Here is a 56,408-nt window from a genome sequence, read left to right on the forward strand (position 1 = left end):
GTACCGACGCCTACGAGCTGTCGCTGCCCAAGGGCTTGGTCGAGCCGGGCGAAGACGTGCTCGCTGCCGCCAACCGCGAGCTCAAGGAAGAAGCCGGGTTTGGCGCGCATGAGCTTGAGCATCTGACCGAGCTGTCGCTGTCGCCGGGCTACATGAACCAGAAAATTCAGGTGGTGCTGGCTACCGACCTTTACGAAGAACGCCTGGAAGGCGACGAGCCTGAGCCGATCCGCGTGGACCGGATCAACCTTCGCGAGCTGTCCGCTCTGGCGCAGAACGCTCAGTTCAGCGAAGGACGAGCACTGGCGGCGCTTTATCTGGTGCGTGATCTATTGACTCAACGTGGACTGTTCCAGCCATGACCGACACCTTTAACGATCTTCCACATCCGCTGCTCGCCCCTGTGATCGAGCTGGCCCGCCTTGCGGGAGAGATGACGCTGCCGTTCTGGCGCGCCAACGTGACTGTCACCGCCAAAGCCGACGATTCACCGGTCACCGCAGCGGACCTCGCGGCCCATCAGGTGCTTGCGGAGGGCTTGCAGGCTCTTGATCCGGACATTCACGTACTGTCGGAAGAAGACGCCGATATTCCGTTCATCGAGCGGGCACGCTGGGAGCGCTGGTGGCTGGTGGATCCACTGGATGGCACCAAGGAGTTCATTTCCGGCAGCGAGGAATTCACCGTCAACGTTGCGCTGATCGAGCGCGGTCGTGTGGTGTTCGGCGTGGTGTGTACGCCCACGGACAACCGCTGCTATTTCGGCGGAGCCGGCCTGGGCGCCTGGCGCAGCGACGATGGCGCGCAGCGCACGCCTATTACCGTGCGCAACGAACCGGGCGCGGGGCAGGCGTTTACAGTGGTTGCCAGCCGCCGTCATTCCAGTGCGGAGCAGGAGCACTTGTTGGCGGGTCTTGCCGCAGGTTTGGGACCATTGCAGCTGACCAACATCGGTAGCTCGCTGAAGTTCTGCCTGCTGGCCGAAGGGGCCGCCGATTGTTACCCACGCCTGGCCCCGACCTCGCAGTGGGACACCGCAGCTGCCCAAGGCGTGCTGGAGGGCGCCGGTGGCGTGGTGCTAGAGCTTGATGGCCAACCATTCAGCTACCCGGCTCGCGAATCGCTGCTCAACCCATTCTTCCTGGCACTCCCCGCCAACGCGCCCTGGCGCGAGAAACTGCTGGCGCTGGTAAATAGCTGACTCTTCTGTAGCCGCAGTTGCCCGGTCGAAAGCCCTCGCCAGCAAGCTGGCTCCCACAAATCCTGTAGGAGCCAGCTTGCTGGCGATCTGGCGCGCAGCGGCAGCAAACGGGTTTCAGACAGTTCCTGAATACCACAGCTCACAGCCCACGACCGGCCCCATTACCTGTGCAACACAAACTGTCCGGTGAAGCGCACGGCATCCGCGTCGCTGTCTTGCGCGGTGATGCGGGTTTGCAGGGTCAGGCGGGCGCGGCCTCGGCGTTGGTACGTGGCGATGAATTTGTCCCACTGGCTCTGATCCGGCGCATCACACAGGGCAAAGGCATCGCCGCGGACCGGAAGCGGATAGCTGATCTGGCCGTCCTGAATCACGATATGCCCGTCATCGATCCCCGCTTCGCTCAGCCGCAGATGCAGCCAGCCCCAGCCGGCCAATACCGCGCCGCAATACAGGCTGCCGCCGAACAACGTGCTTTTGTGATTCACATTGGGTGCCAGCGGCAAGTGCAGGCGCAGGCGATGCTGTTGCCAATCGATCACGCGCAGGCCCATTTCCCGGGTCAGCGGAATGTCGCGGTGCAGAACCGCTTCAAGCTCACGCGCCGCCGCTGATTCACTCTTGCTCATCGGCGCCTCCGCTGCTGTCGCCAAAGCTCAAACCATGCTTGCGCAATTTGTCGTGCAGGGTCTTGCGCGGAACACCCAAGGCTTCGGCCAGGCTGCGAACCGAACTGTGTGGGCGCGTCAATTCCGCCGCGATCAAGGCCCGCTCAAAGCTTTCCACCTGTTCGCTCAGGCCACCGCCAGCGGGCGGTGCCTGCACCGCCTCGCTACCTTCGAGTTCCAGCTCCAGCCCCAGCGCGAAACGCTCGGCGGCGTTCTGCAATTCCCGCACGTTGCCCGGCCAATTGTGGCGCAGCAACAGCGCGCGCTGGCCCGGCTTGAGTTCGTGCTTGGGAATGCCGTGGCGCATGCTGGCAGCGTCGGCGTAATGCTCAAACAGCATCAGCGCATCGTCGCCACGTTCGCGCAGCGGCGGAATGCGCAGCGACGCCACGTTCAGCCGGTAATACAGGTCCGCTCGAAAGCGTCCCTGATCCGCTGCCTGGCGCAGGTCTTCCTTGGTGGCGGCGATGATGCGTATATCCAGCGGAATCTGCTGGTTGCTGCCCATCCGCTCGACCACCCGTTCTTGCAGAAGACGCAACAGCTTGACCTGCACATCCAGGCTCATGCTCTCGATTTCATCGAGGAACAGCGTGCCGCCGTTAGCAAACTCGAACTTGCCGATGCGCCGCTTTTGCGCGCCCGTGAAAGCGCCGGGTTCGTGGCCGAACAGCTCGCTTTCGACCACCGACTCGGCCAGCGCGCCGGCATTGATCGCCACGAAAGGTCCGTTGCGGCGGTTGGACAAATCGTGGAGCGCACGCGCGACCACTTCCTTGCCTGCACCGGTTTCGCCCAGGATCAAGACGTCGGCCCGCGTTCCGGCCAGCGCGCCGATCTGCTCGCGCAGGCGCAGCATCGGTTGCGACTGGCCGACCAGACGGGTGCTCAGTTGCTGGCGGTCGCTCAGCGCCAGGCGCAGGCTGCGGTTGTCCAGTACCAAGCGGCGCAGCGCCAGCGCACGACGCACGCTGTCGAGCAGCGCATCGCTGGCAAAGGGTTTTTCCAGAAAGTCGTAAGCGCCGGCGCGCATCGCCTGCACCGCCAGCGGCACGTCACCGTGGCCGGTAATCAGCAACACCGGCAGTTCCGGGTCCTGACCATGCAGATGGCTCAGCAGCTCCAGCCCGTCCATGCCCGGCATACGGATATCGCTGACCACCACGCCTGGCCAGTCGCGGCCGATACGGCTGGCCAGCCCTGTGGCTTCGGCCAGGGTCATGACCTTCAGACCGGCGAGGTCGAGCGTCTGGCTCAACGCCTGACGCAGGTGCGAGTCGTCGTCGATCAGCACCACCTGGATCTGGCTGTCGATGGCGGTATCCGGACTCATGCTGAGAGATCCTCTGGTGGTTGAAGATTGGCCCCGGACGCACCGGCGCGCATTCGCAGGGTGAGCAACGCGCCGCCACTGGCGTGGTTGGCGAACAACAATTCACCGTCCAGCGCACGCATCAGCGTATCGCAGATCGCCAGCCCCAGACCAAGCCCCTGGGTACGGGTCTTGGTGGTGAAGAACGGCTCGCGGGCGCGGGCCAGCGCTTCCTGAGAAAAACCGGGCCCATTGTCGCGAATGTAGAGGTTGACGCCTTCGCTGGTCTGTTCGGCACTTATCCACAGTTTGCGCGGCGGACCTTTCTCGGTCAGCGCATCCAGTGCATTGGCCAGCACATTGCCCAGCACCTGGCGCAGGCGCGTCTCGCCGGCCTGAACCCACAATGTGGCGTCCGGCAGATCGCGGATCAGTTCGACTTCCATGGCGCGCCGACGCTTGGCGAGCAGCGCCAGGGCATCGTCCAGCGCCGGTTGCAGGGCCACGCTTTCCGGCGCATGCCGATCACGCCGGGCGAAGGCGCGCAGGTGGGCGATGATCGACGCCATGCGTCCAGTCAGTTCGCTGATCAGCTTGAGGTTGCCGCGCGCATCGTCAATCCGTTGATGATCGAGCAGAACCTCGGCGTTCTCCGCATAGCTGCGAATGGCGGCCAAGGGTTGGTTGAGCTCATGGCTGATGCTCGCGGACATGGTGCCCAGCGCCGAAAGCTTGCCGGCCTGAACCAGCTCATCCTGGGCCCGGACCAGTTCCTGCTGCGCCTGTTCTCGCTCCAGAACTTCCTGGCGCAAGCGGCTATTGAGGCCTTCCAGATCGCTGGTGCGTTCGACGACGCGCATTTCCAGCTCGCGTCGCGCCTTGGCCTCGAACGCTATGCGGTCCAGATAATGGCGGCGGCGCTGCATGATCAGACTGAGCAACAGCATCAGAACCAGCAACGCCGCGCCGCCGATCGCCACGACCGTGCGCACTTGCCGGTCGACCAGCGCGCGAGGCGCAAGGATGCTGACGTTCCAGCTGGTTTCTTCGATGGCCTGGCTCTGGGTCAGCCAGGCTTTTTCATCCAGACGCAGCGGCCGCGGGTCGCGGGTCGGGTAGGGCTGGATGGCAATGATGGCTTTCTTCTCCGCCTCGGTCAGATCGCGGGTTGCGCGGAAACGCCATTCGGGATTGGAAGTCAGAATCACCACGCCGTTCTGGTCGGTCAGCAGCAGGTGTTCCGGAGTCTTGCCCCAGAGCGTTTCGGTATGGTCCAGATCAACCTTGACCACCAGCACGCCCATGACTCTGTCGTCCTCGCGCACCGGCGCGGCGAAGAAATAACCGCGCTTGACCGACGTGGTACCCAGACCGAAAAACCGCCCCAGCTTGCCGGCCAGCGCATCGAAGAAATAGGGCCTGAACGAGAAGTTGCGTCCGACGAAGGTGTCGCGCTGATCCCAGTTGGAGGCAGCGAGGGTCAACCCGTCGCTGTCCATCAGATACATGACGTCCGCACCGGTCTGCAGAGTGATGTCGCGCAGCAGCCGATTGGCGTTTTCCTGGGTCGGCTTGTCTCCAGGCGCGGCCAGTGCCGCGCGCAGGGCAGGCAGGTCGCCAAGGATCTGTGGCAGGGTCTCGTAACGATGCAGGGTGCCGAGCAGGTTGGCGACATAAAGGTCGAGTGTCTGGCGATTCTGGTTGGTCAGCACACCCCGGTAATAGCGCTCGGCCAGATGCTCCAGCGGCCAGAGCAACGGCGCCAGGCATAGCGCGACCAGCGCCAGGCTACGCCAGCGCGGGCGGTGTGGAACGTCGGAAGTCATGGTCATGGGGGGATGGCCGGGCAGATGCGTCATCAACCGGACGACGATCTGCCCGGCTATCGAACTCGCATTATGCCTGCCGCCGACCCGACAGGCACCCGCGCCGGTGCAAGGAGTTTATGGAAACAGATCGGCCTCTTGCAGACTCTTGCCCTGTTGATCCTTGGCGGACAGTATCGGTGTGCCAGCCAGTTGCCAGTCGATTGCGAGATCCGGATCGTCCCAGCGAATACAGCGCTCGGCGGATGGGGTGTAGTAATCGGTGGTCTTGTACAGAAACTCCGCGTGCTCGCTCAGCACCAGAAAGCCGTGAGCAAAACCCGGTGGAATCCACAACTGGCGGGCGTTCTGCGCGGACAGATGCACGCCTGCCCACTGGCCGAAAGTCAGCGAGCCGCGGCGGATGTCCACCGCGATGTCGAGCACTTCGCCCGCCGTCACACGCACCAGTTTCCCCTGCGCATGCTCGATCTGGTAATGCAGCCCGCGCAGCACGCCTTGTTGCGAGCGCGAATGGTTGTCCTGCACGAACTGCGCTTTTACACCCGTGGCCTCCTGGAAAGCCCGGGCGTTGAAGCTCTCATAGAAGAAGCCCCGCTCGTCACCGAACACCTTGGGTTCGAGGATGAGGACTTCGGGCAACTCTGTCGCGATGACATTCACTTGGCTTCTCCCGCCAGCTTGAACAAATACTGACCATAACCGGTTTTGCCGAAATAATCGGCATGTTGAAGCAAAAGTGCCTCGTCGATCCAGCCGTTCTGGTAAGCGATTTCCTCCAGGCAGGCGACCTTCAGCCCCTGACGATGTTCGATGGTCTGCACATAGGCGGAGGCATCGAGCAGGCTGTCGTGGGTGCCGGTATCCAGCCAGGCAAAGCCCCGGCCGAAACGCTCCACGTGCAGGCTGCCACGCTGCAGATACGCGTTATTGACGTCGGTGATTTCCAGCTCGCCGCGTGGCGAAGGCTTGACGTCTCTGGCGATCTGAATCACCTCGTTGTCGTAGAAATACAGACCCGTCACCGCGTAGCTGGATTTCGGTGCCTTGGGTTTTTCCTCGATGGACAGCGCCTTGCCGTTCTCGTCGAAGTCGATCACGCCAAAGCGGTCCGGGTCCTTGACCCAATAGCCAAACACTGTCGCGCCCTCGGTCTGCGCGGCCGCTTTGCGCAACTGTTCGCTGAAGTGCTGGCCGTGGAAGATGTTGTCGCCCAGGATCAGGCACACCGGGTCTTTGCCGATGAACTCTTCACCAATCAGAAACGCCTGTGCCAGGCCGTCGGGCCGTGGTTGCTCGGCATACTGAAAGCGCACGCCGAACTGGCTGCCGTCGCCCAGCAGATTGCGGTATTGCGGCAGGTCGTGGGGCGTGGAAATGATCAGGATTTCCTGGATACCGGCCAGCATCAGCACCGAGATCGGGTAGTAGATCATCGGCTTGTCGTAAATCGGCAGCAGTTGCTTGGAAATACCCAGCGTAATGGGGTGCAGGCGAGTGCCGGAGCCTCCGGCGAGTACGATGCCCTTGGTCATGCGATGAGGTCCTTGTGGTCAGTGAAGCCCAGTCGCTCTCCCTGGTAACTGCCATCCTGAACTCTGCGACACCAGTCCATATTTTCCAGATACCAGGTGACGGTCTTGCGCAGTCCCGACTCGAACGTCTCTTCGGGTTTCCAGCCCAGCTCTTTCTCTATCTTGCCGGCGTCGATCGCGTAGCGCTGATCGTGACCGGGGCGATCGACCACGTAAGTGATCAGATCGCTGAAGTGCTCCACGCCCGCAGGCCGCTCCGGCGCCAGTTCTTCCAGCAGGGCGCAGATGCCGCGAACCACGTCGATGTTCTTCTGTTCGTTGTGTCCGCCGATGTTGTAGGTCTCGCCAATCTCGCCTTCGGTGACTACTTTGAGCAACGCACGGGCGTGATCTTCGACGAACAGCCAGTCGCGCACTTGCAGACCGTCGCCGTAGACCGGCAGTGGCTTGCCCGCCAGTGCGTTGAGGATCATCAGCGGGATGAGTTTTTCCGGAAAGTGGAACGGTCCGTAATTGTTGGAGCAATTGGTGACCACCACCGGCAGCCCGTAGGTGCGATGCCAGGCACGTACCAGATGGTCGGACGCCGCCTTGCTCGCGGAGTAGGGCGAGCTGGGCGCGTAGGGCGTTGTTTCGGTGAACAGGTCGTCGACGCCATGCAGGTCGCCGTACACCTCGTCCGTGGAAATGTGGTGGAAGCGAAAGGTCTCGCGCTCCGCTGCGGGCAAGGTCAGCCAGTAACCCCGCGCCGCTTCGAGCAGGCTATAGGTGCCGACAATGTTGGTCTGGATGAATTCGGAAGGACCGTCGATGGAGCGATCCACATGCGATTCGGCAGCCAGGTGCATGATCGCATGCGGCTCGAACCGTACCAGGACGTCACTGACCGCTTGCTGATCGCAGATATCGGCCTGCACGAACTCGTAGCGCGTGTCCGTCGCGATGCTGGCCAGCGATTCGAGATTGCCTGCGTAGGTCAGCTTGTCGAAGTTCAGGACTTCATGTTCGGTGTTCTGGAGCAGGTGTCGGATCAGTGCAGAGCCGATGAAGCCTGCGCCCCCGGTAACGAGTATTCGCATGAGCGGGTCATCTTCCTTATCTGTCTGTCTTGGCGATATGCAGCATAGCCTGCGTATATGAGGTGTCGCGCAAGCAGCATCGACCAAGAATGGCCGATGCGCCGATGAAATATATTGATGGCATGTGGCTTTGCTGCCGGAAAACTGCCGTCGTTTTGCTGCGCACGCTGCCATGCACTTCCTCAGGTTGGAGGCGCGGCTCAGGCAACCTATAGTGGTGCGGTCCACTATCGTGCCCGCCTGTCGGTCGGGTTGCCTGAGAACAGATTGAGGTTGCACATGCCGCTCGCCACGCTTATCCGCCGATCCAGCCTGCCTTGCCCCGACATCAACGACGAACAGGCGCGGCAGTTGCTGCAACATCATTACGGACTGAGCGGCACCGTCCAGGAGCTTGGCAGCCAGCAGGATCGCAACTTTCTGGTCGACACCGGAGCGCGCCGCTACGTGCTCAAAGTCTGTCATGGGGACTATGCGACGGTGGAGCTGGATGCCCAGCATCGCGCCTTGCAGCATCTGGCCAGTGGTTACGGCGTGAAAGTGCCTGGCGTGATACCTACCGAGGGTGGTGAGCAGCTGCTGTCTTTGAACCTCGATGGGCAAGCGGTGCATGTGCGGCTGCTGGAGTTCATCGACGGCCAGTCGCTGGCCCAGGTGCCGTACCTGAGTCGAGACGTGGTGGTCGCGCTCGGCGAGCTGTGCGCGCAGGTCGATCAGGCGCTGGCCGGTTTCGAGCATCCGGGGCTGGATCGCGTGCTGCAATGGGACCCCCGACACGCCACCGCGTTGATCAGGCACCTGCTGCCGGTGATCGAGAATCCCGACGAGCGCGCCTGCCTGCTTGAAGCGGGCGAGCAGGCTCATCGGCGTCTGCTGCCACTCATTCCAGACTTGCCTTTGCAGGCTGTTCATCTGGACATCACCGAGCACAACGTCATGTGGGCGCGTGATTCGGCGCGCCAGTGGCAGATTCAGGGGGTCATCGACTTCGGCGATCTGGTCACCACCTGGCGAATCGCCGACCTGTCGGTCACCTGCGCCGCCTTGCTGCATCACGCCGACGGCGATCCGCTGTACATCCTGCCGGCGATTCGCGCGTATCACGCGATCAACCCGTTGAAGATCGAGGAGCTGCAAGCGCTGTGGCCGCTGATCGTCGCGCGCTCGGCGGTACTGGTGCTCAGCGCCGAACAGCAGGCCAGCGTCGAGCCGGACAACGCTTACATTCAGGCCAATCTGGAAGGCGAGTGGAATATTTTCGATGTCGCGACTTCGGTGCCGATGGCGCTGATGGAAGCGGCCATCCTGCGGGCAGTCGGGCACGCGCCGACGCCCATCGAGCAACCGGTGTATTTCCCGTTGTTGCCCGATCTGAAAGGGCGGGCACCGGCGTTGGTCGACCTGGGCGTGCTCAGCGAACAGTTCGTGGCCGGTAACTGGGAGCAAAGCGGGATCGATGAATATCTGTTGAGCCAGGCAGCCGAGGAAAATGGCTGGGCCGCGAGTCGCTTCGGCGAGTACCGGCTTTCCCGAACCGTGCCGGACAGCGCCACCGAACCCGAAACCTGCGCCTTGCATGTCGAGCTGCATCTGCCGCCTGCGACTGCGTTGCACGCTCCGTTCAAGGGCGCATTGCGTCTGACCGCCGATGGTTGCCTGCTGCTGGCAGGCGACAGCATGACCCTGCGCTTATGGGGCGCGGTGGCCGAGCGGGCGTCGGGGAGTCTGGTGGCGGCAGGCGATTTGATCGGCGAAGTAGCCGGTTCGCTGCTGGTGCAACTGTGCAACGCGCCGGAACTCAGCCCGCCGCTGTTCGCCAGGCCATCCTGGGTCGATGCCTGGCGCAGCTTCTGTCCTTCGCCTTCGGCACTTCTGGGTGTGGATTGCGACGCGCCGCCGCTGGCTGACCCCGCCGCGCTGCTGGCGCGTCGTGACGCCAGCTTCGCCCGCTCGCAGAAACACTACTACCAGGCACCGCCGCAGATCGAGCGCGGCTGGCGCAACCACCTGATCGACATGCAGGGCCGGTCGTACCTCGACATGCTCAACAACGTAGCGGTTCTGGGTCACGGTCATCCGCGCATGGCCCACGAAGCCGCGCGGCAATGGTCGCTGCTCAACACCAACTCGCGCTTCCACTATGCGGCTATCGCCGAGTTCTCCGAGCGGCTGCTCAAGCTCGCACCCGCCGGGATGGACCGGGTGTTTCTGGTCAACAGCGGCACCGAAGCGAATGATCTGGCGATTCGTCTGGCCTGGGCTTACAGCGGGGGCCGCGATGTGTTGAGCGTGCTGGAGGCTTATCACGGCTGGTCTGTCGCAACCGACGCTATTTCCACCTCCATCGCCGACAACCCGCAGGCGCTGAGCACGCGCCCGGACTGGGTACACCCGGTTACCGCGCCGAACGTCTACCGCGGCCCTTTCCGCGGTGCCGACAGCGCGCCGGAGTATGTACGCAGCGTCGAGCAAGTGCTTACCCGGCTCGCCGAGCAGCAACGGCAGGTGGCGGGCTTCATTTGCGAGCCGGTGTACGGCAACGCGGGCGGAATCTCATTACCGGCGGGTTATCTGCAACAGGTCTACGAGAAAGTCCGCGCACAGGGCGGCGTATGCATCGCCGATGAAGTGCAGGTGGGCTATGGCCGACTGGGGCATTATTTCTGGGGTTTCGAGGAGCAAGGCGTGGTGCCGGATATCATCACCATGGCCAAAGGCATGGGCAACGGCCACCCGCTGGGCGCGGTTATCACCCGGCGCGAAATCGCCGAAGCGCTGGAAGCCGAAGGTTATTTCTTCTCATCGTCCGGCGGCAGTCCGGTCAGCTGCCGGATCGGCATGGCAGTGCTGGATGTCATGGAGGAAGAGCGGCTGTGGGATAACGCCCGTGAAGTCGGCGATCATTTCAAGGCGCTGCTCCAAGGCCTGGCGGATAAACATCCTCTGGTAGGCGCGGTACATGGCATGGGTTTTTACCTGGGCGTCGAATTCGTCCGCAATCGCCAGACCCTGGAGCCTGCCACCGAAGAAACCGCCGCCCTCTGCGACCGACTGCGCGAACTGGGCATTTTCATGCAGCCCACTGGCGACTACCTCAACATCCTCAAGATCAAGCCGCCCATGTGCACCTCGCTGCAAAGCGTTGAATTCTTCGTCTCGATGGTGTCGAAGGTGTTGACCGAACTGGAGTGAGGGCGCGCGCCGCTTCGCTTTCCCATCAGGAACGCGGCACTGCAGGAATGGTAGAGGTTCGGGATTTTTACCGATAAGCTTTCCGTCCTGCACTTCTTGACGATTCAACCGGAGTCCCGACTGCCATGACAACGCTCAACACCACGCCACGCGCCGACGGCTTCCACATGCCGGCCGAGTGGGCAACGCAAAGCCAGGTCTGGATGGTCTGGCCCGAGCGGCCCGACAACTGGCGTCTGGGTGGCAAGCCTGCGCAGGCTGCGCATGTTGCGGTTGCCAAAGCGATTGCCCGTTTCGAGCCGGTAACCGTCGCGGTCTCCGCCGCGCAGTACGACAACGCTCGCGCGCGTCTCGACATGCCCAACATCCGGGTCGTGGAAATCAGCAGCAACGACGCCTGGGTGCGCGACAGTGGCCCGACGTTCGTAATCAACGACCATGGCGAAGTGCGCGGTGTGAACTGGGAATTCAACGCATGGGGCGGCTTCAACGGCGGCCTGTACGCGCCGTGGAACCTGGACTCGCAGCTGGGCGGCAAGATCCTCGAAATCGAACGCTGCCCGCGTTACGTCACCGAAGGCTTCGTGCTGGAAGGCGGCTCCATTCATGTCGACGGTGAAGGCACGCTGATCACCACAGAAGAGTGCCTGCTCAATAGCAACCGCAACCCGCATCTGACCCGCGAGCAGATCGAGAAAGTGCTGAGCGACAACCTCTCGGTGGACAAGATTGTCTGGCTGCCGGATGGCCTGTTCAACGACGAAACCGACGGGCATGTGGATAACTTCTGCTGCTACATCCGTCCGGCCGAAGTGCTACTCGCCTGGACAGATGATCCCGAAGACCCCAACTACACACGTTGCCATGCGGCATTGAGTATTTTGGAAAACACTCGGGACGCCAAAGGGCGCGAGTTCATCGTTCACAAGATGCCGATTCCCGGCCCTTTGTTCGCCACCGAGGAAGAATGTGCGGGTGTCGATCAGGTTCATGGCAGCCAGGAACGTACTCCTTCGGAGCGTCTGGCCGGTTCCTACGTGAACTTCCTGATCGTCAACGGCGGCATCATTGCGCCAAGTTTTGATGACCCAATGGACGAAAAGGCCCGGGAAATCCTGCAAAAGCTCTTTCCCGAGCACGAAGTCGTGATGACGCCCGGTCGCGAGTTGCTGCTCGGCGGCGGCAATATTCACTGCCTGACCCAGCAGCAGCCGGCTCCGCGAAAATGATCCTTTCGAGTGATTTTTTGACGATGACCTGCTGACTGGTCCTGTTCTTGCTGTGCTAAGCCCATCATCTGATGGGCTTTTTTTTGGGTAACACTTTTTTGCAGCTGGAAGGGTGGCTCAGCGACATCGGGTGGCGAGGTACGGATTTCTTAGCTTGACTGTCATACAGCGTGCGTACATTTAGCCCCTCATGCATTAAGAGGTTGTCCACTATGAACGCAGGTATTACCCCATATCGTGCTCGTGGTTTGTCTGCCAGTAACGAAGCGCGGCAGATCCTGGCGGATTGGTTAAGGACGACCAGACCTGTAAATAAACGACCGGACGTACGCGCCATGTTGGTGCAGCGTTACCCGGTCGGCCTACTGGAAGAAGCGGAGCTTGACGCGCTAGTCAGCGTGCTCGACAGCTAGGCCATTCAGCGACCGCTCTGCGCTGCGGTTCTTCGATTGACACCCTGCAAGCCGTGGGACTAGGATTCGGGTCCCACCGGCTGTGGCATTACGCCATGTACGTGCATCAGTAGACCACTGCGATGTTTGCGTGCGGCTCTCTGCTCTCCTTCGAGAGAAGAAGCCCGGGACGGCCGGCTGGTCGTCGCCACAGCGTTCAAACCGCAGAAAAGGAAAACAAGATGCGTCATCAACGTTTGGGTCTGCTCGCTCTGGGCATCATCAGCGCCAGCCAGGCCATGGCTGCCGGCCAGATTGACTCCAAAGGCTTCGTGGAAGACAGCAGCCTGGTCATCAACACGCGCAACGCTTACATCAATCGCGACTACAAGAACGGCAACGAAGACCGCGGTGAGTGGGGTCAGGCGTTCATGGGCGTCTTCAACTCCGGCTTCACCCAAGGCACCGTCGGTGTCGGTGTCGACGCATTCGGTTTCTACGCCCTGAACCTGGATAGCGACCGCTCGCGCAGCGGTGCTGGCGGCGTTGACTTCTTCAAGCGTGACTCCAGCGGTGACCCAGCGGAAGACCTGGCTCGTGTCGGCGGTGCAGTCAAGGCGCGTATTTCCAAGACCGTGATCAAGTACGGCGACCAGATGCCTCAGCTGCCGGTGCTGAGCTATGACAACTCGCGCCTGCTGCCGGAAACCTTCACCGGCACCATGGTCACCTCGAACGAAATCGACGGTCTTGAGTTGGTAGCCGGTCGTTTCACTCAGGAGGTTCGCAAGAGCGCAACCGGTCACGACAGCGGCGACCTGAAGAGCATCAACGTCTACGGCGGTAGCTACAAGTTCACCAAGGAATTCACCGCTGCGTTCTACGCTTCGGACAACGAAGACGTGTTCAAGAAGCAGTACGTGAACCTGAACTACGTGTTCGCGCTGCCGCAGGAACAGTCCCTGACCCTGGACTTCAACGGCTACAAGACCAAGCTGGACAAGGACTTCTCCGACGCGGCTGCCGCTGGCGCGCGTGACAACAAGATCTGGAGCCTAGCGGCGACCTGGGCTGTTGGCATTCACTCCTTCACCCTGGCGCACCAGCGCAGCACCGGCGAAACCGGCTACAACTACGGTGGTTTTCAGAACGACGGTGGTTTCGGCGATGGTGGCAACACCATCTACCTGGCCAACTCGTACTGGTCCGACTTCAACGGCAAGGACGAGCGTTCCTGGCAGGTGGCTTACGGTGTGGACCTCTCCACGCTGGTTACCCCTGGCCTGAGCTACAAGACCGCCTACGTGCGCGGCACCAACATCGACGACGGTACTGATGGCGGTCGTGGCGAAGAGCGCGAAATCTTCAGCCAGCTGACTTATGTCGTGCAGAGCGGTCCGGCCAAGGATCTTTCGATCCGTCTGCGTAACTCGTTCCTGCGTGTCGACAACGACGCCATCGGCTACAACAACGAAGGTAACGAAACCCGTGTCTTCGTTGACTACCCAATCAACGTCTTCTGATGACCTGAGCGTGTAGCCGTACAGAAAATGCCTCGGCCATCGGACCGGGGCATTTTTTTGCCCGGCGTTTCAAGTCGCGGGTTCAGCTGACTGGAGGCGCGAGCAAGTGTAGAAACACCGCGAAGCCGCCCAGAAACACCCAGAAAAACGTGAACAACCAGGGTGCGCGCTTGGAAAACAGTAGCGACTTTTTCGGACCTTTTTCGCTGGACTCCCAATCGCTGAACAGAGGCGAGTCGTCGTAGGCTTTACCAATCACCGGCTCGCTGCGCAGCAGCTCTGCCTGCTTGTGATGCCAGTGCTGAATGATGTCGCAGGCCGCCCGAATGCCCGGCCAGGCGCTCAAGGTACTGAGCAAACCCAGCAGCGCCAGCATCGGTGGCACCACAAAGGTGAACAGCACGCCCCAGTCCGGATTCACGTTGGCCATGGACGAAGCAAACGCAATCACCAGAAACGACTGGGCAGACAGATAGGCGTTGGTGCGGTTCGACAGGTTGGTGGTTTCGTAATGAATCTCGCGCCGATAGAAATCCAGCCGCTCCTTCGGAGAGCCAAACAGCTTCACGTCCTGCTCGTCGACGACGTGCTCTGGCGTTTCGTTAGTGATGATACGAGGCACGGTAGTTACCAGACTCTTGATAATTGAATGGTAGACCCTCCGATCCCTGGGCTGTTCGCCCTGATGCGCAACGCATCCAGATCGTTCATGCTGTAAAGCCCGTTCCAGAGGAAGGAAAACGGCATGCACCCAGTCCCGCAACTGCAAACCGAGCGCCTGCTGCTCGTCCCTCTCAGCCTGGAAGATGCACCGGCGGTGCAAAAGCTCTTCCCTCATTGGGAAATCGTGCGCTTCCTGAACAACCGCGTCCCCTGGCCATACCCGCACGACGGCGCCCTGAGCTACATCCGCGACACCGCCTTGCCCGCCGTCGCCGAAGGCCGCGAATGGCACTGGACCCTGCGCCTGAAAACCGCGCCGGACCAGATCATCGGCAACATCAGCCTAATGACCGAACCCGGCAACAACCGCGGCTTCTGGCTCCACCCCGACTGGCAAGGCCACGGCTACATCACCGAAGCCTGCGCCGCGATCAACCGCCAGTGGTTCGAGGTCATGGGCCAACCGCTGATGCAAGTGCCCAAGGCCGCGCTGAACGAAGCGTCGAAACGAATCTCGATGAAAGAAGGGATGCGGCTGGTGGGAGTGCATGAAGGAGAGTTTGTGGGCGGGACGATGGCGGTGGAGGTTTGGGAAATGACGCGGGAGGAGTGGGTGGGGCGGGAGGGTTAGTTAAGGACGTGTTGGAGATATGACCGTAGCGGCGAGCGCGCTCTTAAGCAACGCAAACAAAAAAAGACCCACCTTTCGGCGAGCCTTTTTCGGTACTTCATATGGCGCGGCACCCAGAGTCGAAAAATGGCATAACTATCTATATTTATTAGTAATTAAGCTAGTGTATGTGGCTCTATCCCTAAAAACTATCCTGATACCACCGCTCATTCGGTTGTGCCATATCAAATAACCGCGATTTGAAATCGCTACCAAGAATTCCAAACGTAGGTGTAGGGCGGGTTGCATCGCATCGCGCAGGTAGCCTACGACCCTGTGACGCTGATCGTTACCAGTGGGCCATCCATTTCAGCCATTTAGATCTACAGAAATAGCATCGCATTTAGCTGCCGGTTTAGCGCAAGTAATTAATTTTTAATAGATTTTCTTCAAAGTCTTAGGGGGGCTGGGAAATCCTAGACTGCTAACGGTAGGAGCTCTCCACCGTGGCTTCGGGGCGTAATTTTTTTGACAGACGGTACGTGAAGAATTGATAATTTAGGGCGATGAGCATGGGGTGTGTGTGATAATGGAAGGCTTTGTGGATGCTGGTAAGCTTTTCAGGCAAGGGTTAGCTGCTCAATCTGGCGTCGAGTTTCTTAGGCCGAGAGGCCTAATGACAAATCATGACATATACTCAAAGGAGTCTCTTTCCGAGGTGAATTATGATTACCGTCCATCGCTTGCTTCGACTGTTGAAGTATGACACATAAATTGTTTGACAGTATCGCAATGTGGCCGGCTGCCACAGACGACCCTGGTACCATTTACTATTGGATTAATACAGTGGTAAATGATGACGTCATGTCTCTTGTTTTGCAATCCAAAGCTTTTAAAAGATTGTACGATATATCTTTTCTTGGTGCGCTAGATTACACACATCCAGGCACCGAAAAAATTTCCAAAAAAAATAGAAGTCGTGCTGAACATTCTTTGCATGTTGCGGCACTCGCTGCATATGTTGCAGAAAAACGTAATTATGCACCTGACCTAAAGAGACATTTAATAATTGCAGCGCTTTTACATGATATAGGGCACGCGCCACTGTCACATAGCGCTGAGCCACTAATAAAAAAGAAAATAGGATACGGGCACCACGAAGCGGGCGAGCAGATAATCGATGGCAAGCAACAGCTTGGCAAAGATCTTAGCTTGAACCTTAAAAAATACTGCGACCTGAGCTTTATTCATTCATTGTTGAATATGAAAGCTTCCCAGGAAGATGGTGGTGATCTTTTTTATAGTCCTATAAATATCGACACAATTGACGGCATTACTCGGTCGCACACTTATTTCACTGGCTTTTCTTCAGCTCATTCAACGCTGGCTATTGCGCGTGCTTCGTTTTTCAGTACTCCGTCGAAAGATCACAGGATTTTAGACGATTTCTGGATGATGAAAGAGCGGGTTTATTCAGGCTTGATTAATGATGAAATTGGCCTTATATCCGACAAGACGAGCGAGTTTTTTTTTCTGGAGTCGTCAGTTTGCTTGAGCGAAGGCGACCTGTACAAAAGCGAGAAGAGTTGGCAGCAGACACATAAGCCTTTATTTGCTAGCTTGAATAGCATATTGAAGAAAAAATCTGCGCCAAGTTGGTTTTCAAACGCTCAAGTAAGCTTTGTTCATAGGAAGTACTTTGTGTTGCCTGATCGAGATGACAATACTCGATATGGCTGCAAGAAAGAGAAGAAGATTAAAAGCTTTGACATAAAAGTCGAGCCTGATAACAGGCAGCACTCAATGAAGTTAAATGGAATTATCAATGATCATTGAAAGGTTTTCGAAATTTAAGTCTATAGATGCAGCGTATAAGCACTCTGCAGATGTAATTAATTCTTTGAGGAGCGATCTTGATTCGGCACTCTCAGGAAGTGACTTCAAAGATAGATTGACTATAGTTACAACTGGCTCGTTTGGTCGAGGTGAGGCTTCGGCAGAGTCAGATCTTGATCTGTTCATATTCTTTGATTCTGATAAGTCTGAAGATAGCTTGCACGAGGAAAAAAAATCCATTCAGGATGTGGTCGATAAGTATATAAAAAAATCTGCCGGGGATACCGGGACTTTCGGCTCTGAAGCAGTCGTGAATTTTAGTGAGATGTTACAGAATCTTGGTGGGGACAAAGATCTCAATGTTTTGCTGACTCGGCGAATGTTGTTCCTGCTTGAAGGTAAGTGGCTGTACGGGGAAGAGCGCTTTAAAGCGTACCGAACAGATCTATTAAACAAATATATCAAGGCGGGAGATCCGGAGAAGCAAATATCCCGATTTCTCCTCAATGACATAATTCGTTATTATAGAACGATTGCTACTGATTTCGAATTTAAGGTTTCTGAAAATAGTAAGTCGTGGGGGCTTCGGAATGTTAAGCTTCGCTTTTCCCGCAAGCTTCTATATTTTGGCGGTGTGATCTCCGTGGCCGAGACAGCTTTTGTCGCTCAGGCAGATAAAAATCAATTGACCGCAGATATTTTGGACAAAACCGTACTTGAGCGGGTTCAAGATTTAGGCGCAAATAACGCTTATACTCCTGAAATTCTTAATATATACCAAGATTTCTTGGCCACAATTGAATGCCCCAAAAATAGAGAAATATTGGAAGCTGTGACAAAGGGTAATCGTACGGATTCCAATTTGTTCTTGCAGATGCGAGAAAAAAGTAAAGAATTTTCTAAGGTATTGGATAATTGGCTAAAGTTGCAATATCCGGATGGTGAAAGTGGTCCTCATCCTATTCATAATGCTTTAATTTTTTAGTATAGAGCGCAAGCTTTTATGTTGTACGTTCGACATGGTCAAACGGATTACAATAGTAGCAATTTATGGATGGGGAGCATTGACTCCCCTCTGAACAGAGAAGGTCGTATTCAAGCCGAAAATGTGGCTGCAGAACTTTCGGATATTTCTATAGATAAAATCTATAGCAGTCCATTGATTAGGGCGTACGAAACTGCTCAGTTTATAGCTGAGAGGCAAAAAAAATCACTTGAAATTGTCATTTTGCCTGGTTTGAAAGAGCGCTGTTTTGGGGAGCTCGAAGGAACGGTTAAGGATGAAATGGCTAGAAGAAATTTAGCTCGTTATTCTGGTGTGGAAAGTGAAGAGGACTTTGTTGGGCGTGTTGAAAGTTCTATGGCATCTATTGATAAAAGTGGGGTTGTCTTGATAGTGTCCCATTCGGCCGTATTTCGCTGCCTAATAGAAAAGCTTGGCTATTCGACCACGCCATCTCTGGTGAAAATTATGAACTGCCAGATCGTACAGTTGGATATGTAAATTGGATGGAATTAATTCCTCAAGGTTCTCGGATCCTATCTATTGCTGATAAAGGGGATATCCGCTACCGGCAGCGGCTCAAATAGCTGATCTCAGGTTGGGTGTTATTTTTTCTTTCTTGAGATGATCTGGTTTCGCAGGCGCACCTTAAGACCTGAGTGAATGTGAATTCTTTATGCTTTATCGATTCAATGAATGATCTGGGCTACTGACTTGTGAGGTTTAAGCGCCGGTGTTTTCGGTCTTGAGTGTCAAGTCTTGGACTATCGGTTAGAACATGAATGTCCATAACTTTTTCAGTCGTAGCGAAAGTAGTCGTGCAGTTAGCAAGTAGTTATATCGCGTTTCCTCGCTATTCTTGCTTAGGCGATGTTCGAGAACCAAACAGCATGCTTTCTCTGCCAAGCCCAAGCCCAAGCCCAAGCCCTCTCCCGCTGCCAGCGCTCTGCGATTTCAGCTTGGATAATCCTCGCTTGCTGCAAATGGCGCTGCCGGGTTGCGTGCGAGCTGGTTAGCACTCCAGCCAAGAACAGCTCCATGTCGAATACCTTACTAATCTGCGACCTCCTACGTAGGTCGCGACCACGTCGATCTGACCGTGCCCCAGTCCATAGCTGATCTGCCTCCGGGCCTCACGATCAATATTCCGATCTACTTGGCAACATTGGCCGCCGTTGATAGGCGCGGGGTGTTGGGTGATTTGCTCATAACGCTCACATGCTTACGCCGCTCGTAGCTCATGGAAGCCTTTGAGGTTGTGTGCATGCATGATGTCCCGCGCAGGCCGGATGATTTGTCGGAGAAGATTCAGGTAGGTTTCGTCTGGCGCAATCAGATTGCGGCTATCCGCAGGCAACACTTGGCGTGCAAACTCAAGTGCATCCCGAACATGGTCGTCCACCGTAATCCGACGTGGCGCCGAAGCGCCGGCACGACCGCCTTTGGTGCCATCCTGATTGTTAATTCTGCCTTGGCCGTTAGCCTTACGGCTAAGCCGTGGCAGGTCAGCCAAAATGGCCCCACGCAAGCGCATGCCGGTGGTCCGCGCCAAAAGAACGATCGCGGCGGCCCATAGATTTTGATGGCTGTAAAGCACGTCGATAATTTGCTTAACTTGTTCGCGGTTTTGGCCTTGCGGCACCAAGTGTCGAACCCCGGTGCGTTGCATACCCAACGCCTTGCTCGGACTTGGCAATTTCACATACTGATCACCGCGAAGAGCTGTCATCGTCCTGTTAACGCTGGATAGCCGGTTTTGCGCAGTGCTATAGCAAGGTCGCCGCGCCCAACCAAACACGAAGGTACGCTGCGTAATCCGCCAAGAGCTGCCGATCAATCTGCCGCGCATCGTTGACGCCGGGCCCCTCTTCGGAACGGCACCACTTCACGGATGCTAACCACCGATCACAGTGCGCCTTGACCGTGCCATAGTAGCTGCCGGGGAGCATATATCAGTGCCTGCACCGCTGCGTCGCCCAATTTCCTGCCGTAGCCGATGTTGCGGCCATCGCACCTACCCACCAATCCTATGTCGGTTACCTCTCTTCTTATCTTCGGTCCTCATCCCACGTCATCCCGTCAAGATGCTGAGTGAGCGTTATCAGGGATTAACGCCCCTGCGGCCTGTGTGGATGTCTTCTAGCGCGGGGCTTCGCCGCGATCCTCGCCCTTTCCTGCTTGCAGACTGCGGCTTCGGTTTGCGCCTTGGACACCCGAATATCGGCGTTGGCCTTTAGTAAAAAAGCCGATGGTATGGGACAATCATCGACTAGCGGGCTAACGATCTGTATGTAAATACAGTATATTAGCGCGCCTACAGGCTGCGCCTGTGGATTGACTGCGCTGACTCCAGAAGGATTGGACGCTGGGCTCCATGGGTAGGCAGCGAGGTAGCAGATGCGAAGACGCTGTGATCGCTTCGCTAATTTACGAAATAAGGGCGGTGAGGCCGGGGATTGCGGCCCCGGTCTCACCTGACCAGTGTCCTACTGCGAGGAGTAGAAGCAATGGCTAGTGAGCATGGTATGGCAATTGAAACAAATGGTGAAATTTATGTCAGCACAGCTGTCATCACTAAAATGCCTGTACCGCCCAAAGTGAAAAAATCTCGAGCGAAAAAGCAGCCGCTGCGTACAATCGATCTGTTTTGCGGGGCCGGAGGAATCACTGAGGGCTTTAGGCAGGCCGGGTACGTGAGTCTATACGGTAACGATGTAATGGCTGAGGCCATTGAAACCTTCAAGCTTAATCATCCAGAAGCTTTCGCTGATTGTCGTTCGATTGAGGCCGTCGACCCGGCAGAGATTAGGAAGCGTCTAGGCTTGCAGCCTGGTGAACTAGATGTACTAGTTGGTGGCCCTCCATGCCAAGGGTTCTCTATTAATGCACCAGGACGGTTTCTTAGTGACCCCCGCAATGCGCTGTTCCGCCACTACGAAAGATTTTTGGAAGAGTTTCAGCCGAAAGCATTTGTTTTTGAAAATGTTCCTGGCCTTCTTTCGTTAGGCGATGGAAAAGTCTTTCGTCTCATCGTTGAGATATTTACTGCTCTTGGCTACCACGTGACGGCCAAAATCCTTTTTGCAGCGCACTATGGCGTTCCACAAGAGCGGTGGCGGCTCATATTGCTCGGATCTCGATTTAGCGACATAGATCACCCTGAGCCTACTCATTACGCAGTGGGGCGCGCTAATTTTCGGGGTGGTAATACTATGACTTTCCAGCTGAAAGAAGAAGATCGCGCGTGTTTGCATCCGTATGTCTCGGTGCGGGATGCCATCGGCGATCTTCCTGTGCTGGAGATGGGAGAAGGCGCTGAATCAGTTAGCTACACAGTTGACGCAGAAAGTGCCTATGCAAAGTTGATGCGTAATGGTGCAAGCCAGACGTTCAACCATGTGGCCGCAAAACTTTCGAAACAGAATGCCGAGCGTATGAAGCATGTGCATCCTGGTGGCTCATGGAGGGATATTCCTCACGACCTACTCCCAAAAGGTATGCAGCGGGCCCGCAAGTCAGATCACACAAAGCGTTATGGCCGTCTTCATAACGATCGACTTTCAGGCACAATGCTGACGAAGTGTGATCCGCATTGGGGAACTGTTTTTCTTCCAGATCAAAACAGGACTCTTACTGTAAGGGAGGCTGCTAGGTTTCAATCGTTCCCCGATACCTACCGTTTTGCAGGCTCGCGTGTTTCGCAATATGAGCAGGTGGGGAATGCCGTTCCGGTACTGATGGCGAAGGCAATTGCGGATAAGTTAAAGGTTCACCTTGCCGACAATTCGAAAAAAGTCCTCAAGGTGACTCAGGTGCAGGCAGAGCTTTTTGCCTAGCGCTTTATTCTGAACCGTCCAGTGGTGCTTCGAAATCGCCGAAGGCTAGTAAGTTGGATCCTTCAGTCTGCTCCACTGGAACAGGATGGGTCAGCTTGTCGCTGATCCGACCCTCAAAGGTCGGCAGCGGCACCGCCTTGCCTCCTGTTAGTCCCTCAACTGAGCGCTCTAGTGTGGTAAACCGTACCTCATCACGGACGAGGCGAGTTTGGGTTTGCCCTTCGACTTCCTCGAAGCGCACTACAAACCAAGCAATATCAGCGTTCGAAATATCGACGACATTATCCATTTCGCCGATTGAGTCGAAGAATGCGCGATCAACTACAACCGCCATCTTCTTGCCCCAGCGTCTGAGCGTCGGCACTTTGATTTGAAGCTGCGGCATAAGCCGTTTAGGGCCGCTACTGCGATAATCTGGTCGCCGGCGCGCTGCGGGAAAGGTGACCCAGTCTACGGTCTCATCCTTAATAGCCTCAAACTCACCCCTCATGGCGTTACCCGAGAAATACACCGCCTGGATTTCCAGTGCCGCCCACTCCATCGGCGCGCCAGGTTGTGTCTTGGTGCTGACCAGCACCATATCTATCCTGCCGACGTCCTCTCCTCCCTCATTATCGGTGGTCGCGCCTGCTTCTAGGAAGCCGACCTCGGCAACGAGCTTCGGGTCGGGATCGTTCAGGATCACTTCGCCGACCCACTTGAAGATTTCTAGGTCTTCATGAAAGCGATAAGGACACGTCGCTCGCAATTCTCCCTGATTGCCTTGGGCTGGAACGCCCATTGCGCGACCACTGGAGTGCTGAGCATATGAGTAGAGTCTAAGGGAGCAGACACCGCCTTCCTTAGAGCAAGTCGCGCCTTGTTTCCTCGCCTGGAATGGGCAGGGCTGTGGCTGCCGCTCCTTTTTTGGCTTGAGCGTCTCACGGGCGAGCCTATGCCGCTCTGAGCTAGGAAGTTGTGGAAGGTTATGCCCGTACCACTCGCCTATGCCGAAGCGCGGCGTAAGGTCTTTAGGCTTCCTAGGTGCCCTGGCCATGGCGGATCTCCTGAATTCCGTAAAAGCGAGTAAAGCTACCGGTGCTAGCCCGTCGCCAAAGCAAAAAAAGGCCCGCATCGCTGCGAGCCTTTCTTCATATGGTGCCGGCACCAGGAGTCGAACCCGGGACCTACTGATTACAAGTCAGTTGCTCTACCAACTGAGCTATACCGGCGTAATGGCGGGTGAGTATATAGAGTCTGGTGAGCTTGTAAAGCCTAGCTGTCTGATTCGGTTGAAAAAAATCGGGCGGCTGATGAGCGTGGGGTTTGGTCGGGTTGCGGGGGCTCTGGGGCGGGGTGGGGAAGGATGGAATTCGTGTAAGGGGCGGCAGGAATTTTCTTCCTGTGGAGACGGAATCGGAGGCGATTACGCATCGAATTAAGCCCTGACTGCTGGCGTTTTCATGGATTGCCGGTCAGGCGAAAGACAGCGGGGCAGTGGGGGTTTTTACCTTGGCTTTAGAATCAATGACTTGGGTGGCTCGCTTGGCCGAGCTCAGGAACGCCCAGGGCGGAAGTTGGCTTTTTGCCGGTAATTGCACGGTTGATGAGCTTTGCATAGGCTTGGTTTCAACGGCAGGCGCTACCAGGTGGGTAGCGAGGGCCGTTACTTTTCAGCCAAGCGGACAAAGGATTGTCTATGAATAGCGCGATGGATCGTCGCCGGGCTTCGGGGGTGCAGTATGCCGTTGGCCGGGTTCACTGAAGAGTCAGGAAAAAATTCGTAGTTGTCGGCACCCAGGTGGGATGGCAGCCAAGGATTACCGCCTGATCGCATGAATGTGCGGCTTGACGGTAACGACATCTTCACCGAATCGATTGCAGTTGATACTGCTTCGGCAACTGTTCAGCTGAATCGATGCTTCAAAAATGCCCGGGTCTCACGATTCGGGCATTTCTTTTGCTGATTCTGGCGGTTTGAGGGGGTTTTGACTGGAGTGGACACGTTTCGTGCCGATACAACGTGTTAACCCACTGGCCGGTCGCCTTGGACAGCAAGTGCAATGCAGAAAACGCCCACGCATTACGAGCTGCTGAACATCGCTCGCGACGCCTCTCCTGATCAGATCAAGAAGGCGTATCGCAAGCTTGCGCAGAAGCTGCATCCGGACAGAAACCCGGACCCGTCCGCGTCAGACACGATGGGCGTCATCAATGCCGCTCACGATGTGCTGGCCGACACCGGCAGGCGTGCGGCTTACGATGCGCAACTCGCCGCTCAGGAACGCCAGATGCGCGAGGAAGCGGCTCAGCGGAATGTCGTTCGTGCCCACGGCGCGGCATCAGCGCCCGCTTCTTCCACTCACCCCACTCAGGGCCGGCGTGAATCCCGCAAGGCAAATGCGCAACCTTCGGCACGTCGCCGGCGACGTAGCGTGTTGCGCTGGGCGGCGGTATTTCTGATCTTCTGCGCCGCTGGGGCGTGGATGGGTTACGACCCGAAGGCAGGCAAATCCTATGTACCGACGGAAGCCGTGCCGGTCGCGCAAACGTGGGTCAAACCCACCCCGGAACCGCGGGAGACGCTAACCGGGAACCCGGTCAAACTGGTCGACCCGCAGCAGCCAGAGTGCGAGGTGCCGCCGCTGGACCCACTCGGCGCGCCATGGCCTGAGAAGGCGGCGTATCTCCAGGGCATGCCGTTGCGCAAGGACAATGGTTGGTCGCAGATCACCATCGACAATAGCGGCGGTGAGTCGGCGGTCTATGCCAAGGTCACCGATGCGGTGGGCCGTAACGCCTATCGGCACGCATTCATACCGGCCGGTGCGGTCTTCACCTTCGGCAAAATCGATCCGGGCCTGTATCTGCTCAAATACAAGATGCTCGACACCGGCTGCGCCTTTGCGTCTAGCCGGATTCTGCTGCAGGAAACGCCAATGGGCAGCCAGGTGAAGTCCAGCATGTACAAGCTGACATTGCGCAAATTGCAGAGTCGCAATGTGCAGTCGACGACGCTGCGCAAGGACCAGTTCTGACTCAGGCGACAGCCTCGAATGCTGCGTTCCGGACCGCTCTGTTGCGGGTATTTGCAGGTTTCGTCTCTTTCTTTTGAAGGACATTTCCGAGAGAATCCGCAGCCGCTTGCGCCCCTCGTCTGGTGCTCTTAGTCTCCACCGGTCGCTGGTTTTCAGCGATCGGGTTTAGTCGCCCGTGTTCGAGTTAAGGCGCATCACGCCGCTGTTTTCAGGCTTTTATCGCCTGTAAATAATGGCGGCTGTGCGTAGGGCACCTCCGGGTGCGCCGGTTCTTAGCTCCCGGTCCGACTAACCTGCGCACAGCTGCCACCCTATCGTTTAGTCGCGACTCGGTGGCAGCTCCACTCCGGAGAGCTAGACATGATCAACTTCACCTCTGACACATCCCTCAATCCAATACCTGCATCGCCTGTCCTCGACGAATCCGTCGTCAAGCGCGCTCTGGCCTGTTACTTGCCCACCGCCTCCGGAAGCGGCGACGCACAGCCCGTCAGCCTGGAACCGACCCTGAACCACGCTCTGGACTTTCTGCGTTGCGCGGCGGCGACCGTCTACGAGCTGGGCGACAGCTTGCAAGGTTCAAAACGGGACCTGGCTTTCGCGACCTTGCACATGATGGAAATGGCTAAAGTGATGGTCGAGCGGTCGCTGGAGAGTGTGGAGCGCGTGTGAATAATTGTGAACACGTCACCCAAGCGACCTAGGGGCGGGTCCGCTCTCACAAAAGGGCCCGTTTCAGAGCCTTACAAAATCTTTATGCACATTGGCATCACAATATTTGTTCGCACGGCATAAGCGCGATCTCAAACGGCTGATTTCGCGCAAGCCATTGCTTTCAGGGGCATTGATCGGTTAGGCGCGACAGAATCAGGGACTTCAGTAACTAGCGCGCTAAGGTTTTTGTGCGCGCTCAGGATTTTCATCAACAGACTTATCCACAGGTTGTTGTGGATATATCGCTAGGCTTGTTCTGCCAGAACCAGCAGGTTGCGCGGGGTCAGCCGGGTGTCGCAAAAGGTGCCGACGCTGACGTGATAGCCGTGCTCTCTTACGTAGAGCGCACGGTCCAGCACCAGCCATATCTCCAGCGGCCGCCGGAACAGATTACGAACCAGTTCCAGGTTGCGTACCTGAGCCAGGCGTCGCCAGCCTGCGTCCTCCAATGCCGCCCAGTCTTGCGCGCCGGGGGCAGGAATATTCTTCAACTGCGCCAGCTCTTCGCAGTAGCTGGCGTAAGGTTTGTCCAGCCACGCAGTAGGCAATGACGGCGTGGGCAGGTAGGCGTCGACGCCCCGCAGTTCTCGCTGCAACAGGTCGAAGCCCAGCCGGCGTGCCATGGAGGCGTCCCTCTGGCGGCGCACTCTGGCACCAGCGGTGACGGTTTCGCTGAGCGGCAGCCCCAACTCGTCGCGCGACAGTTGCAGCGCCGACTCCCGGCCCGCACTCGAAAGCGCCTGATAGTGCTCGGCTCGCGTGCGGTTGTAGCAACACGGTGCTATCGCCATTTGCGCGCAGCCGTTCTGACTGGCGATTTGCATCAATTGCACGTGCAGGTCGCCGCAGGCATGTAGCGCGACGGGCGTCTGTTCCGGATGCAGGCTGCGCCAGGCGTCTTCAGCCATCACGTCCTGTTGCACATGTTCGGCCTGGATATTCAGGCGAGCGCTGAGCTTGCGACCGGCTTCGACCAGCGCCGGATCATGTTCCAGGCAGGTCAGTGCTTGTCCACGTTGCGCCAGACGGCGGCCGAGGTGGCCTTTGCCGGAACACCAGTCGAGCCAGTGCGAAGGTTGATGGCGAAAATTCAGGTGCGCGGCCAGCGCTTCGATCTGCTGCCATTTGCGCCCTGGCACGTCGACGCTCATGCGCGGCTCAACGGAGTCGATGGCGTGCGCCGGCAATTCGCCGATGTGACTCAGGTCGACGGCTTCCGCCGCCAATTGGGCAAAGGGGTACGGCGCGTCAAGACGCTCCGCATGGTTGTGTGCATGCTCGGCCTGTTCCAGCGAGCGCCCACGTAACCAGCTTGCCAGCTCCGGGTAGTCCCGTTCCCACGGCAGGTACAGCTCGGTGAAAGGCTTGGGTCGCCACAACGGCTGGTGCGCGAACAGAAAGCTGTCCAGCGCCCGAAAGCGGTCGTAAAGCTGGTCATCCTGCAGAAAGGAATCAGAAGACATGGTCGGCCGTGGGTTGGGCAAGATGAAAAGGGGCTGGCCATCATTCGGCCAACCCCATTCATATCAGCGCCCTTGACTGGCGTCTACGCGCAAGATGCGTTCCAGCAGCCGGAAGCCCTGCACCAGCACATAGGCCATGACCAGATAGAACATGCCGGCCGCGAAGAAAATCTCTACCGGCAGATAGGTGCGGGCAATGATCGTGCGAGCCATGCCGGTCAGTTCCAGCAAGGTAACGGTGCTGGCCAGCGCGCTGGCCTTGAGCATCAGAATCACTTCATTGCTGTAGGCAGGCAGGCCGATGCGCGCGGCGCGCGGCAGCACGATGTAGAACAACGCCTTCCATTTCGACATGCCCAGCGCCCGCGCCGCTTCCACTTCACCGGCTGGCACCGCCTGAATCGCGCCGCGCAGAATCTCGGCGATGTAGGCGGCGGTGTGCAGCGTCATGGTGACGACCGCACACCAGAACGGGTCGCGCAGATACGGCCAGAGCGGGCCCTGGCGGATGACGTCAAACTGCGCCAGCCCGTAATAGACCAGAAACAGTTGCACCAGCAGCGGCGTGCCACGGAAGAAAAAGATGTAGGCGTAAGGAAGGGCGCGGACCGACAGATGCCTGGACGAACGCGCAATCCCCAGCGGTATGGCAATGATCAGGCCGGCAATCACTGCGATGGCGACCAGCTCCAGCGTCAGCGTTGCGCCCTGGGCCAGACGCGGCAGCCATTTGATGATGACTTCCCAATTCATGACGCGCTCCTTATGAATCCGCGAGCGGCACGTTTTTCCAGGAAGTACATGCCGGTCATCGCGATGATGGTCAGGCCCAGGTACATGAAGGCCGCGACCATGTAGAACGTGAACGCTTGCTTGGTGAAGCCGACGGCAATCTGCGCGTGACGCATGATTTCTTCAAGGCCGATGACTGAAACCAGTGCGGTGTCCTTCATCAGGATCATGAACAGGTTGCCCAGGCCGGGCAGGGCGATGCGCCACATCTGCGGCAGGATCAGCCTGACGAATATACGAGTGCGAGACATGCCCAGGGCCAGTCCCGCTTCGCGGTGGCCTTTGGGGATGGCAAGGATGGCACCGCGAAACACTTCGGTCGCATAGGCGCCGAAGCACAAGCCCAGCGCGATCACGCCAGCGGCAAACGCGTTGAGCGCAAGATCCTTGATACCGAACACCTCACCCAGCGCGCGCATGCCGTTGACGGTGCCGAAATAGATCAGCAGCACCCAAAGCAGCTCAGGGATGCCGCGCACCAGCGTCGAGTAGGTTCCGCCCAGCCATTGCAGCGGTTTGTAAGGAGAAGTCTTGGCCAGGGCGCCAAGCAACCCGAGCACCAGCCCCAGGCACAGGGCCGACAGGGCAAGCTGGACAGTCATCAGCGCGCCAGCCGCGAGGGCCGGGCCGAATCCATGGAGATCAATATTCATGTAGTTAAGGCAGGCTTTGCAGAGGACGGGTCGCCGCGCTTGCTGCAAGCCACGGCGACACCATCAGGCAGTTCAGAGGATGCTGAACGGGAAATACTTGTCGTTGATCTTCTTGTAGGTGCCGTCAGCGATGATTTCCTTCAGCGCGGCATTCAGCTTCTCGCGCAGCGGATCACCCTTGCGCACGGCAATACCGATCTTGTCGTTCTCTTCCACGGGATCGCCCTTGAATTCGAAGCCCTTGCCGGCTTCGCTTTTCAGCCACTCGTAGCTGACGTATTTGTCGGCGAGGATGGCGTCGACGCGGCCGGAGACCAGATCGAGGTAGGCGTTTTCCTGCGTGTCGTACAGTTTGGCGTCGACATCCATGCCCAGCTTGTCTTCCAGCCAGGTGCTGGCGAGGGTCGAACGTTGAGCGCCGATGATCTTGCCTTTGAGCGATGCCGGATCAGTCTTGAACTCGCCGCCCTTGGCTGCCAGAAACTGCAGCTTGTTGGAGTAGTACGGGTCCGTGAAGTCGACGGCCTGCTTGCGCTCTTCGGTGATCGACAGCGACGAAATCAGGAAATCGAACTTCTTGGCGTTGAGCGCGGGGATGATGCCATCCCAGTCGGACGTAACCACTTCGCACTGGACCTTCATCTTGGCGCACAGGGCGCTGCCGATCTCGTAGTCGAAACCGACCACCTGGCCGCTCGCATCCTTGTTGTTGAATGGAGGGTAGGCCGCTTCGATGCCCATCTTCAGGGTTTCAGCAAAGGCGTTGCCGGTCATTGCCAGGGTGGCAGCTGCAACCAGCAGCAACTTCTTGTATTTCTGCATGAGGTGTTGCTCCGTTAGCGGTTACTCGACATGAATTGTTTGCATCTTACCGACAGCGGGTTATCGAACACTTGCTGCGGTGTGCCCTGTTCTTCGACCAATCCTTGATGCAAAAAGACGATTTCGCTGGACACCTGACGGGCGAAATTCATTTCGTGAGTGACCAGCAGCATCGTGCGGCCTTCTTCGGCCAGTGCACGAATCACGTTGAGCACTTCCTGAACCATCTCCGGGTCGAGTGCCGAGGTCGGCTCGTCGAACAGGATAACTTTAGGCTGCATCGCGAGGGTTCGCGCGATGGCGGCGCGCTGCTGTTGCCCGCCGGAAAGCTGGGCGGGGTAGACGTGGCGTTTGTCACCGATGCCGACCTTGGCCAGCAGCGCCTCGGCAACCTCGATGGCCTCGGCCTTGCTCTGACCCAGCACGCGGCGTGGCGCCTCGATGATGTTATCGAGCACGCTCATGTGCGGCCAGAGATTGAAGTTCTGAAAGACGAAACCGATTTCGCTGCGCATCCGGTTGATCTGGCGATTTTCGGCGGCAACCAGCTCGCCGTTCTTGGCGGCCTTGAGCTTGAGCTCTTCGCCCGCCAGCAGAATCTTGCCCTGATTGGGGTTTTCCAGAAGATTGATGCAGCGAAGCAGGGTGGACTTGCCGGAGCCGGATGAACCCAGAATCGAGATGACATCGCCATCGCGTGCGGTCAGCGAAATGCCCTTGAGCACCTGCAACTCGCCGTAGCGCTTGTGCAGATCGCGGATTTCCAGGGCGGGCGTGGCCTCAGCCATGTGGGGTCCTCATTGGTAACGAGCGCTCATTCTGCCGGCCAGCGCCAAGCTAGCACAGCGTTTGAAAGACAACCATGTGCACCCGGCGCCAAGCCTCAAGGATGCAGAAAGCTGTCGCGTTGCCGCAGCAGAATGGCGCTGGCAGGCGAGCCGGGCAGTGAAGCAAAGCTCCAGGCCGGGCGGCCGTGCGCGAAAAAGGCGCGATGTTGCCAGCTTTATCCGGCGGTTGGAAGCAGCTTTTGCTGGGCATCGCGGCATCCGGCGCACCGTTTGCGAGCTTTGTGAGTGTAGGTGGGCGTTTTCGGTGCGCTCGTGTTTCCTTGCCGTGAGGCATTCGGTAACAAATCCTACAAAAACCATTGCCAGATCTTTCGCTCGCCTCTGGGGGCGAACCAGTGCCGGGCCCGTATTCAATAAGCGACGTCGTTTTTGAAATATCTTGGCGTACTTCTTGCGTAAAGAATAAAGAACGGCACCGTTTCTTTCTTTTTACGATTGCTTCGGTGTGCATCGGTCGTCTTGCAAAGGTAGTTTCGATGAGCAATACCGCTAATTCTTCCGAGCTCGATCAGGGCCTGAAACCCCGTCACATCACCATGCTGTCGATTGCCGGCGTAATCGGCGCAGGTTTGTTTGTCGGCTCCGGCCACGCGATTGCAGAAGCAGGGCCCGCAGTGCTGCTGGCTTACGCCGCGGCTGGTACGTTGGTGGTGCTGGTCATGCGCATGCTGGCCGAAATGGCCGTCGCTTCGCCTGACACCGGTTCCTTTTCAACTTATGCGGACCGGGCTATCGGCCATTGGGCCGGGTTCACCATCGGTTGGTTGTACTGGTGGTTCTGGGTATTGGTGATCCCGTTGGAGGCCAACGCTGCGGCAACCATTTTGCACGCCTGGTTCCCGGACGTTGCGATCTGGGTATTCACGCTGGTCATTACGCTGCTATTGACGGCAACCAACCTGTTCAGCGTGAAGAATTACGGCGAGTTCGAATTCTGGTTCGCGCTGATCAAGGTGGTCGCGATCATTGCCTTTGTGGTGCTGGGTATCGCTGCCATTTTTGGCCTGCTGCCGACCACTGAAGTGAGCGGCGTCAGCCATCTGTTCGATACTGGCGGCTTCATGCCTAACGGTCTGGGCGCTGTGCTGGCGGCCATGCTGACCACTATGTTCTCGTTCATGGGTACCGAAATTGTCACCATCGCCGCGGCCGAGTCGAAGAACCCTGGCAAGCAGATCACCAAGGCCACCAACTCGGTGATCTGGCGGATCTTCCTGTTCTATCTGGTTTCGATCTTCATCGTCGTTGCCCTGGTGCCGTGGAACGACAGAAGCCTGGCCGAAGTGGGCTCCTACCAGACCGTGTTGAACGTGATGGGTATTCCCAACGCCAAGCTGATCGTCGATCTGGTGGTGCTGGTTGCGGTAACCAGCTGCCTGAACTCTGCGCTGTACACCGCTTCGCGCATGCTGTTCTCGCTGGGCAAGCGTGGTGACGCACCGGCCATGTCCAAACGCACCAGCCAGGGCGGAACGCCTTACTGGGCGGTGATGCTTTCGACTGCGGCGGCGTTCCTGACGGTATTCGCCAACTACGTAGCGCCAGCGGCGGTGTTCGATTTCCTGCTCGCCAGTTCCGGTGCGATTGCCTTGCTGGTGTATCTGGTGATCGCGGTTTCCCAGCTGCGCATGCGCCAGAAGCGCATTGCCAACGGTGAAGCCATCGACTTCAAGATGTGGCTGTTCCCATGGCTGACCTGGGCGACCATCGTCTTTATCGTCGGGGTGCTGACCGTGATGCTGATTCAGGAAGACCATCGCATGGAAATCATCGCGACCGGCGTGCTGAGCCTGGTTGTGGTCGGCGCCGGCCTCACCGTCGCCCGTCGCCGCAAGGCCGAGCGGTTGAGTGGTGCGGCTGTGTTGAGCTGACCACATACCGGTATGAGCGCGCTTGCCCGCGAAGAGGCCTGTCCAGTGGCAAATGTGACGTCTGGACAGGCCTCGTCGCGAGCAAGCTCTCTCCCGCGACTCCAGATGCAGGATCCTGACGTGGGAGGCAGCTCGCTGGCGAAGGGGCCGCTGAGGGCGCAACACCTTTTTCGTCAGGGCTAAAGCCTCGCCAGCAAGCTGGCTACAGGATTGCGGGGCAGCACAAACTGCCAACTTTTGTGCGCAGTTCATCAGGCTGTGGGAGCTGGCTTGCCGGCGATCTGGCGCGCAGCGGCAGCGGGCTCGGCAACGCCTTGGTCCGTGCTGGCGAAAGAATGGCAGAACTATCTGCCGGCTTTTTCGTTCCTCAGCATCAGCAGCTCCGATGCCTTGTTGTAATCGGCCTGGAATGCCGGGCTGCCGATCCACTCGATGGCGGTGTCTTCGTCTTCGTCGTGGACGATGGCGCGGTACATGATGAGCAGGCCCATCATGAAGTCCGTGGCCGGCTCCTCGTCCTCTTCGGCGATCACCAACTCCAGCACCGGGTATTGCAGGAACACCGCGCACAGCGCCAGCTGGCTGATGGCTTCGGCCTGCTTCATGGCCTGGAACAGGTCGTCGTATTCCGCCGGGTCAAAGCCGTTCTCGACAATGTCCTTGAAGTCGAAAGTGCTCAGGTCGATCTCGACGTCATCGAACGGCTGATCGACCAGCGCCGAAGCAAACACCGGATGCACGACCTTCTTCGCCGGTTTGCCCGAGCGATTCTGCTTGGCCTTGAGTTTGGCGCGCTGAGCACGTTTTTGCTGTTTGTCTGGCGAAGCCATGAACGGGTCCTTTTTGCGGGCAACGGTTTGCAATGGCAGTCATTGAAGCGCAGACCGTCAGATTAGCCAAGCGGGCGTCCGGAAAGCGCGGGCAGCCAACCTGGCCCATAAATCCCGGACAACAAAAAACCCGCACTAGGCGGGTTTTTTGGGCGCTTTCAGGTGTGTTTGCATCACCTGAAAACTGAAGGTGGTGCCCAGAGACGGAATCGAACCGCCGACACGGGGATTTTCAATCCCCTGCTCTACCGACTGAGCTATCTGGGCAACGGGGCGCATTAGACGTGTTTTTCAGGAGGGCGTCAAGCGTGTTGTCGAAAAAAATTTGAATTATTACCGACGCTTACGACCCTCATCGTCTGAAACGCTTTATGACGCGGGTGGAACGTAGCCTTCCGCCTGGGCGTAATCCTCGCCGGAGAGGTACTTGTCCATCTCGGCCTGAAGGAATTTGCGGTCTTCGGCGTTCATCATGTTCAAGCGGCGTTCGTTGATCAGCAGGGTCTGGTGCTTCTGCCAATCGGCCCAGGCTTTCTGCGAGACGTGGTTGAAGATGTCTTCGCCCTTGGCGCCCGGATAAGGCGGGCGTTCAAGGCCTGGAAGCTCTTCTTTGTACTTGCGGCACATTACGGTGCGGGTCATGACGGTTCTCCTGCATTCAAGACGTCAGCTGCGTGTTTGAGCAGCTTTTTCACCGGGGCGGCAAGGCCCAGGCGCGGCGGGGTGGCGAGGTTATACCAGAGCCAGTCGGCCTCGGCCACGTGGCCGGCAGACTCTTGGACCGGAACCAGCCAGGGTTCGATGCTCAGCTGAAAGTGGCTGAAGGTATGAACCAGGCCCGGCAGCTCATAGGGTTTGCCCATTTCCAGCGAGTGTTGCATTGCCAGGTGCTTGAGCTCTTCGAAATCGTTGAGTTCCGGCAGACTCCATAGCCCGCCCCAGAGCCCGGTAGAAGGGCGTCGGTAAAGCAGAATCGCGCCGTCGCGGTTGGCGAGCATCGGCATGAGTGTGCGCTTTTGCGGGACCGCCTTGCGGGGCTTGGGGATCGGATAACGGGTTTCCAGGCCGAGCAGGTGCGCCTGGCAGCCGCGCTCCAGCGGGCAAAGCAGGCAGCTGGGTTTGCTGCGGGTGCAGAGCGTGGCACCCAGGTCCATCATCGCCTGGGTGTAGTTGTTGACTCGATGGTGCGGCGTGAAGCGCTCGGCCGTGGCCCACAGCTCTCTGGCGACCTTCGGTTCGCCGGGGTAGCCTTCCTGGGCGGTATAACGCGCCAGCACGCGTTTGACGTTGCCGTCCAGGATCGGCGCGCGAATGCCCATGCTCAGGCTGGCGATAGCGCCGGCAGTCGACAGCCCGATGCCCGGCAGCTGAGTGAGCTGTTCCACATCGCGAGGAAATTCGCCGCCATGTTCGGCGACCACGATCCTTGCGGTCTTCTGCAAGTTGCGGGCACGGGTGTAGTAACCCAGGCCGGTCCACAGGTGCAGGACCTCGTCTTCCGGGGCTTCGGCCAGATCCCGCATTGTCGGCAGCGCAGCCATGAAACGGTCGAAATAACCCAGCACGGTGCTGACCTGAGTCTGCTGCAGCATGATCTCCGAAACCCAGACCCGATACGGGTTTATCGCCTGCTGCCAGGGAAGATCGTGGCGGCCATGGCGGTCGTACCAGTCCAGCACGGCGCTGGAGAATTGCTCGGGTTGCATGGTTTAGTGGGTTCTCTTGATTTGACGATTTGAACGGTAGGAGCGCGCTTGCCTGCGACATGGACACCGCAGTAAGTCAGACAGACCGCGTTATCGTTTTTCGCGGGCAAGCGCGCTCCTGCCGATTTTCAGCGTTTGAACAGGCCTTTTAGGGCGTCCTTGAGCTCTGGGCTCACTTTGTCGCCCAGTTTCTCGTCCAGCTTGTCGCCCAGCTTCTCGCTGACCCGGTCGCCCGCCAGTCTAGCCGCGATGCGGCCCAGACCCTCACGGTCGAGGCGGCAGGCCTTGGCGCCCAGTTCCAGCGGGCCACGGCATTGCACAGGCCACTCGATTCCGACGTAGCGCGGGTTGATCTCACAGGCCGGGTCCGGCATCTCGCTCTTGTCGCCTTCGATCACGATGCCAACGCGATAATCCATGCCCAGCACGCGCAGATCCACATCGCCGTTGCCGTTGACCGTCAGCCCGGGGGTGCGCACCTTGAGGTCCGGATTGCTCGCCACGCCGTTGTGTAGGTTCAGGTTGCCATTGAGTTGCTGGAACGGCGTGTCCTTGCCGCGCGGCTCGCCGCTGAGCGTCTTGCGATTGAGCACCGAAATGCCCTGGCACAGCTGTTGTTCGAGGTTGGCGTTGACCAGCACCCCGTTGTTCAACGTGAAGCTCGCATTACCGTTGAGGCTGTCGACCAGCGCTTTCTCGCTGTTGCCTTTGCCGTTCAGATCGCTGTTCAGTGTCAGCTGGCCGCGCACTGGCGGCGTCTGGCCCTGACTCTCCAGGATGCGTTCGATCGGCACCTTGGCCACGCGCGTCTGCACGCTGACCACTGGCACGTCGGGGCGCGCATCCAGGTTGCCCTTGAGCTCGAAGTTGCCGTTGTAGAGATCGCCGCGCAGGCTCTCGACCGTGATCAGCCCGCCCGCCGCCTGGGTTTTGAAGGCAGCATTGTCGATTGGCAGTTTGTTCACGATCAGCTTGCCGAAGCTCAGATCGGCCTCGACGTCCAGCGTCCGCAAGCGCTCGACCGGCAGCAATCGAGCGGTGCTCCAGGCGACCTTGGTCGGTTGTTCCGGCAGCGGCGAGTTGCCGGCGATGGCGGCCGCTTCGCCGCTCTGCACTTCGGATTTGCGCGCGGCCTTGGCGCCTTTGGACTCTTCGCTCTCGGCCGGGCGGTAGCGGTCGGCATCGAAAGCGTCGCCCTTGAGCTGGATGCGCAGCGCCTGTCTGGCGAAGTCGGTCACGGCAACCCGGCCCGCGAAGTGACTGTCATCCACTTTGAGGTTGAAGTCGTCAAACACGAGGCTGTTGGGTGTGCCGCTCAGCCGCGTGACCATCTCGACCTTGCTCAGCGCGCCTTCGCCCATGGGCGGCAGTGGCTGACCGATGGTGTCAAAGAAGGTGCGCACGTCGAGCTGTGCGATGGACAGACCACCGCTGACCTGCGGAGTCTTGTCCAGATCGCGGGCACGCAGTTCGCCAAGTGCGCGCAACTGGTTGGCGGAAATTTTCAGACCATTCCATTCGGCGATGTTTGCCGCCAGATCGACCAGCAGTTGGCCTTGAGCGGCAAAGGTTACCGTTTTGCCTTGCAGCGGCTCGCCTGCGGCTTCACCGGAGAGGCGCATGTCTTCAAACTGATAGCGCTGCAGTGCCCGATCCAGACGCAACTTGCCGACCAGTTCGGTCTTGGCGCGCAGCATCGGTTGGTTGGTGCTCAGAAATGCGGTCAGCTTGACCGGGATGTCCGACGCTTCGCGAACCGCACCGGTACTCAGCTGAATGCTCTCGGCAAGGAATGTCTGGCCCTTGCGAGCATCGCTGTAGTCTACGCGGGCGTTATTGACCGTCAGGCTGTCGATGTTCAGCTGGATGGGGCGCGCATTGCGGTCGGTTTCGGTTGCGTCCGGCTGAGACCCTTCGGTGGGCGCAGGCGCGGTTCCAGCCGTGGCGGGTTTGGCTGGCTTGCCGATGTCTTCCCAGTTGCCGTGGCCGGTTTCGTCACGATGCAGGCTGAGGTTAAGGCCTTCGACACGGACATCGCTCATCTGGATCTGGCGGCGCAGCAGCGGCAGTACCCGAACCGACAAGCCCAGCATCTGCACGTCGGCAAACGGCTGATCGGGGGCGGTCAGCGTTGCGACGCGCGCCTCGTGGAGCTCCAGGCCCAGCCACGGAAACAGACTCCAGCCGATGTCGCCGTTGAGCGTCAGCTCGACATGCGCCTTGTCGCGGGCCAGCTGGCGAATCTCGTCTTTGTAGTCGTTGGGATCAAACAGATGGGTCAAGGCAAAGCCGAGAGCCACGATGATCAGCAACAGCCCGAGAATAAACAGCCCCAGGATTTTGCCGAACGCTTTCATGGGCGAGTCCTTGTGTCGATTGTTCAAAATTTAGCCCGCGAGTATACCGCCCCCGGCGGTCTCTCGGGCTTCGAATGCCGCCGGGGTCAGGACTGCGGGTGCCCCGGCGGTTGTCAGCAAGCGTAGTTTGCAAACGCTCGCAGGAGCGCGCCTGCCCGCGACGACGTAGGTGCAGACGCAGCAGATGCCGTGCCTGTGCATATGCCGTCGCGGGCAAGCGCGCTCATACGGCTGACCGAAGCGATATATCACTTTGTGAATTTCGCCCGCTCAGATATACGGATCAAGTTATATCAGCTAATTAAAGTTCGCATATATCCCGCCGATAATCGATTACATCTATGGGCCCATAGACACCGTGGATTAGTTGAAAATAAAAATGATGTAACAAGACACTTACATGCATCGAGTAGTGTTAGTCTCCGCATGCGCTGACCAGGTGCGGCCATTTGCCACATCTGGAGCATCCTGAAACAGCCAGTGCCTTGCGGCTTCGAAGCTGTGGATGTTCGGCGAAAAGTCCTGCGAGCTTTACACATATTGGGGTTATCACAATGAGCACAAGCACAGCCTTGGGCGGCATTGCCGTTCAGCCTGCGTTCTTGTCCAAAGAACGCATTATTGCCAAGCCCGGCTTTAACCGTTGGCTTGTTCCACCCGCCGCTCTGGCGATCCATCTTTGCATCGGTATGGCATACGGTTTCTCCGTGTTCTGGCTGCCGCTGTCCAAAGCCATTGGCGTGAGCGCGCCTGTTGCCTGTTCGGCCGACATGGGTTTCTTCGCCCAGATCTTCGCGTCGACCTGTGACTGGCAGATCTCCATGCTGGGCTGGATCTACACACTGTTCTTCATCTTCCTGGGCTGCTCGGCGGCCATCTGGGGTGGCTGGCTCGAACACGCAGGCCCGCGCAAGGCCGGTGTGGTTTCGGCACTGTGCTGGTGTGGCGGTCTGCTTATCTCCGCGCTGGGTATCTACACGCACCAGATCTGGCTGATGTGGCTGGGCTCGGGCGTGATCGGCGGTATCGGTCTCGGCCTTGGCTACATTTCTCCGGTATCGACCCTGATCAAGTGGTTCCCGGACAAGCGCGGCATGGCGACCGGCATGGCGATCATGGGCTTCGGCGGCGGCGCGATGGTGGGTGCACCTCTGGCGACCGCTCTGATGAGCCACTTCGCATCCGCTGAAGGCGTTGGCGTATGGCAGAGCTTCGTGGTGATGGCGGCGATCTACTTCGTCTTCATGATCGGCGGCGCACTGGGCTATCGCGTTCCACCGACCGGCTGGAAGCCTGAGGGCTGGACTGCTCCGGCGGCCAAAGCCAAGAACGCCATGATCACCAATCGTCACGTGCACGTCAGCGTGGCCTGGAAGACTCCGCAATTCCGTCTGGTATGGCTGGTGCTGTGCCTGAACGTTTCCGCAGGTATCGGCATCCTGGGCATGGCTTCGCCACTGCTGCAGGAAGTGTTCGCCGGCAAGCTGCTGGGTAACTCGCTGACCTTCAGTGAACTGAGCGCCGATCAGCTCAAGCAGATCGCTGCCATCGCTGCAGGCTTCACCGGTCTGTTGAGCCTGTTCAACATCGGTGGCCGTTTCTTCTGGGCATCGTTCTCCGACTACATCGGTCGCAAGGCCACGTATTTCGTGTTCTTCGCTCTGGGCTTCCTGCTTTACGCATCGGTGCCGACCCTCGGTCATCTGGGCAGCATTGCCCTGTTCGTGGCGGCCTTCTGCGTCGTGCTGTCGATGTACGGCGGCGGCTTCGCAACCGTTCCGGCTTACCTGGCCGACCTGTTCGGTACGCAAATGGTCGGTGCGATCCACGGCCGTCTGCTGACCGCATGGGCTGCGGCGGGCGTGCTCGGTCCGGTACTGGTCAACTACCTGCGTGAATACCAGCTCAGCCACGGCGTTGCCCGGGCCGATGCCTATGACATCACGCTGTACATCCTGGCCGGTCTGCTGGTGCTGGGCTTCATCTGCAACCTGATGATCCGTCCGGTCGCCGACAAGTACTTCATGACCGACGCCGAGCTGGCTGCTGAACAAGCCATCGGCCACGACAAAGGTGCCGACGCCACTACTTCGCTGGAGTGGAAAGCGTCCGAAGGCAGCAAGCCTCTGGCGGTCGCCGCCTGGCTGGCAGTGGGCATTCCACTGGCGTGGGGCGTGTGGGTAACCCTGCAAAAGACCGCGGTACTGTTCAACTGACGTTGAACAAAGAGCGCTTGCACTTCGGTGCAGGCGCTTTTTTTTGCGCGCGCTTTGGCGAATACACGATCTATATCGCGTCGATAACGGTTTCACGTCGTCTGTTTGCTTCATGCCGGAGCGCTTCTGGGCCTATAATGATCGCCTTTTTCGCCCAATGATTTTGCGGAGCTGGTGATGGCCGAACGTAAGGCTTACGTCGAGCGCAATACTCTGGAAACCCAGATCAAAGCCTCGATCAACCTGGATGGCACCGGAAAGGCCCGATTCGATATCGGCGTGCCTTTTCTTGAGCACATGCTCGACCAGATCGCCCGGCACGGGCTGATCGACCTGGACATCGAGTGCAAGGGTGACCTTGAGATCGACGATCACCATACCGTCGAAGACGTGGGTATCACTGTCGGTCAGGCATTCGCCCAGGCAATCGGTGACAAGAAAGGCATTCGTCGCTACGGCCACGCCTACGTGCCGCTCGACGAAGCACTGTCGCGCGTGGTCATCGACTTCTCCGGTCGTCCTGGCCTGCAGATGCATGTGCCTTACACGCGGGCAACGGTCGGCGGCTTCGACGTGGACCTGTTCCAGGAGTTCTTCCAGGGCTTCGTCAACCACGCCAACGTGACCCTGCACATCGACAATCTGCGCGGCACCAACACTCATCACCAGATCGAAACCGTGTTCAAGGCCTTTGGCCGCGCACTGCGCATGGCGGTCGAGCTGGATGAGCGCATGGCCGGGCAAATGCCTTCCACCAAGGGTGTCCTCTGATGCAGACAGTTGCGGTCATCGATTACGGCATGGGTAACCTGCACTCGGTCGCCAAGGCTCTGGAGCACGTTGGCGCCGGTCGTGTGCAGATCACCAGCGACGCCCGCGTGATCCGTGAAGCCGACCGCGTGGTGTTTCCGGGTGTGGGCGCGATTCGCGACTGCATGGCCGAGATCCGCCGGCTGGGCTTTGACTCGCTGGTACAGGAAGTCAGCAAGGACCGTCCATTTCTCGGCATCTGTGTCGGCATGCAGGCCTTGCTCGACAGCAGCGAAGAAAACAGCGGCGTGGACTGCATCGGCATGTTTCCCGGTCAGGTGAAGTTCTTCGGCAAGGGTCTGGTCGAGGACGGCGAGCACCTCAAAGTGCCGCACATGGGCTGGAACCAGGTCTCTCAGACGCTGGACCACCCGCTCTGGCACGACATTCCGGACATGGCGCGTTTCTACTTCGTCCACAGTTTCTACATCAACGCTGCCAACCAGCGTCAGGTCGCCGGTCGCGGCCACTATGGCGTCGACTTCGCCGCCGCGCTGGCCGATGGTTCGCGCTTTGCCGTGCAGTTCCACCCCGAGAAGAGCCATACCCATGGCCTGCAGTTGCTGCAGAACTTCGCGGCCTGGGATGGTCGCTGGTAAACGCCATGGGCAGAGCCAGAGACAAGGCGCCGATTCTCACGCTCACGCCGGAACAGGAGCAGGACGCGATTCACAAGCTCAAGCGTCTGTTCGCCGAGCGTTTCGAGCTGGTATTGGGCACCTTCGAGGTGGCCGAGGTACTGGAGCTGTTTGGTCGCGAGATCGCCCCGCATTATTACAATCGGGCGATCTTCGATACCCAGGCGCTGCTCAAGGAGCGTTTCGAAGGTATCGAAAGCGACTTGTGGGCGCTTGAGAAAGACTAGAAGCAGCTTTGCGCTGCACGAATTGACAGGTACGCATACGTGCAGCTTGTAGCTTGCAGCTTGCGGCTTATGACTAAGGACAAAGTATGCTGATTATTCCCGCTATCGACCTGAAAGACGGCGCCTGTGTGCGTCTGCGCCAGGGCCGCATGGAAGATTCCACGGTGTTTTCCGATGACCCGGTGAGCATGGCCGCCAAGTGGGTCGATGGCGGTTGCCGTCGTCTGCATCTGGTCGATCTGAACGGCGCCTTCGAAGGCCAGCCGGTGAATGGTGACGTAGTGACGGCCATTGCCAAGCGTTATCCGCAACTGCCGATTCAGATCGGCGGCGGGATTCGCTCGCTGGAAACCATCGAGCATTACGTCAAGGCGGGCGTCAGCTACGTGATCATCGGCACCAAGGCAGTCAAGGAGCCGGAGTTCGTCGCAGAAGCGTGCCGCGCGTTCCCGGGCAAGGTGATCGTGGGCCTGGACGCCAAGGATGGCTTCGTCGCCACCGATGGCTGGGCGGAAGTCAGCAGCGTTCAGGTCATTGACCTGGCCAAGCGTTTCGAAGCGGATGGCGTCTCGGCGATCGTCTATACCGATATCGCGAAGGACGGCATGATGCAGGGCTGCAACATCCCGTTCACCGCTGCGCTGGCAGCGGCAACGCGTATCCCGGTCATCGCTTCCGGTGGTATCCATAACCTGGGTGACATCCGCGCGCTGCTGGACGCCAAGGCGCCCGGCATCATCGGCGCGATCACCGGCCGCGCAATCTACGAAGGCACGCTGGACGTGGCGGAAGCCCAGGCCATGTGCGACCTGGAACAGCGCGGCTAGCCGATCCGCGGGTCCGGTGCCTTTGTAGGAGCGCGCTTGCCCGCGACCGGCCGCAGCGCATTGCAGAGTTATCAGGAAGGTCGTTCCGACCTTGTCGCGGGCAAGCGCGCTCCCACACCGCTCGGAGATTAAGTCCATGGCCTTAGCCAAACGCATCATCCCTTGCCTGGACGTCGACAATGGTCGCGTGGTCAAGGGCGTCAAGTTCGAGAACATCCGCGATGCGGGCGATCCGGTCGAAATTGCTCGTCGCTACGATGAGCAAGGCGCCGACGAGATCACCTTTCTGGATATCACCGCCAGTGTCGACGGCCGTGATACCACGCTGCATACGGTCGAGCGCATGGCCAGCCAGGTGTTCATTCCGCTGACCGTCGGCGGCGGCGTGCGTACTGTCCAGGACATTCGCAACCTGCTCAACGCTGGCGCTGACAAGGTCTCTATCAATACCGCGGCTGTATTCACGCCTGAGTTCGTTGGCGAAGCGGCGGCCCGGTTTGGTTCGCAGTGCATCGTCGTGGCCATCGACGCCAAGAAGGTGTCAGGCCCTGGCGAAACCCCGCGCTGGGAGATCTTCACCCACGGCGGGCGCAAGCCGACCGGCCTGGACGCCGTGGAGTGGGCAAAGAAAATGGAAGGCCTGGGCGCCGGCGAAATCCTGCTGACCAGCATGGACCAGGACGGCATGAAGAACGGCTTCGACCTGGGCGTGACCCGCGCCATCAGCGATGCTATCGGCATTCCGGTCATCGCTTCCGGTGGTGTCGGTAACCTGGAGCACCTGGCGGCAGGCGTAATCGAGGGCCACGCCAGCGCGGTTCTTGCAGCCAGCATCTTCCACTTCGGCGAGTACACAGTGCCGGAAGCCAAGGCCTACATGGCAAGCCGCGGCATCGTAGTGCGCTGAGGCGCGCCGCAGCACGCCCCGGGCAGCTTGTGGGGCGTGCCGGCTCGCAATGGGGACGTAACGCTCAGCCCTGCTGCGCCGACGTTTCCATCGCGCCTGTCACGATGTCCTCTCTGAGCTGCGATGGCTGGCCGTTGACGTCGTGGGCGTAAGTGCAAATCTTCTTCGGCAGTGACCGGGCCCGCAGTACCAGATCGCCGAACCGCCGCCTGAAACCCTTGGGGTCCGAGCAATCGGTCGTTTCCGGAGGGCCGATCTTCACGGTGTAGTAGTCGATCATCCCCGAGTCGAGCGCCCAGCGGACCGAGTACGTCTTGAAACGGGTCGCCTCGATCGTGACGTGCGGCTCGGCGGTAGGACCGGCCGGTTGAAGCTCCATGGCAAGCGCCAGAGCGTTGCGCATCAAGCCCAAGCTGGGCCGCTCGTCAGCGGACGAAAGCCCGATGATGCAAAGCCAGTTGATCCCGATGCGCGTGTCGACCAGTGCATCAATAGTCGCGTTCTGCGCAGCTTCCACATTGCCGTAGCCGATGGGGCTTTCACAATCCAGGGCCGAATCGGTCGTCTTGTACCGATAAAAGGGCATGCTCGCTGTAAAGCTCAGACCCCATCGTGGATAAATCTCGGTTCCGTCCTCCCCGATACGGACTTTTGCGAACTGTTTCGGTCGGCCATGCACGGGGTCGAACCTGATCGAAAAGGTCGGGAACAGGTGGCATTCGGCCGGATCCGGATTGAACAGACCATCGACGAAACATGGTTGCAGATGTGTGACCGCCATTGCGAAGTTGCTGCCATGGGCGAGAGGCGGAAAGCCCGGTGGCGCGCTGTCTGTGCTGTCGGACGCTGCCGGCAGCGTGATGAGATTGACTACCGCGTACAGTTCGCCGCTGTCACGAATCAGCAGCGGGCTGCCGGACGCACCAGTATCGATATCCTTGCATCGGTTGCTGACGGACCGACGCCAAACCCAGGGCGGACTGAGAATCTCCCCGGAAGGCTCATGGCTGCAAGCCGCCATGCGCAGGTGCCCGGTGTCCTTATAGAGCGGCGCGCCGACCCACAGAATGTCGCGGCCTGGGGCCGGTATCGTGTCGGCCAGTCGCAGCGGCTGAATGCCGTCATCCACCAGCGATTGCAGGGTCGGCTCCAGCTCGACGATGGCCAGATCCACACCTTGCATACTGCTCCAGACGACGCGTTTGAGCGGGTAGCTTCGCGGGGTAGTGTCGGCAAAATAATTGAACTGCACGCTGCCTTCGATCTCCTCGTCGGCGAGCATCACGCCCAGTTCCCGGCTGATGCAGTGCCCGCTGGTCAGGACATAAGCCGCGGCAGCGGTGGGGCTGTCAGGGCTGCGGGTGTCGATGAGCGTCGCGGTGCAGTGCAGGCCTTTGGTACTGGCGATTCGGCCGATGCCGTTCCAGTGGTCGTGCAATCCATCTGCGTTGAGAAGCAACCTGGAGGGCCCCAGCGTGTTCAGCTCTTCGTCGGGGGTGCCGTTCGCCGCATGCGCGACGGCAACAGGCAGCAGGGCACAGAGGCAACAAAGCCCGGCAAAACGTATGAGGTTCATGATCGATCCTTGATAAACGGTGACGTGGCCCTCGGATGAGAGCCGCTCCGTTTAAGCGGGGCTATTCGCCGCTGACAAGGGAATCGGGCAAGGGGACGAAGAAAGCAGACATGGCCTACCCGGTTAAGGGCAAGAAAGCCACGTCAGCGAAGCACAATTCAGCGATAAACGCCGTTGGCCCCATGCCCGGACATGGCCCTGTTACCGCGCAGGCTGATCATGCTCGGCAGATCGATCCATTCGACGCCCTGAGCCTTGAGTCTGGGCAGCTCGCGCTCCAGCACATCAAGAGTGGCCGGATAAGGATGGCCGATAACCACGGCAGAGCCTTGCTTGTGCGCCAGTTCGACCGCAATGCGCAATTGGCGGGCGATGGCGTCGGCGGTGCGCTCGTCGTCGAGAAAGACATCCCGGGAAACGCTTGCCAGGCCGATTTTCTGCGCCTGGGCAGCAGCTACCGTTCTGGCACTGGTGCGGCTGTCGACAAAAAACAGATGGCGTCGTTGCAGTTCCGCCATCAGCCAGCCCATTGCGACTGGCTCCGACGTCATGCGGCTGCCCATGTGATTGTTGATGCCGGCGGCGTATGGCACCTTGAGCAGCGCAGCGTTCAGGCGGCTTTCCAGTTCGGCGATGGGCAGCCCTGGGTGCCATGCATACGGCCCGGTTGCCGGGTCCATCGGCATATGCAGGATGATGGTCTTGCCAGCTTTGTGAGCCTGGTGCGCAAAGTCCGTGGCGTGTGGCGTGTCGGGCATGATCGCCAGCGTCACCGGGCCCGGCAGCGCCAGCGTGCGGCTGTCCCGCTCCGGGCTTTGGCCCAGGTCGTCGATGATGACGGTAAGGTACGCGACGGCGGGCCGGGAGGCCGGGACCGCCGGCGCCGCCGCATCGGCAGCACCGATCAGCGAAAGCGCCAGCGTCAGGAGAGCAAGCAGCCGCATGCGCTTATTTGCCGCGGGTGACGTTCAGTCCCTTGAGCAGGCTCAGAGCCTGGTTGAGCTGGAAGTCATCATCCTGCGGCCGCGCCTTGGAAGCGCCGCCCTTGACGGTCGGTTTGTCCGCGCCGCCGTTGCCGTTGCCCAAGTGGCCGTACAGATCGGCTTCCTTGTAGTTTTCGCCATCCGCTTCGCTGGTGACCTTGGCCCGACGCACAACGATGTCCGGGTTGATGCCTTGCGCCTGGATGGAACGGCCGTTGGGCGTGTAGTACAGCGCGGTGGTGATCTTCAGCGCCCGGTCGTTGTTGAGCGGCAGCACGGTCTGCACCGAGCCTTTACCGAAGCTGTCGGTGCCCATCAGGATGCCGCGCTTGGAATCCTGCAACGCGCCGGCGACGATCTCGGAAGCCGAAGCGCTGCCGCCGTTGATCAGCACCACCAATGGCACATTCTCACTGGCATCGGCCGGATCGGCGGAGAAGCGCAATTCGGAGTTGGCGATGCGACCCTTGGTATAGACGATCAAACCCTTGGTGAGGAAGTGGTCGGCGACTTGCACCGCCGACTGCAGCACGCCACCTGGGTTGTTGCGCAGGTCGAGGATCAGACCGCTCATTTTCTTGCCGTTGTCTTTACGCAGCTGGGCCAGCGCCTTGCCGACTTCTTCACCGGTCTTGACCTGGAACTGGGTAATGCGGATGTAGCCGTAGCCGTTCTCCAGCATCTGCGCCTTGACGCTCTTGACCTGAATCGTGGCGCGCGCGAGGGTCACGTCGAACGGGTTACCGCCGTCGCGAACCAGTGTCAGGGTGATTTTCTCGCCGATCTTGCCGCGCATCTTGTCGACCGCTTCCTGCATGGTCTGACCTTGAGTCGGCGCGCCGTTGATCTTGACGATCAGGTCACCGGCCTCGATACCGGCCTTGGAAGCTGGCGTATCGTCGATGGGCGAGACCACTTTGACGAAACCGTCCTCGACACCGACTTCGATGCCCAGACCGCCGAACTCGCCGCTGGTGCTCTCCTGCAGTTCCAGGAAGTCTTCCGGGCCAAGGTAGGCCGAGTGCGGGTCGAGGTTGCTGAGCATGCCTTTGATGGCGTTTTCCAGCAGAGTTTTGTCGTCCACCGGCTCGACATACGCTGCCTTGACCCGGTCCATGACCTCGGCGAAGGTGCGCAGCTCTTCGAGCGGCAACGGCGCCTTGGCGGGTGCGACTGCTGCTGCCGGAGCTGGCGAGGTTTTCTCGGCAGCCTGCGCCAGTGGCGCGCCGATAACGATGGCGACAGCCAGGGCCAGCGAGGTGAGGCGGGACAAATGCAGCATGTCTAACGAACTCCTGGAGATTTTGGTGCCCACTTATCCTTGCGTGCGACACCATTGGGCTGGATCGCTCGGGCGACCCTGCTGACGAATAGCAAAATACAACGCTGAGGTGTCCTGACCGCCACTGTTGCCTACGGTGGAAATCGCCTCGCCGGCCTTGACGATATCGCCGGCCGACTTGAGCAGGCTCTGGTTATGACCATACAGGCTCAGATAACCATTGCCATGATCGAGAATGACCAGAAGCCCGGCGCCGCGCAACCAGTCGGCGAACACCACTCGTCCGCCATGCACGGCGCGTACCTGACTGCCTGCCGACGCGCTGATCATGACGCCGTCCCATTTGGTTCGTTCGTCATCACCGCGTGCTTCACCAAAGCGTGCAAGCAGTCGACCATCGATTGGCCACGGAAGTTTTCCGCGTGCTTCGGCAAAAGGTCCGCCATACGAGACGCCGGCGCTGGAAACCAGTGAGCCGGGGGCTTTGACCGGGCGGCGCGGCGCGGGTTCATCATCGCCTTTTCGGGCGACGGCTTCAGCTTCGCGCTGGCGCTTTTCCTCGGCTTCGCGCGCGGCGATCAGCGCTTTCTGACGCGCCTCTTCAGCCTCGCGAGCCTGACGCGCCAGGGTTTCCTCAATGGTTTTCAGAACCTTGGCCAGATCCTCCTGATCCTGCTGACGGGCCTGCAGCTTCTGGTCGCGGGCCTTGTAATCCTGATTGAGTCTGGCCAGCGCCTGCTGGCGCTCCTGACGAACCTTGGCCAGCTCTTCGGTCTGGCTGTCGAGGTTGCTTTTCTGGACCAGCAGCTGTGCCTGCTGCAGATCGATCTCCTTGCCGACGTTGGCAAGCTGGCGCAGCGTCTCGTTGAAACTGTGCAACTGGGCCAGGCGCGCCTGGCTCATGTAATCGTAATAGGTCAGGGTGCGGGCGAACTTTTCGGGATGCTGCTGGTTGAGCAACAGCTTGAGATATTCCTGGCGACCGCTCTGATAGGCGGCGCGTGCCTGAATGGCTATCAGTCGTTGTTGTTCGGCGCGGGCGCTGTTGAGTCGGGCTTTTTCACCGTCGAGCTTCTGGAGCTCGGCTTCGGTCTTTTTTAGTTCCTTTTGCAGGACCTCGACCTGCTTTTCCAGCTTGCCCATTTCTGTTTCGGTGGTGCGGAGGTCTTTCTGGACACCCGCTTTTTCTTCCTGGAGCTTGCTGAGCACTTTTTGCAGCTCGGCGACGTCCTGACGCGCGGCATCAATCTGTTTTTGGGTTTGCGCACGCTCATCGTCGGCGAACGCCGGATTGAGCAGGCACATCAGAACGAGGGCGATCAAGGCGCGAAGCATGAGGGTGGGCGATACCGAGGAGTGATAAGAAAATGTCGGGCCTAGTATGCCCGCCATACGCTGCAAAAAAAACGCCCCGCAGCGGCTGCTTTGGGGCTGATTGGCGCTTGACCGGCACATGACGCGCCGGTTCGGAGCCTTTACTGTGCGACCAGAATGGAGTGGCCGGTCATCTCTTGCGGTTTTTCCATGTCCAGCAGATGCAGGATGGTGGGAGCAACATCGGCCAATACGCCACCTTCACGCACTTTAAGAGGGCGCTTTCCGAAGTAGATGAACGGCACCGGCTCCGAGGTGTGCGCGGTATGCGCCTGGCCGGTGGAGTCGTCGGTCATTTGCTCGACGTTGCCGTGGTCGGCGGTGATCAAGGCTTCGCCGCCGACTTTTTCCAACGCCTGGGTAATGCGACCCACGCAAACGTCCAGGCATTCGACTGCCTTGACCGCTGCGGACATGATGCCGCTATGCCCAACCATGTCGCCGTTGGCGTAATTGACCACGATGACGTCATAGCGCTGATGCTCGATGGCATCGACGATCTTGTCAGTCACTTCCGGTGCGCTCATCTCCGGCTGCAGGTCGTAGGTGGCGACTTTCGGCGACGGGATCAGGATGCGCTCTTCACCGGGGAACGGCTCTTCGCGACCGCCCGAGAAGAAGAAGGTGACGTGCGCGTATTTCTCGGTTTCGGCGATGCGTAGCTGAGTCTTGCCGTTATTGGCCAGATACTCGCCCAGCACGTTTTTCAGGCTGCCCGCGGCAAAGGCCGACGGCGCGGGGATGCTGGCTGCGTACTGGGTCAGCATCACGTAGTTGACCTTCGGCTGGCGTGCGCGCTCGAAGTCCTTGAAGTCGTCCTCGACAAATACCCGCGTCAGTTCCCGGGCGCGGTCGGCGCGGAAATTCATGAACACCACGGCGTCGCCGTCTTCGACCCTGGCCGGCTCGCCGATGCGGGTGGCTTTGACGAACTCGTCGTTCTCGTCGCGGGCGTAAGCGGCTTCAAGACCGGCGATGCTGGAGTCGGCGTGGAATTCGGCGGTGCCGTCGACAATCAGGTTGTAGGCGGTGGAAACGCGGTCCCAACGATTGTCCCGGTCCATCGCGAAGTAGCGGCCGATGATGGTGGCGGTACGGCCTTTACCCAGGCGGGCGAAGGTCTGGTCCATCAGTTCCAGCGAGTGCTGCGCGCTGCGTGGCGGCGTGTCGCGACCGTCCAGGAAAGCGTGCAGATAGATCTTGTCAGCGCCGCGCTTCACAGCCAGCTCGGCCATGGCGACCAGGTGGTCCTGGTGGCTGTGTACGCCGCCGTCGGACAGCAGACCCATGATATGAACGGCCTTGCCGGCGCTCACTGCCTTGTCCACCGCGGCGCAGATGGTCGGGTTCTCGAAGAACTCACCGTCGCGAATAGCCTTGGTCACGCGGGTGAAGTCCTGATACACCACCCGTCCGGCGCCCAGGTTCATGTGGCCGACTTCGGAGTTGCCCATCTGGCCGTCCGGCAGGCCGACGTCCATGCCCGACCCCGAGATCAGGCCGTGAGACATGGTCTCGTACAGGCGATCCATGACCGGCATCTTGGCGGCCATGATGGCGTTGCCTTCGGGACTTTCGCTGTGGCCGAAGCCGTCAAGGATGATCAGGACCAGAGGTTTTGGGGTGGCAGTCATGGGACCCACTCGAGGCTGGTTGATGGAAGTAGGAAAAGATCGGCATTTTAAGGACAAGTTCAAACGGCGTCACTGCCGTACGGACTTTGGCCGACCTTGGGTGCTGTGTATACTGGCCGACATTTTAACGCCCTGGAACCGACCGATGGTTGCTAATCTGCTTGAATTCGCCACGACCCACTATCTGATTACGGGAGCATTCGTCATCCTGCTGGTCATGCTCATCGCCTACGAAATGAGCAAAGGTGGCCGCAGTCTCAGCACGGGCGAACTGACCGCGCTGGTCAACGCCGACCAGGGCGTGGTCATCGACGTACGTCCCGCCAAGGACTACGCAGCCGGCCATATCGTCGGCGCCCTGAGCTTTCCGCAGGACAAGGTGCTGACACGCACCGCCGAGCTGCAGAAGTACAAGGACAAGACGTTGATCATAGTCGACGCAATGGGGCAGCATGCAGGCAGTACCGCCCGTGAGCTGCTGAAATCCGGCTTCAAGGCGGCCAAGTTGTCCGGCGGTGTATCCAGCTGGCGCGCCGATAATCTCCCTCTGGTGAAGTGAAATGCCCCACGTCCTCGTCTATTCCAGTGACTACTGCCCGTACTGCATTCGCGCCAAACAGCTGCTGAAGAGCAAGAACGTGGCGTTCGAGGAAATCGTTGTCGATGGCAAGCCGCAGCTTCGTGCCGAAATGACGAAAAAGGCGGGCCGTACGTCTGTGCCGCAGATATGGGTCGGCTCGACTCACGTCGGCGGTTGCGATGATTTGTTCGCGCTGGAGCGTGCCGGCAAGCTCGACGCGCTGCTGGCCTGAGTCCTTATTCCTACTAGCCCCCTATTTGTGAAGGATCTGAAATGACCGATCAACCGAACAACGCTGCCGCCAACTCCGAAGAAAACGCACCTCAGTTTTCCCTGCAGCGTATCTACGTTCGCGACCTGTCGTTCGAAGCGCCGAAAAGCCCGGCGATCTTCCGTCAGGAATGGACGCCAAGTGTCAGCCTGGATCTGAACACCCGTCAGAAGCCGCTGGAGGGTGATTTCTACGAAGTGGTCCTGACCTTGTCCGTTACCGTCAACAACGGTGACGAAGTGGCCTTCATCGTTGAAGTCCAGCAGGCCGGTATCTTCCTGATCAAAGGCCTGGACGACGCTTCGATGAGCCACACTCTGGGCGCGTTCTGCCCGAACATCCTGTTCCCGTACGCTCGCGAAGCGATCGACAACCTGGTGGTACGCGGTTCGTTCCCGGCGCTGATGCTGGCCCCAGTGAACTTCGACGCGCTGTACGCCCAAGAGCTGCAACGCATGCAGGAAGCGGGCGAAACCCCGACCGTGCAGTAAGCGTTACCGGCTCACAAAAAAAAGCGCCCTTTGGGGCGCTTTTTTTGTGGGGGAATACCTGTAGGAGCGGGCCGGGCGGCGTTCCGTTTGCCCGCGAACAGCCTTACGCGGTCTGGCTGACACCGCGCGTCGTATGTGTCGCGGGCAAGCGCTCCTACGCCCTGCTAGCAGAATCAATCCGCTTCTGCCCGGAGGGCGTGGGAGTTAGCTTGCTGACGATCTGGCGCGAAGCGGCAGCAAGGGCGGTGGATGCATTCTGTCTGACCGTTGATCAGCGGTGGGTTAAAGACAGTTGGCTCCTACAAGTTACGCAAAGCCGTTCTGCCGCCATGCCTCGTACACTGCGACGGCCACGGTGTTGGACAGGTTCAGGCTGCGGCAGCCTTCGCGCATGGGCAGGCGCAGGCGCTGGTCCGGGCCCAGCGGGTCGAGGATGTCGGCGGGCAAGCCGCGGCTTTCCGGGCCGAAGATAAAGGCATCGCCTTTTTCGAAACGCACATCGTGAAACGGTCGCGAACCTTTGGTGGTGAAGGCGAATACGCGCGGGTTGCCGAGCTTTTCCAGACAACTGGCGAGGTCGGCGTGAGTTTGCAGCGTGGCATACTCGTGGTAGTCGAGCCCCGCCCGACGCAGGCGTTTATCGTCCAGCTCGAAACCCAGGGGCTCAATCAAATGCAGGGTGCAGCCACTGTTGGCGCACAGCCTGATTACATTGCCGGTATTCGGCGGAATTTCTGGTTGAAAAAGGATGACGTGAAACATGCACGGCTCCGAACAAAAGGACGGGATGCATTCTACCCCTGAAGAGGACCCAAGGCCGAAGCTATGGCCGCGGGTTCTGGGTTCCATGGCAATTGTCGGCTTCACGGTGGGGTCCATCATCGGTCGCCTGCAGCAGCCCGATCCCGTGGAATTGATGCAGATCGAAGAACTGCCCACCGGCCTGGCGCTCTGGTTCAACGAAGAGCCGACCTTCAAGGGCGAAACGGTCGACGGTGCCGTGGTGGTCAAGCTTGACGCCTACGGGCAGCCGTGGAACGGCCAGCTACGGTTCGATAACAAGGTGGCGCGCTGGAGGGTGGAGCGAGGGGAAAAAGGGCTGGTGCTGACGCTACTCGCGGCCCGCCCTCTGCATGGCGACTGGCGCACTGCAGAGGTGGACGGGCGCTGGAGACTGGAGGTCAGTCTCCGAGAGGAATAAAAGAGGGGAATCCCCGGCCTGCCTGTACCAAGGTCCCCAAAACTGGTGATGTATGACCTATTGCAGAGGGCGTGCCAGTTTTGGGGATCAAGCCTGATCATCAGCAAATATTTTTCAAACCCGCCTGTTTATGGGCTCTCGGACGCAACGTCCTGAGGGCGGCTGCCTTCTACGCCATGTTTCGGCACCCCATATGATCCATTTCTGCACATAAATCGAGCATAAAAGCGCTTAGAGTGCCCATGCTGATGCATGTCAGCATGAACGTCTGATCACGCCTGAGGCGCAATTAAGCTGAAGCACCGCCTCTGGTTGGCCCGCCAACAGGCGGCATGGCTTTTGCTGAATCGAGAGGCCGCTGAGCGACAGTTACTCCCTGGATTGGTTCACGGCATCCAGGCTGGAAGCTTGGGCTTTGAGCGCTTTCTGGCCTGATGAGCGTCCCGAAAACGCGATTTTCAAAGTTTCTTTTGCGAGCATGCACGGAGCGATCGTCGGCATGGTGGCAATTGTCATAATTGCTGCTACCTGTGTGTAAGTTACTGTTTTATAAGCAATATATTCGCTGTATTTAATGTCGTTTCTTCGGAAAAACGGCTCCAAGGCAGCGATTAGCCGCCGCGAGGCGCTGGCAAACAAAAAGATCTGACGAATGACCTGAAAATATTTTTTGGGAATTACGTAAATTGGCCGATACACTCGGTGCCGGCTGATAAATACGGACGCTGATATAGCTGATGGATCTAAAAGCATTACCAACGGTTACTTTTAGGTTTATCGCTTTTTCACTACCGTGCAGCCACCGATACACGCGGTCTAGTCGTAAAAGTCTCGGGACGCACAGCTACCATTGGCCTTCAAGAGCCGGGACTGTCGTCTAACGCGTATCCATGGGTCAGGGCATATGCCCGGCACCATGGACATAAAAAATTAGATTCACGAGGAGCGTAGTAATGAAGAAGTCGTCCCTGGCCTTGGCCGTAACCTTCGGCATCATGGCTCAGCAGGCCGGTGCAGCTGGCTTTCTTGAAGACAGCAAAGCGTCCGTCAGTTCCCGTACCCTGTATTTTGATAACAATGTTCGTGAAGGCTACCGAGCTCCTGAGCAGGAAGAAACTGCTACTGGCCTCAAGTTCGACTACATTTCGGGCTTCACTCAAGGCACTATAGGATTCGGCCTTGATGCTCAGGCACTCGTCGGCTTCGGCTTGGGCGGTGGTATCAAGCACCATAACGCTGGTTCCGCTAACACTGTTGTCCCGGCAGATACTGACGGTTCTTCCGTTGATAGCTGGAGCCGCGTCGGTGCCAACGTCAAAGCTCGCTTTTCCAAGACTGAGCTGAAAGTCGGTAATGCGCTCGCGCCAAACCTGCCGATTCTGGTCAGCAACGATGGTCGCTTGCTGCCTCAGGCTTTCGAAGGCGGCATCCTGACTTCCAAAGACCTGGACAATGTGACCTTCACTGCCGGTCAACTGACCCAAGGCATTGGTCGTGCCTCTAGCGACTGGGGTGATCTGTCGGTAAACGGCGCAGCCAAAGGCAGTGACGAGTTCCGATTTGCTGGTGCTGACTGGAAAGTCACGAAAGACCTGACCCTGCAATACTATTTCGCGAATCTGGAAGACTTCTACAAGCAGCACTTCCTGGGTCTGGTTCACGTTTACCAGATCGCCGATGACCAGTCGTTCAAGACCGACCTGCGTTACTTCAACAGCAGCTCCGATGGCAAGAACGATGATGGTGCTACCGGTTACACTTTCAACAACAACAATGGTTATGCCAAGAAGCCAGGCGAGGTCGATAACAGCACCTGGTCTGCCATGTTCACCTATACCTTGGGCGGTAACGCGTTCATGGTCGGCCATCAACAAGTCGGCGACGACGGTGGTTTCGTTAACCTGAACCAAGGTTCGGTACGTAAGAATAACGGTCTCGGTAGTCTTGACGGTAACGGCGGCGCAAGCTTCTACCTGTTCACTGACTCGATGATCAATCAGTTCAACCGGGCCGGCACGAACACCACCTTCGGTCAGTACTCGTATGATTTTGCTAAGGCTGGCATTCCAGGTCTGAAGGCCGCGATTGCTTATCTGCATGGCGATGACATCAAAGGTCGTCAAGGCACCGTTAACGCAGGTCGTGAATTCTCCGAGTGGGAACGCGACATGCGCGTTGATTACGTGATCCAGAGCGGTCCGTTGAAAGGCTTCGGCACCACTGTTCGTCACGGTACCTATCGTGGCGATACTGGTCTGCTCAACTCTACCGACGCCGACCAGACCCGCGTAATCTTCAACTACACCTACAATTTCATGTAAGTGTTCTGAAGCTCCAAAGGAACCCCGCCCCGTGCGGGGTTTCTTTTGCCTGATTTTTGATATTCGAACCAGTTCTAACCACATCCATATCTATTCTTTTCAATTTACCGTGTGGGCAGGCAGAGTGGGGCTTAACTGAAAGCTTCCTGAACAAGACAAGGAGCAACACCATGACACTGCGACTTGGCGATATCGCCCCGGACTTCGAGCAAGAGTCGAGTGAAGGCCTTATCCGCTTCCATGAGTGGCTGGGCAACAGTTGGGGTGTTCTGTTTTCTCATCCGGCAGACTTCACGCCGGTCTGCACCACCGAACTGGGGTTTACTGCAAAGCTCAAGGATGAATTTGCCAGGCGCGGCGTGAAGGCTATCGCGCTGTCGGTCGATCCGGTGGACTCTCACGTAAAGTGGATCGATGACATCAATGCCACGCAAAACACACAGGTCAACTTTCCAATCCTGGCAGATGCCGACCGCAAGGTGTCCGACCTGTATGACCTGATCCATCCCAACGCCAACGACACGCTGACCGTGCGCTCGCTGTTCGTGATCGACCCGAACAAGAAGGTTCGGCTCACCATTACTTATCCGGCCAGCACCGGACGCAATTTCAACGAGATCCTGCGGGTCATCGATTCCTTGCAATTGACTGACAATTACAAAGTCGCCACGCCAGCCAACTGGGTGGATGGCGAAGATGTGGTCATCGTGCCCTCCATCAAGGACGAGGCCGAGATCAAAGAACGGTTTCCACGCGGCTATACGGCGGTCACGCCTTACCTGCGCCTGACCCCGCAGCCAAATCGCTGATTATCGTTTCAACCATGAGTGAACCTTGGGCCGACTTGTCGGCCCTTTTTTATGCGCACTGACGCGTAGGAGCGCGCTTGCCCGCGACCAGGGGTACCGGATGCACCTGACACAACCGAGCAAACCAACGTCGCGGGCAAGCGCGCTCCTACGGCTATATTCATTTAAAGAATAACCAAATGAATAAATAAGATTTATAGATATAAAAAACACCTGTTACTGTCACTTCCACTACGGGCGATGCCGCCCGCCAATCGCACCTTACTGGGCCGCCATCGGTCGAGCAGGTGACCAACTTTCTGTTTGCAAAGGAGCGCGCCATGCGCACTATCTTTTTGCGTCGAGGCCTGGTCGCTCTGTTTGCCGCGGCAGTTTCTTTCGGCGTCATTACTCAGGCCCAGGCTGAAGACCTGCGCATCGGTTATCAGAAATACGGCACGCTGGTGCTGCTCAAGGCCAAGGGTTCGCTTGAAAAGCGCCTGGCCGAGCAGGGCGTGAAAGTGCAGTGGACCGAATTCCCCGGTGGCCCGCAACTGCTGGAAGGCTTGAACGTCGGTTCCATCGATTTCGGCGTGACCGGCGAGACGCCTCCCGTGTTTGCCCAGGCAGCCGGTGCAGACCTGCTTTACGTGGCATATGAGCCACCAGCTCCGACCAGCGAAGCGATTCTTGTCCCCAAGGACTCACCGATTACCTCGGTCAAAGACCTCAAAGGCAAGAAAGTGGTGCTCAACAAGGGCTCCAACGTGCATTACCTGCTGGTCCGCGCCCTTGAAGATGCAGGGTTGAAATATTCCGATATCCAGACCGTATTTCTGCCGCCCGCCGATGCACGCGCGGCGTTCGAGCGCGGCAGTGTCGACGCCTGGGTTATCTGGGACCCGTATCAGGCGGCGGCCGAGCAGCAGTTGCAGGCGCGCACGTTGAAGGACGGCACCGGCATCGTCGACAACCACCAGTTCTATCTCGCTACCAAACCCTACGCGCAAAAGAATCCGCAGGTGATTCAGACGCTGATCGAAGAAGTTCGCGCAGTAGGCGAGTGGTCCAAAGCGCACCCCGAGGAAGTGACGAAGCAGGTTTCGCCATTGCTCGGCCTGCCCGCCGACATCACGCTGACTTCGGTGAAGCGCCAGGGCTATGGCGCGCTGTTTCTTACGCCACCGGTAGTCGCTGCGCAGCAGAAAATCGCTGACACCTTCTATCAGCTCAAGTTGATCCCCAAACCGCTCAGCATCGCTGATGTGGTGTGGACGCCGCCCGCTGCCGTCGCCAAGACCCAG

Annotated in this window: 50 protein-coding genes, 2 tRNA genes and 2 pseudogenes (2 of these 54 running past the window's edge); 26 read left to right on the forward strand and 28 right to left on the reverse strand. The window is 58.8% G+C overall.

The annotated features are described in order from the left end of the window. Both nudE and cysQ read left to right on the forward strand, forming a co-directional pair. Positions 1–362, forward strand: partial view of an ADP compounds hydrolase NudE gene (gene nudE / locus J3P77_RS00770; protein ID WP_434678962.1) — the 3' portion only. 205 nt of this gene lie to the left of the window's left edge; 362 of the gene's 567 nt are visible here — the last part of the coding sequence; its start codon lies beyond the left edge, outside the window; it ends in the stop codon at positions 360–362. Next, complete coding sequence (cysQ, locus tag J3P77_RS00775; RefSeq protein ID WP_434678963.1) at positions 359–1,201, forward strand: 3'(2'),5'-bisphosphate nucleotidase CysQ; 843 nt, start codon at positions 359–361, stop codon at positions 1,199–1,201. Before nudE ends, cysQ begins: the two co-directional genes overlap by 4 nt. A gap of 161 nt (positions 1,202–1,362) precedes the next feature. Here cysQ and J3P77_RS00780 read toward each other — a convergent pair whose 3' ends face one another. The 6 genes from J3P77_RS00780 to rfbB all read right to left on the reverse strand — a co-directional run bounded on the left by J3P77_RS00780 (position 1,363) and on the right by rfbB (position 7,621). Continuing rightward, a complete protein-coding gene (locus tag J3P77_RS00780; protein WP_434678965.1) occupies positions 1,363–1,830 on the reverse strand; it encodes a YiiD C-terminal domain-containing protein in 468 nt (155 codons plus the stop codon). Further along, positions 1,817–3,202 carry a sigma-54-dependent transcriptional regulator gene (locus J3P77_RS00785; RefSeq protein ID WP_434678966.1) on the reverse strand — a complete coding sequence of 462 codons (1,386 nt, stop codon included), beginning with the start codon at positions 3,200–3,202 and terminating at the stop codon, positions 1,817–1,819. Before J3P77_RS00785 ends, J3P77_RS00780 begins: the two co-directional genes overlap by 14 nt. Further along, positions 3,199–5,013, reverse strand: coding sequence for a sensor histidine kinase (locus tag J3P77_RS00790; protein WP_434678967.1), 1,815 nt, complete (start codon positions 5,011–5,013; stop codon positions 3,199–3,201). The genes J3P77_RS00785 and J3P77_RS00790 overlap by 4 nt, the downstream gene beginning before the upstream one ends. A 111-nt stretch (positions 5,014–5,124) precedes the next feature. Beyond that, the gene (rfbC, locus tag J3P77_RS00795; protein WP_434678968.1) at positions 5,125–5,670 is read right to left on the reverse strand and encodes a dTDP-4-dehydrorhamnose 3,5-epimerase; all 546 of its coding nucleotides are present in this window, start codon (positions 5,668–5,670) and stop codon (positions 5,125–5,127) included. After that, entirely contained in the window at positions 5,667–6,542 is an 876-nt protein-coding gene (gene rfbA, locus J3P77_RS00800) for a glucose-1-phosphate thymidylyltransferase RfbA (protein WP_434678969.1), read from the reverse strand. The genes rfbC and rfbA overlap by 4 nt, the downstream gene beginning before the upstream one ends. After that, positions 6,539–7,621 carry a dTDP-glucose 4,6-dehydratase gene (gene rfbB / locus J3P77_RS00805; RefSeq protein ID WP_434678971.1) on the reverse strand — a complete coding sequence of 361 codons (1,083 nt, stop codon included), beginning with the start codon at positions 7,619–7,621 and terminating at the stop codon, positions 6,539–6,541. Before rfbB ends, rfbA begins: the two co-directional genes overlap by 4 nt. 279 nt (positions 7,622–7,900) lie before the next feature. Here rfbB and J3P77_RS00810 point away from each other — a divergent pair, with 279 nt between their 5' ends. From J3P77_RS00810 to J3P77_RS00820, 3 genes are all read left to right on the forward strand, one after another. Next, entirely contained in the window at positions 7,901–10,813 is a 2,913-nt protein-coding gene (locus tag J3P77_RS00810; RefSeq protein WP_434678972.1) for an aminotransferase, read from the forward strand. A 125-nt stretch (positions 10,814–10,938) separates the two neighbouring features. Next, positions 10,939–12,042, forward strand: a complete 1,104-nt coding sequence (gene aguA / locus J3P77_RS00815) for an agmatine deiminase (protein ID WP_434678973.1) — start codon at positions 10,939–10,941, stop codon at positions 12,040–12,042. Between the two features lie 634 nt (positions 12,043–12,676). Then, positions 12,677–13,957 (forward strand): OprD family porin, encoded by a 1,281-nt coding sequence (locus J3P77_RS00820; protein ID WP_434678974.1) that lies wholly within the window; start codon positions 12,677–12,679, stop codon positions 13,955–13,957. Between the two features lie 82 nt (positions 13,958–14,039). On the opposite strand, the gene J3P77_RS00825 is transcribed toward J3P77_RS00820, so the two are convergent. Beyond that, the gene (locus tag J3P77_RS00825; protein ID WP_434678975.1) at positions 14,040–14,579 is read right to left on the reverse strand and encodes a hypothetical protein; all 540 of its coding nucleotides are present in this window, start codon (positions 14,577–14,579) and stop codon (positions 14,040–14,042) included. A gap of 123 nt (positions 14,580–14,702) precedes the next feature. Between J3P77_RS00825 and J3P77_RS00830 the strand changes: the two genes are divergently transcribed. From J3P77_RS00830 to J3P77_RS00845, 4 genes are all read left to right on the forward strand, one after another. After that, on the forward strand, positions 14,703–15,251 hold the full coding sequence (locus tag J3P77_RS00830; protein ID WP_434678976.1) for a GNAT family N-acetyltransferase: 549 nt from the start codon (positions 14,703–14,705) through the stop codon (positions 15,249–15,251). 843 nt (positions 15,252–16,094) lie between these two features. After that, a complete protein-coding gene (locus J3P77_RS00835; protein WP_434678977.1) occupies positions 16,095–17,066 on the forward strand; it encodes an HD domain-containing protein in 972 nt (323 codons plus the stop codon). Next, complete coding sequence (locus J3P77_RS00840) at positions 17,044–18,051, forward strand: nucleotidyltransferase domain-containing protein (protein ID WP_434678979.1); 1,008 nt, start codon at positions 17,044–17,046, stop codon at positions 18,049–18,051. Before J3P77_RS00835 ends, J3P77_RS00840 begins: the two co-directional genes overlap by 23 nt. Before the next feature lie 69 nt (positions 18,052–18,120). Continuing rightward, positions 18,121–18,570, forward strand: coding sequence for a histidine phosphatase family protein (locus tag J3P77_RS00845; protein WP_434678980.1), 450 nt, complete (start codon positions 18,121–18,123; stop codon positions 18,568–18,570). A gap of 270 nt (positions 18,571–18,840) precedes the next feature. On the opposite strand, the pseudogene J3P77_RS00850 reads toward J3P77_RS00845, so the two are convergent. Together J3P77_RS00850 and J3P77_RS00855 are read right to left on the reverse strand one after the other, a co-directional pair. Next, positions 18,841–19,127: pseudogene (locus tag J3P77_RS00850) on the reverse strand (hypothetical protein). Beyond that, positions 19,082–20,100: pseudogene (locus tag J3P77_RS00855) on the reverse strand (integrase domain-containing protein). Before J3P77_RS00855 ends, J3P77_RS00850 begins: the two co-directional pseudogenes overlap by 46 nt. Before the next feature lie 476 nt (positions 20,101–20,576). Here J3P77_RS00855 and J3P77_RS00860 point away from each other — a divergent pair. Beyond that, complete coding sequence (locus J3P77_RS00860) at positions 20,577–21,905, forward strand: DNA cytosine methyltransferase (RefSeq protein WP_434678982.1); 1,329 nt, start codon at positions 20,577–20,579, stop codon at positions 21,903–21,905. 4 nt (positions 21,906–21,909) lie between these two features. Here the strand turns inward: J3P77_RS00860 and J3P77_RS00865 are convergent, their stop codons facing one another. Beyond that, a complete protein-coding gene (locus J3P77_RS00865) occupies positions 21,910–23,019 on the reverse strand; it encodes a NotI family restriction endonuclease (protein ID WP_434678983.1) in 1,110 nt (369 codons plus the stop codon). Positions 23,020–23,040: 21 nt separating this feature from the next. After that, positions 23,041–23,116, reverse strand: a tRNA-Thr gene (locus J3P77_RS00870). Between the two features lie 831 nt (positions 23,117–23,947). Here J3P77_RS00870 and J3P77_RS00875 point away from each other — a divergent pair. Together J3P77_RS00875 and J3P77_RS00880 are read left to right on the forward strand one after the other, a co-directional pair. Then, positions 23,948–24,922, forward strand: coding sequence for a J domain-containing protein (locus tag J3P77_RS00875; RefSeq protein WP_434678985.1), 975 nt, complete (start codon positions 23,948–23,950; stop codon positions 24,920–24,922). A 360-nt stretch (positions 24,923–25,282) separates the two neighbouring features. Then, on the forward strand, positions 25,283–25,594 hold the full coding sequence (locus J3P77_RS00880; RefSeq protein WP_434678986.1) for a DUF6124 family protein: 312 nt from the start codon (positions 25,283–25,285) through the stop codon (positions 25,592–25,594). A gap of 287 nt (positions 25,595–25,881) precedes the next feature. Here J3P77_RS00880 and J3P77_RS00885 read toward each other — a convergent pair whose 3' ends face one another. The 5 genes from J3P77_RS00885 to J3P77_RS00905 form a co-directional block, all read right to left on the reverse strand. Then, positions 25,882–27,099: a methyltransferase gene (locus tag J3P77_RS00885; RefSeq protein WP_434678988.1), complete on the reverse strand. Its 1,218-nt coding sequence runs from the start codon at positions 27,097–27,099 to the stop codon at positions 25,882–25,884. Between the two features lie 63 nt (positions 27,100–27,162). Then, positions 27,163–27,852: an ABC transporter permease gene (locus J3P77_RS00890; RefSeq protein WP_434678990.1), complete on the reverse strand. Its 690-nt coding sequence runs from the start codon at positions 27,850–27,852 to the stop codon at positions 27,163–27,165. Then, positions 27,849–28,544, reverse strand: coding sequence for an ABC transporter permease (locus J3P77_RS00895; protein WP_434678991.1), 696 nt, complete (start codon positions 28,542–28,544; stop codon positions 27,849–27,851). The genes J3P77_RS00890 and J3P77_RS00895 overlap by 4 nt, the downstream gene beginning before the upstream one ends. Before the next feature lie 72 nt (positions 28,545–28,616). Then, positions 28,617–29,366, reverse strand: coding sequence for an ABC transporter substrate-binding protein (locus J3P77_RS00900; protein WP_434678992.1), 750 nt, complete (start codon positions 29,364–29,366; stop codon positions 28,617–28,619). 14 nt (positions 29,367–29,380) lie between these two features. After that, the gene (locus J3P77_RS00905) at positions 29,381–30,154 is read right to left on the reverse strand and encodes an ABC transporter ATP-binding protein (RefSeq protein WP_434678993.1); all 774 of its coding nucleotides are present in this window, start codon (positions 30,152–30,154) and stop codon (positions 29,381–29,383) included. 536 nt (positions 30,155–30,690) lie between these two features. Here J3P77_RS00905 and gabP point away from each other — a divergent pair. Further along, on the forward strand, positions 30,691–32,085 hold the full coding sequence (gene gabP, locus J3P77_RS00910; protein WP_434678994.1) for a GABA permease: 1,395 nt from the start codon (positions 30,691–30,693) through the stop codon (positions 32,083–32,085). 344 nt (positions 32,086–32,429) lie between these two features. On the opposite strand, the gene J3P77_RS00915 is transcribed toward gabP, so the two are convergent. The 5 genes from J3P77_RS00915 to J3P77_RS00935 all read right to left on the reverse strand — a co-directional run bounded on the left by J3P77_RS00915 (position 32,430) and on the right by J3P77_RS00935 (position 36,978). Then, the gene (locus J3P77_RS00915) at positions 32,430–32,915 is read right to left on the reverse strand and encodes a hypothetical protein (RefSeq protein WP_434678996.1); all 486 of its coding nucleotides are present in this window, start codon (positions 32,913–32,915) and stop codon (positions 32,430–32,432) included. A gap of 191 nt (positions 32,916–33,106) precedes the next feature. Continuing rightward, positions 33,107–33,182 (reverse strand) — tRNA-Phe (locus J3P77_RS00920). A 102-nt stretch (positions 33,183–33,284) separates the two neighbouring features. Further along, positions 33,285–33,557 (reverse strand): oxidative damage protection protein, encoded by a 273-nt coding sequence (locus J3P77_RS00925; RefSeq protein WP_434678998.1) that lies wholly within the window; start codon positions 33,555–33,557, stop codon positions 33,285–33,287. Then, entirely contained in the window at positions 33,554–34,621 is a 1,068-nt protein-coding gene (gene mutY, locus J3P77_RS00930) for an A/G-specific adenine glycosylase (protein ID WP_434678999.1), read from the reverse strand. Before mutY ends, J3P77_RS00925 begins: the two co-directional genes overlap by 4 nt. Before the next feature lie 128 nt (positions 34,622–34,749). After that, complete coding sequence (locus tag J3P77_RS00935; RefSeq protein WP_434679001.1) at positions 34,750–36,978, reverse strand: AsmA family protein; 2,229 nt, start codon at positions 36,976–36,978, stop codon at positions 34,750–34,752. A 554-nt stretch (positions 36,979–37,532) separates the two neighbouring features. On the opposite strand from J3P77_RS00935, the gene J3P77_RS00940 reads away from it, so the two are divergent. The 6 genes from J3P77_RS00940 (at position 37,533) to hisF (ending at position 42,603) form a co-directional block, all read left to right on the forward strand. Beyond that, on the forward strand, positions 37,533–39,194 hold the full coding sequence (locus tag J3P77_RS00940; protein WP_434679002.1) for an OFA family MFS transporter: 1,662 nt from the start codon (positions 37,533–37,535) through the stop codon (positions 39,192–39,194). Positions 39,195–39,371: 177 nt separating this feature from the next. Continuing rightward, complete coding sequence (hisB, locus tag J3P77_RS00945; RefSeq protein WP_434679003.1) at positions 39,372–39,965, forward strand: imidazoleglycerol-phosphate dehydratase HisB; 594 nt, start codon at positions 39,372–39,374, stop codon at positions 39,963–39,965. Further along, positions 39,965–40,603: an imidazole glycerol phosphate synthase subunit HisH gene (hisH, locus tag J3P77_RS00950; protein WP_434679004.1), complete on the forward strand. Its 639-nt coding sequence runs from the start codon at positions 39,965–39,967 to the stop codon at positions 40,601–40,603. Before hisB ends, hisH begins: the two co-directional genes overlap by 1 nt. A 5-nt stretch (positions 40,604–40,608) precedes the next feature. Then, positions 40,609–40,869, forward strand: coding sequence for a DUF2164 domain-containing protein (locus tag J3P77_RS00955; protein ID WP_434679006.1), 261 nt, complete (start codon positions 40,609–40,611; stop codon positions 40,867–40,869). A gap of 86 nt (positions 40,870–40,955) precedes the next feature. After that, on the forward strand, positions 40,956–41,696 hold the full coding sequence (gene hisA, locus J3P77_RS00960; protein ID WP_434679008.1) for a 1-(5-phosphoribosyl)-5-[(5-phosphoribosylamino)methylideneamino]imidazole-4-carboxamide isomerase: 741 nt from the start codon (positions 40,956–40,958) through the stop codon (positions 41,694–41,696). 136 nt (positions 41,697–41,832) lie between these two features. Continuing rightward, a complete protein-coding gene (gene hisF, locus J3P77_RS00965) occupies positions 41,833–42,603 on the forward strand; it encodes an imidazole glycerol phosphate synthase subunit HisF (RefSeq protein WP_434679009.1) in 771 nt (256 codons plus the stop codon). Between the two features lie 64 nt (positions 42,604–42,667). Here hisF and J3P77_RS00970 read toward each other — a convergent pair whose 3' ends face one another. The 5 genes from J3P77_RS00970 to gpmI form a co-directional block, all read right to left on the reverse strand. Further along, positions 42,668–44,179 (reverse strand): trypsin-like peptidase domain-containing protein, encoded by a 1,512-nt coding sequence (locus J3P77_RS00970; RefSeq protein WP_434679010.1) that lies wholly within the window; start codon positions 44,177–44,179, stop codon positions 42,668–42,670. A gap of 158 nt (positions 44,180–44,337) precedes the next feature. Beyond that, positions 44,338–45,123 carry a divergent polysaccharide deacetylase family protein gene (locus tag J3P77_RS00975; RefSeq protein WP_434679011.1) on the reverse strand — a complete coding sequence of 262 codons (786 nt, stop codon included), beginning with the start codon at positions 45,121–45,123 and terminating at the stop codon, positions 44,338–44,340. 4 nt (positions 45,124–45,127) lie between these two features. Beyond that, complete coding sequence (locus J3P77_RS00980) at positions 45,128–46,444, reverse strand: S41 family peptidase (RefSeq protein ID WP_434679012.1); 1,317 nt, start codon at positions 46,442–46,444, stop codon at positions 45,128–45,130. 33 nt (positions 46,445–46,477) lie between these two features. After that, on the reverse strand, positions 46,478–47,779 hold the full coding sequence (locus J3P77_RS00985) for a murein hydrolase activator EnvC family protein (protein ID WP_434679013.1): 1,302 nt from the start codon (positions 47,777–47,779) through the stop codon (positions 46,478–46,480). A 140-nt stretch (positions 47,780–47,919) separates the two neighbouring features. Beyond that, positions 47,920–49,452 (reverse strand): 2,3-bisphosphoglycerate-independent phosphoglycerate mutase, encoded by a 1,533-nt coding sequence (gene gpmI / locus J3P77_RS00990; protein WP_434679014.1) that lies wholly within the window; start codon positions 49,450–49,452, stop codon positions 47,920–47,922. A 145-nt stretch (positions 49,453–49,597) separates the two neighbouring features. Between gpmI and J3P77_RS00995 the strand changes: the two genes are divergently transcribed. Genes J3P77_RS00995 through secB form a run of 3 tightly spaced genes read left to right on the forward strand, consistent with a single transcriptional unit; the run spans position 49,598 to position 50,794 of the window. After that, complete coding sequence (locus J3P77_RS00995) at positions 49,598–50,011, forward strand: rhodanese-like domain-containing protein (protein WP_434679015.1); 414 nt, start codon at positions 49,598–49,600, stop codon at positions 50,009–50,011. A gap of 1 nt (position 50,012) precedes the next feature. Beyond that, positions 50,013–50,264 carry a glutaredoxin 3 gene (gene grxC, locus J3P77_RS01000; RefSeq protein WP_434679016.1) on the forward strand — a complete coding sequence of 84 codons (252 nt, stop codon included), beginning with the start codon at positions 50,013–50,015 and terminating at the stop codon, positions 50,262–50,264. A gap of 41 nt (positions 50,265–50,305) precedes the next feature. Further along, the gene (gene secB, locus J3P77_RS01005) at positions 50,306–50,794 is read left to right on the forward strand and encodes a protein-export chaperone SecB (RefSeq protein WP_434679018.1); all 489 of its coding nucleotides are present in this window, start codon (positions 50,306–50,308) and stop codon (positions 50,792–50,794) included. A gap of 306 nt (positions 50,795–51,100) precedes the next feature. Here the strand turns inward: secB and trmL are convergent, their stop codons facing one another. Next, positions 51,101–51,556: a tRNA (uridine(34)/cytosine(34)/5-carboxymethylaminomethyluridine(34)-2'-O)-methyltransferase TrmL gene (gene trmL, locus J3P77_RS01010; RefSeq protein WP_434679019.1), complete on the reverse strand. Its 456-nt coding sequence runs from the start codon at positions 51,554–51,556 to the stop codon at positions 51,101–51,103. Here trmL and J3P77_RS01015 point away from each other — a divergent pair. After that, positions 51,555–51,995, forward strand: a complete 441-nt coding sequence (locus J3P77_RS01015; protein ID WP_434679021.1) for a hypothetical protein — start codon at positions 51,555–51,557, stop codon at positions 51,993–51,995. The genes trmL and J3P77_RS01015 overlap by 2 nt on opposite strands. 369 nt (positions 51,996–52,364) lie before the next feature. On the opposite strand, the gene J3P77_RS01020 is transcribed toward J3P77_RS01015, so the two are convergent. Beyond that, the gene (locus J3P77_RS01020) at positions 52,365–52,748 is read right to left on the reverse strand and encodes a hypothetical protein (RefSeq protein WP_434679022.1); all 384 of its coding nucleotides are present in this window, start codon (positions 52,746–52,748) and stop codon (positions 52,365–52,367) included. Positions 52,749–52,948: 200 nt separating this feature from the next. Here J3P77_RS01020 and J3P77_RS01025 point away from each other — a divergent pair, with 200 nt between their 5' ends. From J3P77_RS01025 to J3P77_RS01035, 3 genes are all read left to right on the forward strand, one after another. After that, positions 52,949–54,316 carry an OprD family outer membrane porin gene (locus J3P77_RS01025; protein WP_434679023.1) on the forward strand — a complete coding sequence of 456 codons (1,368 nt, stop codon included), beginning with the start codon at positions 52,949–52,951 and terminating at the stop codon, positions 54,314–54,316. A 170-nt stretch (positions 54,317–54,486) separates the two neighbouring features. Beyond that, entirely contained in the window at positions 54,487–55,125 is a 639-nt protein-coding gene (locus J3P77_RS01030; RefSeq protein ID WP_434679024.1) for a peroxiredoxin, read from the forward strand. Positions 55,126–55,445: 320 nt separating this feature from the next. After that, on the forward strand, positions 55,446–56,408 hold the 5' portion of the coding sequence (locus J3P77_RS01035; RefSeq protein ID WP_434679026.1) for a sulfonate ABC transporter substrate-binding protein. Its footprint extends 3 nt past the window's final position; only the first 963 of its 966 coding nucleotides appear in the window; its start codon is at positions 55,446–55,448; the stop codon falls past the right edge of the window.

The sequence above is a fragment of the Pseudomonas sp. R1-18 genome, assembly GCF_051132095.1.
Lineage (GTDB): Bacteria > Pseudomonadota > Gammaproteobacteria > Pseudomonadales > Pseudomonadaceae > Aquipseudomonas.

Bases quoted from the DNA above. Each gene is read 5' to 3' on its own strand.
- J3P77_RS00995 (WP_434679015.1), top strand. From the start codon at position 49,598: ATGGTTGCTAATCTGCTTGAATTCGCCACGACCCACTATCTGATTACG.
- J3P77_RS00790 (WP_434678967.1), bottom strand. From the start codon at position 5,013: ATGACCATGACTTCCGACGTTCCACACCGCCCGCGCTGGCGTAGCCTG.
- J3P77_RS00885 (WP_434678988.1), bottom strand. From the start codon at position 27,099: ATGTCTTCTGATTCCTTTCTGCAGGATGACCAGCTTTACGACCGCTTT.
- J3P77_RS00895 (WP_434678991.1), bottom strand. From the start codon at position 28,544: ATGAATATTGATCTCCATGGATTCGGCCCGGCCCTCGCGGCTGGCGCG.
- J3P77_RS00875 (WP_434678985.1), top strand. From the start codon at position 23,948: ATGCAGAAAACGCCCACGCATTACGAGCTGCTGAACATCGCTCGCGAC.
- grxC (WP_434679016.1), top strand. From the start codon at position 50,013: ATGCCCCACGTCCTCGTCTATTCCAGTGACTACTGCCCGTACTGCATT.
- mutY (WP_434678999.1), bottom strand. From the start codon at position 34,621: ATGCAACCCGAGCAATTCTCCAGCGCCGTGCTGGACTGGTACGACCGC.
- J3P77_RS01015 (WP_434679021.1), top strand. From the start codon at position 51,555: ATGCACGGCTCCGAACAAAAGGACGGGATGCATTCTACCCCTGAAGAG.
- J3P77_RS00900 (WP_434678992.1), bottom strand. From the start codon at position 29,366: ATGCAGAAATACAAGAAGTTGCTGCTGGTTGCAGCTGCCACCCTGGCA.
- J3P77_RS00955 (WP_434679006.1), top strand. From the start codon at position 40,609: ATGGGCAGAGCCAGAGACAAGGCGCCGATTCTCACGCTCACGCCGGAA.
- J3P77_RS00925 (WP_434678998.1), bottom strand. From the start codon at position 33,557: ATGACCCGCACCGTAATGTGCCGCAAGTACAAAGAAGAGCTTCCAGGC.
- J3P77_RS00975 (WP_434679011.1), bottom strand. From the start codon at position 45,123: ATGCGGCTGCTTGCTCTCCTGACGCTGGCGCTTTCGCTGATCGGTGCT.
- J3P77_RS00845 (WP_434678980.1), top strand. From the start codon at position 18,121: ATGGGGAGCATTGACTCCCCTCTGAACAGAGAAGGTCGTATTCAAGCC.
- J3P77_RS00915 (WP_434678996.1), bottom strand. From the start codon at position 32,915: ATGGCTTCGCCAGACAAACAGCAAAAACGTGCTCAGCGCGCCAAACTC.
- trmL (WP_434679019.1), bottom strand. From the start codon at position 51,556: ATGTTTCACGTCATCCTTTTTCAACCAGAAATTCCGCCGAATACCGGC.
- J3P77_RS00865 (WP_434678983.1), bottom strand. From the start codon at position 23,019: ATGCGGGCCTTTTTTTGCTTTGGCGACGGGCTAGCACCGGTAGCTTTA.
- hisB (WP_434679003.1), top strand. From the start codon at position 39,372: ATGGCCGAACGTAAGGCTTACGTCGAGCGCAATACTCTGGAAACCCAG.
- J3P77_RS00820 (WP_434678974.1), top strand. From the start codon at position 12,677: ATGCGTCATCAACGTTTGGGTCTGCTCGCTCTGGGCATCATCAGCGCC.
- hisH (WP_434679004.1), top strand. From the start codon at position 39,965: ATGCAGACAGTTGCGGTCATCGATTACGGCATGGGTAACCTGCACTCG.
- J3P77_RS00835 (WP_434678977.1), top strand. From the start codon at position 16,095: ATGTCTCTTGTTTTGCAATCCAAAGCTTTTAAAAGATTGTACGATATA.
- J3P77_RS00810 (WP_434678972.1), top strand. From the start codon at position 7,901: ATGCCGCTCGCCACGCTTATCCGCCGATCCAGCCTGCCTTGCCCCGAC.
- gpmI (WP_434679014.1), bottom strand. From the start codon at position 49,452: ATGACTGCCACCCCAAAACCTCTGGTCCTGATCATCCTTGACGGCTTC.
- J3P77_RS00980 (WP_434679012.1), bottom strand. From the start codon at position 46,444: ATGCTGCATTTGTCCCGCCTCACCTCGCTGGCCCTGGCTGTCGCCATC.
- J3P77_RS00880 (WP_434678986.1), top strand. From the start codon at position 25,283: ATGATCAACTTCACCTCTGACACATCCCTCAATCCAATACCTGCATCG.
- J3P77_RS01030 (WP_434679024.1), top strand. From the start codon at position 54,487: ATGACACTGCGACTTGGCGATATCGCCCCGGACTTCGAGCAAGAGTCG.
- hisA (WP_434679008.1), top strand. From the start codon at position 40,956: ATGCTGATTATTCCCGCTATCGACCTGAAAGACGGCGCCTGTGTGCGT.
- J3P77_RS00785 (WP_434678966.1), bottom strand. From the start codon at position 3,202: ATGAGTCCGGATACCGCCATCGACAGCCAGATCCAGGTGGTGCTGATC.
- J3P77_RS00970 (WP_434679010.1), bottom strand. From the start codon at position 44,179: ATGAACCTCATACGTTTTGCCGGGCTTTGTTGCCTCTGTGCCCTGCTG.
- cysQ (WP_434678963.1), top strand. From the start codon at position 359: ATGACCGACACCTTTAACGATCTTCCACATCCGCTGCTCGCCCCTGTG.
- rfbB (WP_434678971.1), bottom strand. From the start codon at position 7,621: ATGCGAATACTCGTTACCGGGGGCGCAGGCTTCATCGGCTCTGCACTG.
- J3P77_RS00905 (WP_434678993.1), bottom strand. From the start codon at position 30,154: ATGGCTGAGGCCACGCCCGCCCTGGAAATCCGCGATCTGCACAAGCGC.
- J3P77_RS00890 (WP_434678990.1), bottom strand. From the start codon at position 27,852: ATGAATTGGGAAGTCATCATCAAATGGCTGCCGCGTCTGGCCCAGGGC.
- rfbA (WP_434678969.1), bottom strand. From the start codon at position 6,542: ATGACCAAGGGCATCGTACTCGCCGGAGGCTCCGGCACTCGCCTGCAC.
- J3P77_RS00985 (WP_434679013.1), bottom strand. From the start codon at position 47,779: ATGCTTCGCGCCTTGATCGCCCTCGTTCTGATGTGCCTGCTCAATCCG.
- J3P77_RS01025 (WP_434679023.1), top strand. From the start codon at position 52,949: ATGAAGAAGTCGTCCCTGGCCTTGGCCGTAACCTTCGGCATCATGGCT.
- J3P77_RS00780 (WP_434678965.1), bottom strand. From the start codon at position 1,830: ATGAGCAAGAGTGAATCAGCGGCGGCGCGTGAGCTTGAAGCGGTTCTG.
- J3P77_RS00860 (WP_434678982.1), top strand. From the start codon at position 20,577: ATGGCTAGTGAGCATGGTATGGCAATTGAAACAAATGGTGAAATTTAT.
- J3P77_RS00940 (WP_434679002.1), top strand. From the start codon at position 37,533: ATGAGCACAAGCACAGCCTTGGGCGGCATTGCCGTTCAGCCTGCGTTC.
- J3P77_RS00840 (WP_434678979.1), top strand. From the start codon at position 17,044: ATGGAATTATCAATGATCATTGAAAGGTTTTCGAAATTTAAGTCTATA.
- gabP (WP_434678994.1), top strand. From the start codon at position 30,691: ATGAGCAATACCGCTAATTCTTCCGAGCTCGATCAGGGCCTGAAACCC.
- J3P77_RS01020 (WP_434679022.1), bottom strand. From the start codon at position 52,748: ATGCTTTTAGATCCATCAGCTATATCAGCGTCCGTATTTATCAGCCGG.
- J3P77_RS00935 (WP_434679001.1), bottom strand. From the start codon at position 36,978: ATGAAAGCGTTCGGCAAAATCCTGGGGCTGTTTATTCTCGGGCTGTTG.
- aguA (WP_434678973.1), top strand. From the start codon at position 10,939: ATGACAACGCTCAACACCACGCCACGCGCCGACGGCTTCCACATGCCG.
- secB (WP_434679018.1), top strand. From the start codon at position 50,306: ATGACCGATCAACCGAACAACGCTGCCGCCAACTCCGAAGAAAACGCA.
- hisF (WP_434679009.1), top strand. From the start codon at position 41,833: ATGGCCTTAGCCAAACGCATCATCCCTTGCCTGGACGTCGACAATGGT.
- J3P77_RS00830 (WP_434678976.1), top strand. From the start codon at position 14,703: ATGCACCCAGTCCCGCAACTGCAAACCGAGCGCCTGCTGCTCGTCCCT.